Consider the following 57671-nt stretch of genomic DNA (forward strand, 5'->3'; position numbering starts at 1 on the left):
CTGCATATTATTCCATGATTGCCGCTTCAGGGGGCATCATGTTATCCACTTCCCTGCTTGAAGGATTCGGTTATGCCGTCGCTGAAGCCATCTCTTGTGGCTGCCCGGTGCTCAGCACGGATTCGGATGGTGTGCGTTCATTTATCACACATAATAAGACTGGTAAGTTTTATCCAATTGGAAATGTAGAGGCAGCTGTAGCCGAAGCAAGGGACCTTATGAATAACAAGAAACTGCGTGAGTATATTCGCATTCAGGGCAGACAGCATATGAGCTTGTCTTTTTCACCAGATCGATATGCCATTTCTTTCCGTGAAATGATGACAGCACTACGAATTTTCCATTGAGCATAGCAAAAAAGGCAGTTCAGCAAAATTTCTCTGAACTGCCTTAGTATGGTTTTTATAGAGTCTTAGTGTCCCATCATCATCGCGGGATCAGGCTTGTCGCCATTTTGAAGTTCTTCTTCCGGCATCGGTTTTGGTTTCCGCAGAATCAGACTGAGCAAACATCCGAACAATGCAATACAAGCGGCCAGGAAGAACGTATCATTGAAACCAGCCACCAAACCATGCACGATAGCGGTCGGCTCTGTACTCGTTGTATTGTCTGCGATTCTTGAAGTCAGGAAGCCTGTAAGCCCTGCAACCGCAAAGGACACGACTACTTGCTGTGCAGCAGCCGTGAGCGGTGTAACCCGTCCAACCAACTTGCGCGGTGCAGCATTTAATACATGCGTATTGAGTGGCATCATGGACAAGCCCATACCCAGACCCATCATGACCAGAGCCGTTATAATCAGGCCAAGACCTGTCTCTGCCGTAATGGAGGACAGAATAAACAATGCTCCCGAAATAATACCCAGACCCACGAAGGCCAGAGGTCTAGCACCGATTTTATCAAACAACCGACCACCGAGCGGCATACCCACTCCGGAAGCCAACGCCTGTGGCAGCAGAATCAATCCTGTTTCCAGTGCAGTGTACCCTTTGATCTGCTGCAGATAAAGCGGGATCAGGATCATCGCACCGAACAGCGCCACTTGTGACACCCATGCAAGAATAATTCCCCGTGAGAAATCAGAAGATTTGAATACCCGGAGTTCGAGCAATGGATTTTGATGACGAAGCTCCACAATAATGAACAAAATGAGCGCTACACCACCCACAATGACACCCGTCAAAGTTGTTGCAGACGTCCAGCTCGTTCCACCCTCACTCACACCGTAAGCCAGCATCGAGAACGCAATTGGCGCCAGAATCATGCCGAGCAGATCCAGTGCAGGTGTGCGTCCACGATCTGTATCCGGCAAAAACTTGATACATAGAATGAAAGCTGCAATACCAATGGGCAAGTTAATCAGGAAGATCCAGTGCCAGCTCAGTGATTCAATAAACCACCCGGACAACACCGGACCTAACGCAGGGGCAAGCAGCATGGGAATTCCCAGCATCCCCATGATGGAACCTCTTCGCTCAGGCGGAGCCAGACGAAAGACCATCGCCATACCAATAGGAGCAACCATGCCTCCACCGAGACCCTGAATGATACGGTAAATGATTAATTGCTCAGGTGATTGAGCGATCGAGCATAACACTGAACCCAAGGTAAACATAGCAATGGTGAACAGGAATACTCTTTTGGCACCAAAACGGTCCGTTAACCAGCCTGCCAGTGGAATAACTGCAGACAAAGCCAAGGTGTAACCCGTAACCGTCCATTGGATCGTTTTAAGATCCGTCTCAAAATATTGAACCAGATTTGGAATGGCCACGTTCACCACCGTGCTATCCAGAATAACCATAATCATTCCGACGATAATTGCCAGGAGTGGCAGTATAATGGCTTTAAGCGAAAACTCTGCCGGCTCCTGGGGTACTGCTGTTTGTTCTTTCACGTTCTCCACACTCTTTTCCAGCCAGTAGATCGCAGCCTTATTCATGCGTCTCACTCAGCCTATATTGACGACTAATTTCAAACTATCGTTTTAAATCGTCGTTTTAAACTTTCGTTTAATACTGATCTAATTCTAATGAAAATACCTTTGCTGTCAAGCTATTTTTTCAGACAATTCTACTATGGATGCACCACAAAAAAAATGGAACAGGCACCTTCCCTGCTCCACACGTTGGTTAATCATGATTATGCAATGATGTCCATATCAATCTGCAAGCTTCATCATCTGATATTCTGACAGTATGCCCAATGTCTGACCGTGAATACTCCGGAAATACATTCGAATAACCAGATGATTCGGAGAAGAGCTGTTGCTGATGATCCTCAGCTCATAAGGCTCGGATGACACATCCAGATTATGAATGACCTGATTACCGCCCGCTCCCCCCGAATTTGACGTTAGGTGAAAAAGGTGTCGGTACAGTTCTCCGTGCATACTGGCTCCACCAACAAATACATCCGTCCCTTCCTCGCCGCCCACATAGGCCAACTCCACATCCATGTACTTGATGGGAACAAATGTCTGTAACAGATTCTCATGAATCTCAAGTAAATATACCGCCACTGTAGATCCCTCCTTCGGAGCACATGAACCTTCCTGTACATAGGATATGCTTCCTCTCGTCCATTGCCATTTGCATTCACCCATTTTCGACCAATTACACGGAAATGCCCGACCTTCCGGTCCTCTTTTTTCATAGAATAAAAGGATAGAAGCTCGGCCGGTGCAGGCCGTGACAAGGAGGTAGCTATGAAAGTTCTGCTCGTTACGTATTGGGAGCTTACACATATGGGAGGCATATGGACATATGTTAAACAACTGGCCGACAGGTTAATCGCACTTGGTGTAGAGGTTGATATCATGGGCACAAATGGTGCCAATAACGAAGTATATGTTCGTAATCTGAACCGCGCTTTCTCCAAGGATAAGGTGTGGCCCATGCTGCAAGCCAAACTCAATCCGACTGATCTGCCACAATTCACTGCCGATCCTCTTCTCGCTTATTATGAACTGAATAGATATGCCTTCGAGATGGCGGCCGCTTATCTGGGGGTGGACCACTATGATGTTATTCATGCGCAAGATCCGGTAGCTGCCGTAGCCATAAAACGCATCTTAAACCGCAATATCCCACTGGTTACAAGCTATCATGGCGCTCTTGCACGCGAAGCCTTTTACGATGCTCAAAATTCCAACCCACAGCTTACTCTCCCTTCATATTTGCAATCCAAGCGTGGACGTTATTTTCTCTCATTGGAAGAGCGAAGTGCAGCACAGTCCGAGCTCATTCTCGTGTCAAGCCACTGGATCAAGAGTACGCTTACAGAGCTTGCCGTTCCTGAATCAAAGTTCAGACAGATTCCCTATGCTGTAGATCTCCCAGCCTACCGTGCCTCAGCAGCTGTGAAGTTCCGCCAGCGACCACCTGCGGGCAAGAAAGTCATTGCCTTTACCGGACGACTTGAATACATCAAGGGCGTTCATGTGTTAATCAAGGCCTTAGCCAGTCTGAAAAATAAACGTTCCGATTGGGTCTGCTGGATCGCAGGAGAAGGCAATCTAACCGATGAATTGCGGTCACAGGCCGCGTCAACGGGTATTGGAGCCGATGTTGTGTTCTGGGGCAAGCTGGACAATATTCCTTCCTTCCTGCGCCATGCAGACATCTATGTTCAGCCCAGCCTGCAGGACACCCAGCCGTTCTCCGTTACCGAAGCACAACTGGCGGGTGTACCTGTTATCGTCAGTGGTACAGCCGGCATGCCTGAGATGGTTGACCCTGGACGCACAGGATGGGTTGTTCCTCCGCAGGATGTCGACTCGCTCCGTGAACTGTTGGATGCACTACTTGAGGATGATGTTACCCGGAGAACAGTGGGTGCGGCGGCGAAAGCCTGGGCTGAACAACATCGTTCACTGGAAGTGATGGGATTGCGTACATTTCAAGTCTACCAAGAGGCCATCTACAGAGGAGGACATACAATATGACGTTACTTGTACCAAGTGATCTATACAATCGCTGGTTTTCGACTCCAGTTTCCACACCTCACATCAACGTGGATTACGCTGTAATGAATGAATTGATGAAGAAGCTGCCTAAAGGATATGTATTTCCCGATCCTGCATCCATGGTGATCATGAATTCAAAAGATTGAGTTGTCCAATGATATGCCGTCTTTATATAACATGCCGAAATATCAAACAAGGGGTGTCCCATCTGTCATATGAATGACTGAGGACACCCCCTTCTCGTTTCAAATGTTTTCTAACGGACCGAGAACACGCTATTCCAGATCTCTCTAATCTGTCGCCAACTTGGAATACATATTCAGATCACTGAACGTTTCGCCTGCCCTCTCGTATGCTCTGAGGGTGCCTTCGTATGTGAAATTGAGCTTTTGTAATAGCTTGATAGAATTCACATTATCGGGGTCAACCTTTGCTTCCATTCGATTCAGCCTCATGGTCGAGAATGCATGAACTAACAAAGAAGAGATCGCTTCCGTAGCATATCCTTTCCCCCAGTGTGATCTGGCAATGTCATACCCAATTTCTGCTTTGAGATTGTCAAAATCCAGTGCATTATAACCACATGAACCTATGATTTCGTTGGACTCTTGCACAAGGATAGAGAACCGAATGGCCTTGTTTTCCTGAGCAAGATCATTCAGAAGATTAATCATGGCTATAGCTTGATTTTCATCCGTAAAATGAGTGATATTCATAAATCTAGTTACATCCGGATCAGACCAAATTTTAAACAAGCTGGCCGCATCCGATACGTTCATTTTTCGCAAATATAACCGTTCTGTGTATAACTCTGTAATCAATACTCTTACCTCCATTAGTTTATTAATAGTTGGGTTTAAGATATTGATATCTGCGCATAGTCCAGTCCCTTCCGTGTATGAATCATTTCATTATACAGAGACTTCAGCAATCGATCACCCTTTGTGTCCACGTATCTGTCCATAAAGCAAAAAAAGAGCTTCCACTTATAACACTTAAAAAGTGTTTCATAAGGGTGCTCTCCTGTCCATTTAACACCTATTCCATTCAGCCATCGTTGCCAAATCCATCTACTTCCAGTACCCGCCAACCTGAAGTAAGTTAAACAGAATAGGCCGATGCTTCTCTTGAACTTTTTCCATCTCGGCAACCAGTGCCTTGAAGTGACGTTTGGTTCCCATTGACTCATGCAATCGGTAACACATCAGAGGTTCATTGTAGTAGAACAGCTCATACATTGGAAACAGCCTCATCCACATCTCATAGTCATGGGTGTAGCGAAAATCAGTGTCGAACAGTCCAAACCGCTCGAATGCTTCCATCTCTAACATGACAGTACAGCCGTTGATCGGACAACCTTCCAGCAGTACCTGCAACATCTCCAGACGACTTCCCACTTCCGGATGCACCGTATCCAACCATTCACTCTTCTCATTCACATAATGGTAGGCACCATGGCAGAATGAAGCCTTAACCTCGCGCATAAACTTCAGTTGCTTCTCCACCCGATCCAGCAGCATCACATCATCTGAGCTGAGCCAAACAAAGTAATCCCCTGTTGCCTGCTTGATGCCCTCATTTAATGCTGTCGCGGTTCCACCGTTTTCTTTGCGAATATAGCGGATGGAATCCATGAATGGCTGTAGCCGCTCCACGTGCTCGGTTGACCCATCATCCACCACGATGACCTCGATATGCGGATACGTCTGGTGAATGGCACTGTGAACAGCCTGCTCGATATAAGCACAATTGTAAAAAGGAATGACGATCGATACTTTTGGCTCCATTCGGGCCTTCCCCTCCTCTTACTGTCTTAGGTAAAATGCTGCGCAAAGAGGGCGTTAATCAGCCATCTTTTGGCTTTCTTAACTGCCCTCCCTACGCTACCCGCCAAGCGTCGCTATTCGCTGCAACAGCGGTTCCCGATATCTGGACCATACCATGGATGCCTCTCTGCCGATGACATCCGCATGACGTACCGATCCCATTCCCCCATGCCACCGATAGGCAGTAAGCGGTTCATTCAGGTATGGGAACCGATGACCGTTCAGTACAATACGCATCCAGAGATCCAGATCATGGGTGTAGGGAAGAAGTTCATCGAACAGCCCCACTCCGCTAAAGAGATCCTTGCGAATCATGACCGTGCAGCCATTCACCGGATTGCCGTTAACAAACCGTCGTAGTAAATCCATATCCGACATCGGTTCAGGCCCACCATGCATTCTGGTAACTGCCGAATGCTCGTTGATATAATGAAAGTTCGTATGGGAGACGAGCACATTCTCGCGTTGCATAAACTCCAGCTGATAACGAATTTTATCCGGATACAGATAATCATCCGAACTGAGCCAGGCTACATAATCACCAGAGGCATGGCGGATGCCATGATTAAGTGCCGAAGCCGTCCCGCCATTGCTTTTGCCAAGCACATTAATATAAGGAAGATAGGGTTGAAGCAACTCTGCATGCCGGGTTGAACCGTCATTCACAACAACGATTTCCACATCGGGATACGTCTGGTTCAGCGCACTCTGAATCGCCTGAGGCACATAAGGGCAGTTGTAGAATGGAATGACAATGGATACTCTCGGATTCAACTTGTCGTCCTCCCTTGCTGGACACGAACATCACTCAGGATATCCTGAAGTGATGTGGCAAATGGAATCATCGGCTGCCAGCCAAGCTTGCGCAGCAGTGATAATTCCTCCTGTTTCCCCGAACCATCTGGACCAGAAGATGCCCCATCCCAGCGAACAGGAACTTCCGCTTCTGTCATGGATAACAGCAGATCTGCAATTTCACCAAGACTGCGCTCAACTCCAGACACCACCGGGTATACTGTACCGCTGGACCCGTGTACCAGGAGGGTCGCATACGCTCTGACGGCATCCCGCACATCCAGAAAGTCACGGGTATTGTCCCGTCCGGACAGACGGAATGCCTCGGTTTTGCCCGCCTGCTCACAGGCAACAACATGGCGTGCAAGCAGTGAACAGATGCCTGTGGAAGGACCCGCACCAATCAGATTGCCTGGCTCCGCCAGCATGATCTGTTGTCCGAAGAGCGACATCCACGACAAGGACACCATCTCTTCCAGCGCTTTACTGAGACTGTATGGATGCGGAGGCTGGGGAATCTGGCCAGGTTCCGGCGTATATTTTAACCGCGATCCTACAATAACGGTTCGTGCTGTCGGACAACTGCGAAGCGCATCCAGCAGATACAGCACGGCCATCACATTGGTCTCCAGGACCAGTAGTGGATCAGACCACGAATCAGGCACTGAATTTTTGCCAGCGAGATGCAGCACATAGTCGGGCTGCACCTCGCCGATCAGATGACGTACTTGCTGTTTATCGTTCAGATCACAGACATGGACTTGTGCACCTTTACCGAATGAATACACATCCGGCCTCCGGACTACCGCTGCAACCACTGCACCCGCTTCCCGAAAATAAGATACGGCATGTCGCCCGGTAAAACCGGAAGCGCCTGTAATCAGCACTTTTTTGCCTCTCAGCTCTGCTCCATCCATAATGCCAACTCCTTCAGCATTGTAGAATAATCCGGCAGGTCTGTCTTCACATCCTCGCGAGTGGACACCAGCGTACGGTCCTGCACTACACTGTCATCACGCACAATCGTCACATCCTGCTTATCCCAGGTCTGCTTGAACAATACAAGCAGGTCATGCTTGCTGACAGGTGCCGGATGAGCTAAGTGGATCAGACCACTAACCGATGAGGCCAGGTAATGGTCTACCCATTTGGCCAGCTCAAGGGTGGTCACACCGTTCCAAAATACGCGGGTATACCCCCCAACTTCACCTGTGCTGGACATAAACCATTGCATCAGACCAATGCCGCCCTGGCGAATCTCGGGTCCAATGATGGACGTACGGATCGTCAGATGACCTTCATCCTGAACTTCGCCAAGTGCTTTGGTGATAGCGTAAGCTGAAGTCCCATCCGTAACATCATCTTCCCGGTATGCTCCCCGTTCTCCACTGAACACACAGTCCGTGCTGATATGAATCAGGCGTGCACCAATCGTATCTGCAACCCGCCGCAGACGATGTGGCAGGAAACCATTAATATGATATGCAGTAATTTTGTCCTCATCTGCGAAGTTGTTCAACACACCTACAGCATTAATAATCACATCCGGGTGCACAGCTTCTACCAATCGATCAACCATGAAGCTGTCGTTCACATCCAGGAGCAGACCATTGGGGTCTGTTACATCCCGAGATGTGTAGAAGACGCTGTGTACACCTTGACGGCGGAAATAGTCGACCAAAATATGGCCGGCCATTCCGTTTCCACCAAGTATCAGCAGTTTCATGACAAGAATCCTCCGCGTTTCAGAATTTCACGAATCTCCTCTTTGGTCATGAGTTGGTGTTCAGAACTGAAACTGTTAAAGGAGACCGGAGGACAATTGGTATAATGTTCACGCAGGCCCGGTATGCCCAGGGTAGGAAGAATTACCAGGTACTGCTCATCGTAGACAACGGTGGTCATGCTCTCGAATTCACTCATCAATATTTCATGGATTTTCTCCCCTGGACGAATGCCCCGTTCTACAATGCTCACATTCTCCACACCGGAATCCTCAATCAGTACTTCCGCGAGATCAACGATTTTGCAGGTAGGCATCGTCATGACAAAGATCTCTCCGCCGACACTTTCCACCGAAGCTTTGAACAGCAAGGTAATTGCATCCTTCAGCGTAAGAAAGAATCGAGTCATACTCATATCCGTGATGGAGACCTGCCCTTTCTGGCGGATCTGATTCTTGAACAGATGTACCACACTTCCGTTTGTTCCCAGTACATTCCCGCCCCGTACCGTAACAAACTTGGTATCGCTGTGTAACAAGTTTGCATATACAATTAATTTCTCGCCGATCGCTTTTGTCATGCCATAGAAGTTGGACGGATTGGCAGCTTTGTCAGTCGAGATATAGATTACTTTTTCCACCTTGTTCTCAATAGCAGCCTCAATTACGTTCTGTGTACCAATCACGTTGGTTTTGAGTGCTTCGTACGGTTGGTCTTCACACACCGGAACATGCTTGAGCGCAGCCAGATGAAATACATAGTCCACATGCTGGCAAGCCGCCGTCAAGGCGTCCTTGTCACGAATATCTCCAATCCGGAAATGAAGACGCGGGTCTTCAAATTCACGACTCATAGCCACTTGGCTAGACTCGTTCCGGGAATATACAATAATTTCTTTGGGCTGCTGGGGCAGTAGTTGAGCCACAAGTTCATAACCCCATGATCCCGTACCGCCAGTCACGAGTATACGCTTATTTTCAAACATGCATTTTCCCTCCAAGCAGAAATTTAACCACTTTACTGGATACATCTGTGGCTTTGTAACCTTGCGGGCAATCCCAGTCGCTAGACATCTTTGTCATGACTTTCACGCAATCAGCGATGCGCGCGGCATCCAGACCGGAGACTACATTGCTGCCGCAATCGACCGTTTCCGGCCGCTCGGTAGTTCGACGCATCGTTACGGTCGGCACGCCCATAATGCAACACTCCTCCTGCACGGTACCGCTATCCGTAAGTGCACAGCGTGCATGACGTTCAAGCATTACAAAGTCGAAGAATCCAAACGGCTCGTGAAACTCCACCAGCGGGTTCATCTCCAGATGCAGATGCTCCGCAATCCGGATCGCTGTACGCGGATGAATACTGCAGATCACACGCAACCCGTGTTCCTCTGCGACCTGGTTCAGTCCTTTCATAATCTCCAGCAAATGAGGGGCATGATCCACATTCTCAGCTCGATGGGCAGTAACCAGGAAGTATTGCCCAGACTTCAGCTTGAGCTTCTTCAGTATTTTGCTGGAACTTACTTGCGCGTCGTAGTGCTGCATGACTTCATAGATGGGATTGCCCGTTAGCACGATGCGCCTGCTTGGTACCCCTTCGCTGACCAAATGTTTCTTGCTCTGTTCCGTGTAAGGCATATTAACGGTGGAGATGGCATCAATAACCTTACGATTTTTCTCCTCAGGCACATCCAGGTCAAAGCAACGATTGCCTGCTTCCATATGAATAACAGGAACACCCATGCGCTCAGCCAATATTGCACATAATGCGCTATTGGTATCGCCGAGCAGCAGCAATTTATCGGGTTTCTCCTGCAATATCAGATCTTCCATCTGCGTAAACATCGAGGATAGCTGTCGTCCCAGAGTGGCCGCTTCATCCTGAAGAACGTAATCCGGTGCGCGCAGGCCCATTTCCTTGAAAAAGAGACCGCTGAGACTTTCCGTGAAGTTCTGTCCCGTATGCACCAGAATATGTTTGGACGCGTACTGGTCCAGCTTGGAGATGATCAGGCTGAGCCGTATGATCTCAGGTCTCGTACCCAGCACCGTCATGATCTTCATCGTAATCCCTGCCTTCATCTTGTATTGGAACCCTTGCGCCCTGCTCGGCTACGTCCCGCTTTGGTAGATTTGCGTCTGCGACTAGCCGATTTCCCCATATGTGGACGCGGTCCCTTGGTTGTACGGGTTCTCCCCTTACGTCTGCCAGTTCCGGAAGTACGTTTCAGCCCCTCACGGTCTCGGCGAGAATGAGGTGCAAGTGGCTTGCGACGACGTTTCCGCGTTTTGCCCCTCTGTTGAATCGGCTTTGCAGCCGGGACAGTACCTGAGGCAACAGGAGCATCGTGACCCAATGCGATTGGAGGTAATGAGGAATGTGGCAACGCCTGTATGACGGTCAGTGGGAATAATAGTGCTCGAACCGTAGTCGGCTCCAGAACCAGTACAGTGCGTAGTCCTCCCTCCCCATGGGTATACACAGGTCCATTCGGAGGTTGGATATAAGCAAACCATCCGGGAAAACGCAATAACCACTGTGTCACCATCGTATGCAGTTTCGTTCGGTAGGTTTCAACGCCGTAGAGCCTTTCCGCTTCTGTCCGATTACGCCACCCCGTATTCGAGGCCAGCTCTGCATCATTCAGCAAGGTTGTTGCCAAGGTGACAAGCGCTTCGGTATCACCCGGCGGGGCCAGAAATGCATCACTGCCTACAGATTCCATTAATTCCTTCAGTCCACCCTGAGCAAAAGCGATGACCGGTTTGGCAAAATAGAGACCCTCCAGTGCGGTCATGCCAAACCCTTCTTTGACCATGCTTGGGATGACCAGGATATCCATCGCGGTATACGCCAGAGATACGTTCTCTTCAAATGTGGTGAAGGTAAACCGGCGTGAATACCCGGATTTTTTCACCCGTGATACACACTCGTCGTAATACTTTTTATCCGATGCTGCCCCGATGATCCAGAAGCGACAGCGCGAATGTGTTTCACAGATCCTCAAGGCCATATCTACAAAAGGTTTCAACCCTTTGGCATCATATATAAATGAAGAAATATAACCGATACAGGTCTGCGATGATTTGAAACCGAGCTCCTTACGCTTGCGTTCGCGCAGATGAACCCAGCGGTCCGGTGCTGGTAGCGCGGGTTCCCAAGTTGGGGAGATAATGGTCACTTTGTCACCTATGCCGGCTTCGTGGAATGGGGCTACCGCTGTCTCGGATATACCGATAATCCAATCCGCGTAACGCCCAATCATCTGGATTGCCTCGTTTGTATGTTCATTCGTATGAATGATCTCGGTAATCTTCCAGATGACCGGAATCTGAAGGGACTTTGCCGCTACAGCCGGCATCACATTAACGCAGGTGTTCGTTAACACCATATCGGGAGCAGTCTCCCGTATTAGGGAGACTGCTTCCTGATACGCTGGTGTATGACGAAGCTGCTCCGCATCATCTGCAATGCCCAGGTAAGGTGTGTACACACCGTGAAGCATCGGCAGAGTGCATATTTTGACCTGAATGCCGAATCTCCGCGCAAGCCCCGCAAGCTTCCCCTCCTGAGGGGCTACGAGCACACATTCAAATATCGTGCCGATCTCTCTCATAAAATGAAGCAGTAGCTTCTCGGCACCTGTAATGCTGCGAGTATTGCACACATGTGAAAATAACATCATCTTTGGTTTCGTTGCCATGGCCGCACGGACCCTGTACACGATTATCCGATACAGGGTACTGTGCACACCTCCTCCCGGCCAGAATTAAGGGAATATGATGGTTAACATTTCATTAATTCTTTTGCCATACGTGTGGTCTTTCAGTGTACGTTCAAGTCCACGAAGTGCAATCTCACGGCGTTCCTTTTCATGAGTAAGATAATATTCCACTTTGTCGAGTAACTCCTGCGGCGAGGAATATGTCTCAATCTCCACACCCGGTTTGTAGAAACGCGCAATGTCATCCCGGGCGTCGGTCAGCTGTAGCGTCGTGGACGCGGCAATTTCAAACGTTCTCGGGTTAGGTGAAGCTGGCGCGATTTTGAGGTGATTATTATTGACGGAATCATCTTCGTGGGATCGATGCAGGTTGATGACAATTTTGGTGCCATTGTACACATCATTGGTCTCCGGCGGACTCATCCAGCGCCCGAGCTCAATCTTCTCGCCATAGGCAGTATAGTCAGGCAGACGGTCCCACCAGATTCCGTTAAATACCGTATTGTGTGACATCAACTGAGGCATGATCGGATTGAAGAAGTATACCCGGTTCCAGTAGGCCGAGCCGATAAAGCTGACATCCCGTTTTAACGGGGAAGGAGTTGTAATCGGAAAGTAATGATTAGTAAATGCGGCAAAAGGGAGGTAGTGAACGGACGCGCAGCCGATTTGTCGATATAGATCGATACAGTTCAGTTCCAACGTGAAGACATGGTCAAAATGTGTCACAATATCCAGCGTCATATCTGTATAGTACGGGTCATCCGTGAGCCAGATCGCCGTCTGAATGCCCGCTTGGCGAATCGCATCGATATGCTCGATGGGGATATCCATTCCATCCAGCACAAGCACAAGATCAGGACGCGTCTGCAGCGCAATTTCAGAAATCGGTTGACGCGGATCAGAGAGGGTTACTTGAGCTACCATACCCTGTAGCGTGGCCATAATGGCCTCATCCAACGGGGAGTAAGGGAAGCCTTTACCCGAGGATACATACAGCACGTGAAGCTGTCGGAAAGGCAACGGTTCCTGTGCACAATTCACAATATAGTTGGCGCGACCGCGCAGATATCCTTCTTCCTTACCTGCGTCATATCCGGCATGTTGCCCATTTTTGCGTGCTTGATCAGCCAGGCTTAGTACGGGTGCATGAATCTTTTTAGTTTTACGGTGTTTGAGAGACATACCGCCACTCCTTTATTTTTTGGGATAGTGTTCATGTTGGTGCTGCACTTCAGACGGGGATTACAAATGTTCCAGCAACTGACCGATCCGGCGAGTGAATGTATGCTGGTTCATCGTGGTGAGAAGTCCACGCCACGCCATCGCCTGTCGTTCTTCTTCATGCTTCAGATAATAGTGGATTTTGCGCTGAAGTTCTGCTGCGTTGGTGAACGTCTCGATGTCATATCCCGGCTTATAATAACGGGGTAAATCTGCACGTGCATCCGTAATCTGCATTGTGCCGCAGGCGCTGATCTCATACGTTCGTGGATTAATCGAGTGACCTTTAAGATGATGTGTATTGCGATTGTCTTCCCCATTCTCGCAAGTCCGGTGAATGTTAATGACAATCTTGGCGCCATTGTAATAATCTACTGTCTCTCCAGGAGCAATCCATCCTTCGTGGATGAAACGACCTAGTACATCATAGCGTGTCAACCGATTCCACTGGCTACCCGCAATGAATACCTTTTTGTCCGCTAGAAAAGGGGCCAGCTCATCAAACAAGGCAATCCGGTTCCAGAATCCGGTACCGATAAAACAAATGTCGTGCTGATGCTGCGGTGCGGCGCGCCGCGGTTGAAACATGCCTGGATTCACCGCGAGTGGCATATAGATGACCTGGTTCGCTCCATGTCCCAGATAGAAGGGTACGGCGGCCTCTTCATGCGTGAACACGACATCATAATGCTGGCAAAGGGACGTTGTATCTTCGGTGAAATACGGATCATCCACAAACCACACGGCAGTTCGGATACCGAGTGCACGTATGCCATTCACCTGCTCTACATGATCTGCGGGGAATACATGCAGACCATTCATAACGAGCACAACATCGGGCCGATGGTGACTGGCTTCCTGCAACATCGCTGCTGGCGATCCAACAACGCATTCACGTACAGATTGCTGCAGAGCCAAGGTGACACCTTCATCGATGGCATCGAATCCTTGCGGGATATATAACACCTTCATGTCCCGCAGGGTCGGTTCAAACATCTGCACCCGCTCCATCATGGCTTGACAGCCGCCAAATCTGCGGCCTTCTGCATATCCGCCGCGGTAAGCCGTTTCCGCTTCGGTCAGCGGACGGTGCCTTCGTTTTGCCACATTATTCACCCTGTCTTCCTTCAGGAGATCTCACTTCCAGACTCTCCCCGAGATTGGTCTTCCCTCTAAAGGATATGCCTCGGGGTCAGATGCATCATGGACGGGTGTCCTGCAAGGCGCAAAATTGGCGTATGCCCTCCACATCCGCCTGTACGGGCATGTCCGCTTTTGCGGCGATGCAAATAACCCGGAGGGATCTGTCCCCCCGGGCTAACATCATTTGTTAGAGGATGTTCAAAAAGTCCGCTTTTGATTACGAAGGATGCCTATAGGCATCACCAGCATCGAATATGAAATTCAGCCGAAATGTCCGTTGCTCACGTAGTCTTCCCTACGCTCCGCTACTCCATTTCTAGCTTCATCCCATCTTCTCGGTACTGAAAACCGGTCTTTTTGAACTGGCATTGTTGGACAGGTATCATTCCATGCAGGAATAATCCTGTCTACTCGGTTACTGTGCTTTGTAAGCCAGCTGATGTCCGTCCTCGAATCCCTTGGCGAAACCCGCGTTGAATCCCTCGTTGTACGCCTCGTTGTATCCTTGGCTGTACGCACCGTCCGGGTTCGGATCGGTAGGGGTAGCCGGGACGACTGGTTGTACGGGCTTTGGACTCCGGTGCCGCCGTACCGCACGTTTCTTTTTTTTGAGCCACGCACTGCGTCCTTTAAGTGGACGTTTGTGAAGAACACGTTTGGCTCTGAGCGCACGCAGTTTGCGAATTTTTCGCAGACGGGCTCCACGGATTAACAAAGCTCTTTTGGTTCTCAGTCGTATTTTCTTCTTCTTTAACATGTCAACATTCCTCCTGTATGTCCCGAACGATACGAATTGCACACCCGGGGTCTTTGAGCCACGGCAAGCCAGGCTCCCCATGCTGTATTCGGGCCAGCCTGATTCCCGTAACCATACGAGACATTTCTGCCTGATAGCGACTCAGCAAACGAATGTTTTCGGCCAGACTGCGGGCGGATACTTCCGAATGAGCGGTTACACTGGCTACACTGTCCAGAATGCGTGCCAGCGCCTGCTGACTGTGTGCAATGGATTCAATGAGCGCCAGTTTGGCTTCCTGCTCACGCCGCATCAGACTCATTTTCCCATGTCTCCCAGATCCATGCCGCCAAACATGCCACCGTCCATACCGCCGCCATCTTCGCTATCGTTCTGCACCATCACCGCTTTGAGATTGTTGCACAGTCCGGTCTCCATCCGGGTTAATCCTTCCAGCAATTCCACCAGCTGATCATGCATTTTGAGCGGCTCGCCTACCTGATCCCCATGCGTCAGAAAGGTATCCCCATTCAAATGATTCAGCGTCCAGTTCCGTACCTTCTCGGCCTCAATCGCTTTTGCCTCCAGGATCAGGGCAATATTCCACTGCATTTTGGCTGCTGCGTCCAGCATCAGAATGAGGCTCTGTTCTCTACTCATGTTCCTTCACCCGCCTTCCGGGCTTATTCTTCTTCTTGAACCGCGATCTCCCGCATGACTTGGGTCAGCGTTTCGGCTACAGCCTCTTCCAGATCTGCAAGGCCCCCCAAGTAAGAGATAATGCTTTTGTTGATTTGCCCAGAGCTATCCAGCAGACCGTCAACGCCATCCAACTCCGGTTCGATATCTGGCAAATGATTGATGATTTCAGACATGCGTACAGCGACTTGGCGTTTGGCATCCAGCACACGTGCGATCTGCTGGTGAGAGTGTGCAATATGTGTGATGATTTCATCGATTTTGCTCTGCATGGTCCTCCTCCTTACCGTCACGGCCTGCTTCACCCATAGAAAAACCCGGCCTATCAGCATTTGCCTGTTACAGCATATGCCGGGCCGGGATCGTCAGTTACTACAGCTTGCGCCTATATCGTCAGATGACATAACTCCAGTCGGAAGAATATCGACTGAGGAATTGGCGAGTACGTTCCTGCTTGGGACGTACAAACACCTCCTCCGGGGTTCCTTCCTCCACAACGGAACCTCCATCCATGAAAACAACCCGATTTGCCACCTCACGGGCAAACCCCATTTCATGGGTGACTACAATCATGGTGATCCCCTCTTGAGCAATGGAGCGGATGACAGACAACACTTCTCCCACAAGCTCGGGGTCCAGCGCCGAGGTCGGTTCATCAAACAAAATCACTTCGGGATTCAGTGCCAATGCTCTGGCGATGCCCACCCTTTGCTGTTGTCCACCTGACAACATACTTGGATACTCATTGATTTTGGCAGACAGTCCGACTTGTTCAAGCACACGCAAGGCACGCGTGCGGGCATCGGATTTGGACATTTTCTGGGCAATAATTAAACCTTCCGTGACGTTATCCAGCACCGTCTTGTGTTTGAACAGATTATAATGCTGGAACACCATCGCCGTTTTTCGTCTCAGCTGCACAATGTCATGTTTGCGTGCATGCTTGCAATCGACGGTTAATCCACTGATCTGAACCTCGCCCTCATCGGCACGTTCCAGAAAATTGACACAGCGCAGCAGCGTTGTTTTACCTGATCCGCTCGGTCCAAGGATCGCTACGACATCGCCCTGTTCCACGGTCAGATCAATTCCCTTCAATACTTCCTGCTTGCCAAAAGTTTTGTGTATGTTGGTTAGTGTAATCATGACACGCCTCCTTTGCTGTACACGGCAACCCGACGCTCAAGCAGAGCAGTGATCCGCTCGGCAATGATGGTCAGCCCCCAATAGATGAACGCTGCGGCGATAAAGGCCTCCAGAAACTTCAGACTGACGGATGCCACCACATCCGCTTTACCGAGGATGTCCATCTGAGACACGGTAAAAGCGAGTGTTGATCCATGCAGGAACCCAACAAACATACTGCACAGGTTAGGCAATACAGCCCCGATCGCTTGAGGGATGATGATGCGCCTTAAAGCCTGGAATGTGCTCATGCCTACAGCGTGAGCCGCCTCCATCTGGCCGATATCCACAGCAAGAATGCCTGAACGGATAATCTCGGACATATAAGCGCCCGCAGTGAGCGAGAAAGCAATCAGTACAAATACGAGAATTGGAATCGACGAGGATTGGAAAGCCCAACCGTAACGTTCCGCCAGCTTATCGATAATCATCGGAATACCGTAATAGATGAGGAATAGATGCATCAACATCGGTGTTCCACGCAGGAATGAAACGTAGAACTCAGCAATGCGGTGAATCCACCGCACGCGATAGATACGGATCAGAGCCGTAGCCAGACCGATTCCGAACCCTGCAATCAACGGAACAATCGTAATGACAAGTGTCAGTGGCAATGCCTTCAGGATTTGAAAAAAAGATGTATAGATAAACTGGAGATCAATCGACATATGCTCACCCCGCTATTCGTTTCAGTGAGAGTTCAAAAAGTCTGGTTTTCAGTACCGATGCGCCAGGCATGATTCGTAATCAAAAGCGGACTTTTTGAACAACCTCTTTCAGGCGTTTTGCTCGAATTGCCGGTTTGTGTACGACTCTTTTGCGTTCATGACGCTGGAGTCTGCGTTCTGCAAAGGCAAATCCTTTTTCAAGCACAATAACAATGACATAATAGACTACAGACAGACTGATATACACTTCAAGTGCGTGCGATGTAGCCGAAATTAACGTCTGCCCTCTGCCCACCATATCCATGACACCAATGGAGAAAGCCAAAGACGTATCCTTTAATGAACCGATTAACGTGTTAGCCATGTTCGGAAAAGCAACAATCAGTGCCTGCGGAACAACAATCCGCCGAAAAGACTGGAATGTGGTCATACCGGCAGCATAGGCTGCTTCCGTCTGACCTTTATCCACACTGCGCACCGCTCCGCGAAAGATCTCGGCAAAGGATGCCGCGTCACTAAGCGCATAGGTCACAATGACAAATAACAACGGGTCGGTTCTCGACAGGTCGATGCCAATGGGTTTGAGCAACTCGGGAAGTCCGTAATACACCAGGAACAATTTGATCAGGATCGGTGTGCCCCGCATGAATGAGACGTACAGGGTAGCCAACTGGCTTAGTACCGGAATCCGATACAGCCGGGGAACGGCCAGAAGTACGCCGCCCACCAGTCCGAGCACGATGGAACCACCCAGTACAATCAGTGTTATATGCAAATATCGTAGCAGTTCCGGGATGAAATCCAGAACCAATGACAGATCAAATGATTTTCCCATTACCGCTGCACACCTTTCTCAGACTACTCTTCAACCGTATAGTCAGCTCCAAGCCACTCTGTGCTCAGTTTGCCTAACGTTCCATCTTCTTTGATCGCTTTGAGCGCTTCGTCCACTTTGGTTTTGAGCTCCTGCTCATCCTTGTTCAGAATGAAGTACACTTTGGAGTTGGAGAGGGCATCTCCTACCGTTTTCAACTGAGCATCAACCGCCTTATTCTGATAATCAATGGCAAACTGCGTGCTGATGGTGGCATCCACCCGGCCTGTTTTGATCTGGGTAATGGTATCCTCACCCGCTCCGGAATAAACGATATCAATCCCGTTGCCGTTCGCTGCATTCCATTTCTCAGCAAGTACAGCCGCGTTACTCGTAGCACCAACAATCAGTTTTTTCCCTTTGAGATCCTCAATCGATTTTACTTCCTCATTTTTCTGACTTACGACAATTTTATTTGGAAAAATATTATAGGCTTCATCATTAAACAGGAACTTGGCCTGTCTCTCATCATTCACTTCCATCTGGTGAGCGATCAGATCAATTTTTTTCGTTTCCAGACTCAGCAGCAGGTTTTTGAAATCCATGGTGCTGAATTCGAATTCGTACTCAGGCAAACGTTTGTCGATCTCCCGGATCAGTTCCACATCATAACCTGTTAACTTGCCATTCTCATCAATGAAGCAGACATTTGGGAACTGTGTACCTGTTCCTACAATGATCTTTTTCACTTTGGTGTCGCCTGCTGCCAAAGCAGATTCTGAATCATTGCTTGCAGTTCCTGTGCTGCATCCAGCCAGTACCGCCAGCATTGTAATGAACAGCAGTGCTGTCCGGAATTTTTGAATCCCCCGTTTTTTAACCATTCCCAATCTCCTCCACAGGCTGTTATCACAGCAAATATGATGTGTACTCCCATTCCTCTTCCTATTAACAAACCATTCTTACTTGTATAGTCGGAATTAGGTTGAACAAAGAATATCATTACAAGTCATCTTAGGGCAATAACTAAACTAATAGGACATCCTGATATGGTTATAGGACTTCTCTATAGTACAAGAAAAAGCCATCCCCCATATCGATTGGCGGATGGCTTCTTCTTGTATGACTCATACTGATTATACCATTTTGGCGGTGCATCACTTGGTGTGTACACTACTCATCTATCTGCGACTCGCCCATTTAATTTTACGTGCAACTTCCACTCGCTGTAATTGTAAGAGACCGATCCGTTCCTCGAACTTCTTGCGTTCGTCCATGGAATGAGCGGCATGAATCTGGTGGCACAGACCTGTCAGTTTGCTGTTGATGTAATCAAACCGTGTCCATAGTTCCTCTTCAGGTGTGCGTTGCTGCTCCGTCGCCGTCTGAAATATTTTGAGTTGGCGGATAAGGGATTGTTGCCATTCCTGATCCTGAATTTGGATGGCAAAATGCAAAAGATCCAGATAGTCATCAATTTGCAACGAAACGCCGCAATCAGATTTAGTGTTCATCGTCGTCTCTCCTTATTTCAGTACTTGGCTGGAATCCATTACTTCTATCTTACAGGAACAAGCCCACTGAAAGCGAGTACTGAACGATTAAATTTCGGGAAAATTTTTATTTTTTTATGTTAAAACAGCTTTACATTTCCATTAAGAGCAATTTGGCAGGATATTGATATTGGTACATATGAAATTGGTAATAAAAACCCGCGTTAAGGAAAAAAGTTCTTTCCTCAAAACGGATTTTTCATCATTTTATATATAATATCAACACATATCAAATTAGTCATTTTTTCCATCTCGCTGCTGTCTGGTCATCAGTAACATGAGAAACGAGATGATAATAATGGAAACAGTCCATGCCCAGGCCATGGTCTGATTGCCCGAATCTACAGCGACATAGATTGCCGTGGGTACCGTTTGTGTTTTGCCCGGAATATTGCCTGCAATCATCAGTGTCGCTCCGAATTCGCCGAGTGCACGGGCAAAGCCCAGGATGAAAGCGGTCATCAATGCTCTGCCTGCGAGCGGCAGGGAAATGTAACGAAAAACCTGCCACTCATTTGCACCAATCGAACGACCTGCATCCTCCAGATCACGATCCACACCACTGAATCCCGATTTCATCGTCTGATACACGAGTGGAAAAGCAACCACCACCGAAGCAATCACCGCAGCCCACCAGGTGAAAATAACCGGTGCGGAGAATATGGCTTCAATCCATTGTCCAAACAGACTTTTACGCCCCAGTATGACAAGTAACAGAAATCCAACCACCGTCGGAGGAAGGACTAGCGGCAGCATAAATGCCGTTTCCAGCAGAATCTTTCCCCGAAATGAAGAACGTGACATCTTCCAGGCTATCGCAATTCCGAGCACAGTGGCCACAACGCTGGATAACAGCGCAACCTGAAGTGACAAACGCACCGGTGACCAGAATACGGACCAGTCTATGGCGTTCACATTCATTCCGGAATTGTGAATCCGTATTTCGCGAAGATATCCAGTACTTCAGGGGTTTGTAAATACGCATAAAATTGTTCGGCCTCTGTACGGTGTTTGGTTCCTTCAATAATGCCTATTGGATAATTGGCTGGTGTGTAGCTGTTCTTGTCCACCTCAAACGCAATTTTCACCTGATCCGAAGTAAGAGCATCCGTTTTATATACAAATCCTGCATCTGCATTACCTGTCTCTACATATTGAAGAACCTGTCTAACGTCTTTCCCCTGCACAAGTTTACTTTCCAGTTCATCCCACAGCTTGGCATTGGTCAGAGCTTCCTTGGCATAGGTTCCCGCAGGAACACTTTCCGGAATCCCAATGGCTACCGTCTTGATGGAGTCGCTGGTGAGATCCGTTTCACTGGTTACTGTGTGGGTCCCATCTGCTGGCACTATGGCCACCAGTGAATTCTGTAGCAGATTCTTCTGATCGCCCGATGCAATCAGGTTTTCATCCACTAGCGCATTCATATTTTTCGTTGCCGCCGATACAAAGATATCAGCCGGGGCACCCTGTTCGATCTGCTGTTGCAAGGCACCCGAGGCGCCAAAGTTAAAATTAAGTTCTATATGAGGATTAGCTAACTCATAATTGGTTTCAATCTCTTTCATCGCATCGGTCAGACTGGCCGCCGCAGAGATTGTCAGATCTACCGTTTCCTGCGGATCGGTATTTCCTGCTGATGAACTTTCACCTGATGCCGCTGGCGTTGAGGTCGTTTGTTCTGCACCCGTGGATGTATCCGTAGCGCCCGTGTTTGCGCCGCAACCAGCCAATACAAGAGCCAGTCCCAGTGACATACTTCCCAACACATATCCGATTCTCTTTCTCATTCATTTCTCCCCCAACGTTATCTTTAGATATAACTAGTTATAATTGATTATATCTAATTATACACAAGACAAAAAAAATAGGAAGGTGATTAAGATCACATTTGATTTTTGTTATCTGTCCTATGCGTTTATTGCGTGTTCTCAGGTTTATGGCATCCCTCAATTAATGATATAGTACAAGAAACATTCATAATAAAACCATCATTGCTCTATACCTTTGAAGGAGGATCTTCACTTATGACGGAGGAGCAATCCTACACAACCGAAGAAATATCCAAGCTGCTCAAAATATCGAAACTGACGGTCTATGACCTAATCAAAAAAGGAGACCTCGTCGCATACCGTGTGGGTAAACAAATGCGAATTGATGCAACCGATCTGGAGGCATATAAACGTCGCTCCAAGCAACTTCAGTCCTCAGGTCAGCGTATCCCGACTCCTCATCAGACCTCGGAATCAGGGACTCAGCCAAGTCCGGGTGATTTTCAGGGTACTTCCATACAATCGACTACACCCGTTGGGTCTGCGCATGCGATTACTCCAGCGAGTTCTGCTCATGCAATGACTGCTGTACCACGGCATCTGGTCATAACAGGTCAGGATGTCAGTCTGGATATTCTAATGCGCCATATGGAAAAACAAACTCGGGACATTCGTCCGTTACGTTCGTTCATGGGTAGTCTGGATGGGCTTATCTCGATGTATCGCGGTGAGTCCGATCTGGTCAGCACCCATCTGCTCGACGGAGATACCGGTGAGTATAATCTGCCGTATATTCGCAAAATTCTGACAGGACGATCTTATGTGGTGGTGAACCTGCTGTCACGTCCTGCCGGACTATATGTACAGCGTGGCAATCCACAGAACTTGCAGAATTGGACCGATCTGAGCAAGCCTGAACTGAGACTAGCTAATCGGGAGATAGGTTCTGGCGCGAGAGTATTGCTGGATGAGCAACTTCGACTGCATGGAATTCCTGCAGCAGGTCTGATCGGATATGAAACCGAAGAAACCAGCCACATGGGCGTGGCGGCCAAAGTCAGTTCAGGAGAAGCTGATGTCGGAGTTGGCATTGAGAAGGCTGCGCGACTTGTGGGACAGGTTGATTTTATCCCGCTCATTCAGGAACGTTATGATCTGGTCATGCTGAGGAAGCAAGGTAATGAAGCTTGGACAGAATCTGTACTGCGAATTCTCCAATCGCCGGAGTTCAGGCAGGAACTGCAATCATTCGAGGGATATGACGTATCTCGGACAGGTGAGATTTTGTACGAAGCATAGGTATACCAAATGTAGACAATAACAGCCCATGCTCAACGTGTATTCAACATTACATCATGCATATACAAAACGCCTTGCAAGGGCTGCAAGGCGTTTTTGGTGTTTCTTTCTATATATAACGCATGATATCGATGAATGGATTGCTTAATGTGGCAAATCGATCTCAAAAATGAACACACCATACGCGGGCATGTTGATCTCATTCTGAAGTGTTGTACCTGACAGTAACTCTTTTACTTGCTTCTTAAGGTTAATGGGGACTTGTTGATCCGAGTAGTTGAGTAAAAAGACATAAGCTTTATCCTTACCAGAACGGATACCAAGCTCAACTTCGGACGGTACCTCTACCAGGTCACCCACAGGTGAAGATAGCTCTATTTCATCCAGGAGAGCATCTACGACCGGTTCATTGTAAGCCGCTCCATAATACCATACTTGCCCCTGACCTACCGTACGTTTGGTCAATGCAGGACTACCTGCATAATATTCAGATGTATACTCAGCCATGACCTGCACGTCAGCATGCTCCACATGAAGAACTTCGTTAAATCCGGCCGTTGACGTTCCCTCCTGAAGTCGCTCACTCGCCCCACTCCATTGCAGTCTGGCTGCTGGAACGGTTCCTTTGATTAAGGTAAAGTCCTCTACGGTTACACCACACAACTCAGCGACAGCCCCAGGGAACGGTCTCATGTAACAATGCCCCTTGAGATCCTTATATCCGGTGCGAGCACCGAAAAACAGAGTGCCTCCTTGACTGACATAGGCTTGCAGAAGTTCTGCTGTCTCGTCTGTCATGATGGCCGGGTGAGCATAGATAATCACCTTATATTCGGATAACTCTTCCAGTGTTGTCGTTGGTTGCAGTGTAACCATGTCCGTCGGAATATGACGATACTGGAGCTGCTTATACCAGGAGCGAACACTCTGTTGCTGAAGCGGACCGTGCCATTCGTCCAACTCTCCGTCCCACAGGTTATCGTAATCCTGTAGGATCGCAACATCGGCTTGATATGTAGTGCCCGCAATAACACGCCCGATCTTGGCAAACTCTTCCCCTACTTGTGCAACCTCGCGTACTCTTCTGTTAGGTTGATTATGGTAATCATTGATGCCATGCCAGTACATCTCCGTGCCAAATGTTGCCGTCCGCCAGCGGAAGTAGACGAGTAGATCTGTTCCGTGAAGAACAGATTGATACGACCATAATCGGATCTGTCCCGGTCTTGGCGTACCCATGCCTATACTGTCGACCCAGCCTCCTGGCCCAGACTGTTGTTCCATGACGCAGAAGTTCGGTGACATGTTACGTACGTTCGACAGTTTCATGCTCCAGGCCCGATCTTGTAATGAGTTATCGTCTGTCCCTGGGAAGATCGTGGCAAACTGCGGATACGAATCATAGGAGAAGAAATCCAATAGCTCCTCTGTCATTTCATGATTATCCAAGTGTCCAAACGTACCGTTTGTTGTGATCCAATGTTCCGGGTCCAGTTCCCGAATGATGTCCACCTGAAGCTTGGCAAATGAAATGGTATTTGCTGAGATGAATCTCTTTTCATCTAGTGCCAAATGAGGGTTGGGCGATTGGCTGACCATATTTCGGGTAAGGTGAACTTGCTCCCAGTCAGTATAGGTCTGACTCCAGAAAACGGTTCCCCAAGCCTGGTTCAGATTCTCCAACGATTCATAACGATCCTTTAACCATTCACGGAAGGCGACATGGTCCGCCTCAGCATAGAAAACATCCATATGACAATTGAATTCATTATCGATCTGCCATCCAATGAGAGCCGGATGATCTTTATAGGCAATCACCATATTGCGCACGATTTTTTCACATTGCTGTCTGAAGATTGGGCTGCTGTAGTTGGTATGACGCCGCATGCCGTGTTGATACAACACCCCGTCTTTATTTGCGTTTAATACTTCAGGATATTTGGATGTTAACCACGCTGGTGGAGTTGCAGTAGGTGTTCCCAAAATAACACTTAAACCGTATTGATGCGCCAGATCCAGTGCCTTCTGGAAAAAACTAAAATCGAACTGGTCTTCTTCCGATTCAAAGATAGACCATGCAAATTCAGCCATCCGAATAACTGTGATATTCATCTCTTTCATTCTACGGAAATCGTCCTCCCACAACGCTTCCGACCAGTGCTCAGGGTAATAACAGACCCCCATTTTTAATTCATCCATTTGGATTGATTTTGCCACCTTTAATTGCCCCCTTAACCTGCCATATTGCCTCCATTCTATTGGAACCTTCACATATAATAAATGACAAGATTATGCGACTTATAATAAAATATTGTCATTGTCCAAGATTCAAATAACAGTGGGATGAATCCATTTCAGTTCACTACATAAAAATATTGCGTTTAAATGGAGGATGCACGTGAAAGAACACATCTTTCTCCCCAAGCCGGTTTTCCCCAGACATGTATGCTTTCCCGATTTTATTGGAGGGTACAGTGACTTTCCGAAACATTATGTGAATCGGGAATATCGAACGAAAGATATCAACTTGGATCATTGCTATAATTTGCACCTTGTACTTGAAGGTAAAGGATTCCTGGACACGGGAACCACTCGTTATGAGCTAACACGAGGGCAGGGATTCCTCTACGGTCCCGGTCTCAGACAAACCTACTATTCAGATTTGGATGACCCTTGGAGTATTCGTTGGATTCACTTCTACGGTATTCGTCTCGAAGAACTGTTAAATGGAAAAGGCGTTGACGAGCCCTGGCTGTTTCAATGTTCCAACTTTCCGGTGGTTACCGCGCTCATGGATCGATTGCTGGAGCTAGGCAGAGGCTATCAGGTGGAGGACGAGCACAGTGTGGCAGCAACATTATATGAACTTCTGACCCGATTGCAATCCGCAGCGAGTCAAATCAATGTTTCTTTAAATCACACTTCAGAGCGAATTCGTGAAGCAGGGAATTATATTCGTTCCCATAGTAACGAGCACATCACACTTGATCACGCTGCCGGAATTGCCGGATACAGTACAACATACTTTAGCCGCAAGTTCAGTCAGACGTTTGGCATCTCCTTCCCGGAATTCCTCTTGGAATCCAGGCTACTACATGCGAAACAGCTGCTCGCCACAACCAACCTTTCCATTAAACAAATTACACTGGAAACGGGATTTTCACAGTCAAGCTACTTCATCCGCTGTTTTAAAACCCAGGAAAACGTAACACCTATGCAATTTCGAATGATGCACAATCATTCGTTATAGGGCACGGGACGTATTCCTTGAACAAGCTGATGCAAAAAAAGACTCTGCATATAACATGCAGAGTCTTTTTCGTTCATTTTTTATATAAGTTCATTTGTATCTTCGTCCTCATCAGCCTTATATTCCAATATATCTCCAGGCTGACAATCCAGTGCTTTACAGATCGCATCCAGAGTGGATAAACGGATCGCTTTTGCTTTTCCTGTTTTTAATATGGAAATATTGGCGATTGTGATCTCAACTCTCTCTGCAAGCTCGGTAACCGTCATTTTCCTCTTTGCCAACATCACATCAATATTAATTATAATGGCCATATATTCACCTCAGACCACTAGGTCATTTTCTGATTTGATATCAATCGCTTCCTGTAACAATATTTGGAGCACAGCGGAGAACACTGCAATGACCAATGAAGCAAAAACAGGAACCATTCCCATAAGAATGAGGCCTGGGGCATCATCTTTCTCTGCTACAACATAAACAAATGGCAACATCACAAAATAGAAACTACTGATTACAATAGCACAATATTTTATTGTTTTTAAGGATTTCACTGACATTAGAGAGAACGCTTCATTTTTGTCGATGTAGCTCAGCAGACGGAATGCCTGGTACAGTGCAACAATAAACGGAATAACGGACACATACATAATAATCACTATGGGGTATAGCGCACCTGCATAATTCGGATTCACCGGGTTGTTCGCTAACCAAGGTATGCCGAATATACATAAGGCAAGAATGGGAACACCAATAAGCAACACAGCCAATTTTAAAAAGATGGTTGTACCTCGCTTCACAAAAAGCACCTCACTTGTTTTAAATGATATGAATTTATCATAGTATTTATCGTTTTACAATAAATTTTTATTGCAAAACAGATTTTATTTATTCTTTTGCACATTAAGGAAGAGAGACCAAAAGATCGCCCCCCTCTTTGCTTCAATGATTTTTGGACACAAAAAAAGCCCAAAGATAGCTACTGAATGTAGTTATCTTTGAACTCGCTCACATACGCCAGAACAGTCCAGCCTCATCCCTTTCCACCTGTTCAAGCACATTCTCAAAATCGGAACAAGGTGTAATAACATCTACCGGATTCCAGCTGCTCTGTTCATCTCTGGCATACACTTTCCACTGATTTTCTTCCCAGTAAAATCGGGCAATATGCATCTTATCCCATTGATACCGTTCAGTGGCGCAGGTACCTTCTCGTGAATATATCCGTTCATTACGGACTGAATTCTTCGTAACGTAAACAAGTCCAGCATGAAGATGCACACCCTTTCAGCAAAATACCACCTCTGTTCTACGCACCACATGCAGCTCCAAGCACACAACAACCTGCTCCATGCAAAGGTGGTCAGCCACATCCCTTGATCATTTTACCAGCTTGATTTTGTTACGCCAGGAATCTGTCCTTGATGAGCCAGTTCTCTGAACTTAATCCGAGATACCTTGAACTTGCGTTGATAACCCCGCGGGCGGCCTGTCACTTCGCAACGGTTCTTTAGTCTGGTCGGAGATGCATTACGCGGCAATTTCTGCAATGCTTCGTAATCCCCTTTTTCCTTCAATTCCCGGCGCAGGTCCGCATATTTTGCCACGATCGCCTGACGTTGCTTCTCACGTACCACTTTTGATTTTTTAGCCATGAAATACAGCTCCTTTATCCATTAAATTTATGTTTAGAACATCAACTTCCGAGTTATACCGCTTCCACAGGCCATGGCAGTGGATTGTCGAACTGGCCCCAGTCGCCCAGCATTTCTTCATCACTGAGCAGGCACTGGTCCAGCTCATCTTCAATGCTTGCACGCTCCATTTCGATCCCAATCATGACAAGCTCCGTCTGACGATCTCCCCACTGGGCATCCCATTTCTCCAGAACATCCGGCTCGTTACGTAAAATCTCTTCTTTGTCCGCTTCCGGCAACGCCGCGACCCAATGTCCCGCAGGACCGAACTGAATGGATGGCCCTGCCTGACTGAGACTTGCCGCAACATCCCCTTCAGCCGCAAGCCATACCAAACCTTTGGCACGTACCACTTCTTCCGGCCAGTAACTCATGAATTCAGCCAGACGGGAAGGATGGAATGGCTTTCTACGGCGATAGACAAAGGAACCAATACCATATTCCTCGGTTTCCGGTGTATGCGACTCCTTCTCCAGCTCCTGAATCCATCCAGCGGACATGCTCACTTTCTCAAAATCAAAGCGGCCTGTATTTAGAATCTCGGACGGATTCACCTGTCCATTCTCGGTCCGAATGATCTTGGCGTTAGGCTGTAACTTGCGGATGATACCTTCGAGCTTGTTCAGCTCGGTGTCATCGACCAGATCACATTTGTTCAGTAGCAGCACATCACAGGTTTCGATCTGATCAATCAACAAGTCTACAACGTCACGGGTGTCCTCATCTCCGGTCGCCTGATTACGATCCAGAAGACTCTGACCTGATCCAAAATCATGCCAGAATCGATTGGCATCTACTACCGTTACCAAACAATCCAATCGGGCCAGACTAGTCAGGTCAATACCCGACTCTTCATCGGCGTATGTAAAGGTCTGTGCAACTGGAACAGGTTCACTGATGCCGGTGGATTCGATCAAAATATAGTCATACTTGCCTTCGTTCACCAGCTTCTCAATCTCCTGCATCAGATCATCCCGCAAGGTGCAACAGATGCAGCCGTTCGACAACTCCACCAGCTTCTCTTCGGTTCGAGACAAGGTTGCCTCCCCCTTAACCAGCGCTGCATCAATATTGACCTCACTCATGTCGTTAACGATTACGGCAACCTTAAGCCCTTGTCTGTTGTTCAACACGTGATTCAAAACCGTCGTTTTCCCTGAACCGAGGTAACCACTCAGTACGGTTACCGGAACTTGCTTTTGTGTCATAGAAATCTACTCCTTATATGTGCAGTCTGTGTAATTCAGACTTTAATAGTAATTATTACGATTAACAACAATGAATATAATCCTGTTAGACAGTCATTGTCAAACTATTTTTGATTTCAACCTGCAAAAATACAAAAAAAGGCTGACGACCAGCCCTTGCACTTTCGCATCCTGAGGATACGTTTTGGCAAGAAATGAGTCATAAACCTCCTCTGTAAATGTTCTTTAGTTCAATTTATATAGTCACCCCAGATCTGGCCTTATTGCCCGCTTCCATCCGTTGCCTGAACACCAACACCAGTACCATCGCTGCAATAGACAGCAACGTGCAGATCATAAACATGGTCGAATACGAACTCATTTGCACAATGAGCCCCATTGCCAGTCCACCCAGAGAGAATCCGAGGTCATACGAGGACATGAAAATCCCCATGAGTACATATCTGGAATCCGCAGGCAGCACAAAGGACAGATATGTGGTTAATGTCGGGTACAACAGTGCCAGGGCAAAACCGCTGAACACCGCGGAGAGATACACCAATGGCCCGATGATCTCCATTAAGCTGAGTAACTGGGTTCCCAGTGCTGCACATAGCATTAACCCTGCCATCAGCCAAGTATTCCAGCTACCATCAGACGGAATTTTTTTACGCAAAATAAACCTGCACAGGATCACAACCAATCCCTGTATCGTCAGAAATACGCCTGCACTTGCCATTCCGGTGGATACCATATACAAGGGAAGGAAGGTCGCTGTTGCCCCAAAAACGCAGGAAGCAAACAGCATCACCACACTGCTGATTAGCAGTGGCGTACTGCGCCAGATGCCGCCGAATGAACGAAACATATCGCCCAAGGTGTACGATTTGTTCTGCACGGTACTTCGCGGCAGATCCACATTATATCCAATCAGAAGTGGCAGAGCCGCCAGTCCGATCATCAGCAGCGTAAACGCCAGATCACTGGCATTTTCCCAGATTTGTATGGCAAGGATCGGAATGACCAGAGAAGGAACCATCGTAAACAGGGTGTACATGGAAAGCCCTTGTGCCCGGTCTTTGTCCTCCAGCTTTTCCACAATGCCTGCCTGCATCGTCATCGAGAAAAAGGCTGTAGCCACGCCTTGCAGGGCTCGCAACCACAGATACGTCTCCACACCAAAAAAAACAAACAGCAGCAGCGTGCCCGCATGCAGAAGCAATAGCCATTGCATCACTCGAAGCGGCCCATGTTTACCCAGCAGCTGTGCTGCAAAAGGTCTCAAGAGCATACAAGTGAACATGTATGCCCCCATCATCAGACCAATCTCAGCCTGATTCAATCCGGCAGCCTCGCTTCGCAAAGGCAGAATAATCGTCAAAGCTGAATTTGCCGCAAAAAATAAAAAGGCCAGCATATAAAACCGGATAAACGAAAAGGATACCGGATTTAATTTTCCATTGGATGTTGCCGTCATTGAAGCCTTCAAACGTTCGTCACCACTTTCTCTCCTGGCAGTCAATTCACAGATGTACCTGTCACGGGTCTACGCCGTTCATAGGCAAAAACGATCATTACCGCTCCTAGGATAGCACAGATCATGTACATAAATGAATAGGAAGAGAAGTCAGCGACGGGTCCCATAATCACACCACCCAGAGAAATGCCCAGATCCGCCATTGCAATAAATAACCCGATCAGGGCGTTCCGGTTCAGCTTAGGCAAGACAAAAGATAAATAGGTCGTGAGTGTCGGATACAGGATCGCCTGACCGATTCCCATGAATACAGCGCCCACATAGAAAAAGACTACTCCGCCTGTCACGGCAAAACTGACACATTGCGCAGCTACGGCGAGCAGACACATGGTGCCCATCATGAAAGGAGAATGCCAACTGCCATCGGAAGGAATCTTTTTTCGAAGCATAATTCGAGCCAGCACTACCGTTCCTGCCTGAAGCATCAGATATAAACCGGCATTCCCGTTTGGTACTTGGCTCGCATACAGCGGAATAAAGGTGGTAATCGCGCCAAATACAACCGAGGCAGCGAGCATTAACACACTACAGCGAAATAAATACGGATTCTTCACCAACTGACCAAAGGATTCCCACATGCTCACATTCTGCTCCGATGGATTCTCAGCAGGTTTCTCCTTGTTTGGTTCCATTTTGGCGGTATATCCGAAGACGCCCGTACAGACGGCAATGCCGATCAGAACCACTGTAAAGTAATCCATGCCACCCGTCTGCCAGATTCCTAAAGCGATAACAGGCCCCACGATCCCCGGTATATAACTGAACAACGAATAATACGAAATCCCCTGAGAGCGATCTTTCTCCGGAAGGGCATCAATAATGCCAATCTGCAAAGCCATGGAGAAAAACGCTGTCGATACACCTTGTAAAATACGAGCAACCAAATAACCGCCGAGTCCCGTAAAGGTATATAAAATCAGCGCAAATCCATTGATAATCAGAATCAGACGCAATATTTTAATCGGACCGTGCTTTTGAATAATCCGACCTGCCCAGGGTCTGAAGAACATCGTTGTGAACATATAAGCACCCATAATCAGTCCAATTGTTGTACCGCTCGCGCCCAAAGACTTCCCTTGTAATGGGATGATCACGTTAAGAATGGCATTGGCACTGAAATATAGAAGAACCAGTATGTACAAGCGTAGAAAAGGCCAAGACATCGCTCCACTCACAATGGGGCTCCTCCTAAAATGTAATTAAATGCTTCAATAATCGCTTCGCATAATCGGACTGTACGCCCTTAAGTTGATTGGTCGGAACGATCTCTACAACCTGTCCCTCTCTGAAAATGATCACCCTGTCGCAGATATAGGCTGCCGCCTGTATATCATGTGTGATAAAGACATAGCTCAGCTTGTAGATTTCTTTCAGCTCTTTCAACAATTGCAACACCTGAATCTGAACAGACACGTCCAGTGAGCTGATCGCTTCATCAAACACGATGCATTTAGGGGCGGTGGAGATGGCCCTGGCAATGCACACTCTCTGAGCCTCCCCGCCCGATAGTTCATGCGGATATTTGGATCTATAGGAAGGGTCCAGTCCAACTTGGCTCAGCAACAGATCCACCTTCTCTGAGTTACCCTGATCCTTTCGCAGCTTTTGCTGTGCTTGCATCGGTTCCATAATGGCAGCTTCCACGGTAAGAAATGGATTGATGGAGGACGTATAATTTTGAAAAACGGCGCTGATGTTACCCATCCGTACACGTCGATCCTGTACGTCTTTACCATCGAGCGAGATCGTTCCACGATCCGGGCGTTCAATGCCCAGAATCAGACGGCCCAACGTAGATTTACCGCTTCCGCTTTCACCGATGATACCGAGACACTCGCCCTTCTGGCATTCAAAGGTAACCTGTTTCAAAACTTGTTGTTTGTGCTTGGAGAACAGTCCGCCTTGGTTATATGATTTTTCGATACCTTCCACCTTTAGCATCTATGACTCCCCCTGCATCAACGCCTTAAAATGATTGCTCAGCTCCAGTCGGGTAGAGACCAGATACTGCGTATAGGCATGCTTCGGCTCTGTCAAAACAGAATGCATGCTGCCGCGCTCTACGATCTCGCCGTCTTTCATGACCATCACGTCATCTGCAATCTTCTGGACAACGCCGAGATCATGGGAGATGAATATCATGGAACAGCCCATGCGTTCACGTAATTGAATCAATTGCTCCACCACTTCATATTGAGAGATCGTATCCAGTGCCGTTGTTGGCTCATCCGCAATAATCAGATCAGGCTCCAGCACCAATGCCAGTGCAATCATGATTCGTTGCAGCATCCCACCGGACAGCTGATGTGGATATTGATTCAGAATCTCGCGCGGATGTCTGAGCATGACGCTTTCCATGGCATTGATGATTTTCAATTCAATCTCGCGGGTGTTCCAGCCAAAATGCTGCTGAAGCGTCTCCCGAATATGAACACCAATGACACAGGAAGGATCAAATGCACTCATGCCATTCTGCAAAATCATACATAGATGCTTGCCCCGCTTACGCCGCATCTCCGGTTCCGAAATCCGGTTCAGGTCTTCGCCCTGGAATAACATCGTGCCCGATTGGCGAATCCATGGCTTGTTCAATCGCATGAGAGCTCTGCACGTAACGGATTTACCGCTACCACTTTCCCCTACAATGGCCATACAGCTTCCCTGCTTAACTTCAAATGAACTGTCATGAATGATCACTTTGCCTGTATTGGTATCCCATACCTTCAAATGTTCAACCTCGACTATATTCATAAGCGGTCTTTCTCACCTCACTTTCGTAAGACTTGTCAGACTTACCTTGAGAGGTCATCAATTTGGGGTCCAGAGCCACCTGAAGGGCATCCGATAGAAAATTAAAAGCAGACACGACCACCACAATGGCCAGGCCCGGTGCCAACATCAATTCCGGTCTGGAGAACATCACTTCCTTCGCCTCATTGAGCATCATGCCCCACTCCGCATGCGGAGCCTGAATGCCAAGCCCCAGAAAGGAAAGGCCGGAGATCTGCAACATCATCGAACACATGGAACCACTAGCAATGACAGCAATATCGGCAAAAGTAACCGGAACAATATGTTTGGTTATGATTCTCATATTAGGCATGCCGGAGGCTTTAGCGAATTTCACATAATCCATATCGGAGAATTGCATCACAGATGTTCGAATAACGCGGGCAAACCAGGCCCATTTCATCCACACAAAGGCAATCAAAATGTTCTCCAGTCCTGCACCCAAAATGCCAACCACCGCCAGTGTCATCACGTATCCGGGAAAAGACAGCATAATATCACAGACTCTCATAATCCATGCATCCACTTTCCCCTTGAAGTAACCCGCGACAAATCCAACAATAGCCCCGATCAGAACAGATAGACTGAGTGCAACCAGCACCCATAACACACTTGGACGGATACCATAGATAAGCCGGGATAGTACACATCTGCCCAGATGATCATTGCCTAATAGATACTCCCAAGACGAAGAGGCGTATCGAAGCTTCATATTCACTTGTCCAGGATCATGCGGCGCAATAAGCGGAGCCAAAATGCCCGCCATAAGCGTAGCGATAATCACCACCAAAGAGGTCATCGCAAGCTTGTCTTTGCTCAGATTTTTCAGTATTCGCATCAGAATTCCTTTCTCAACCGGGGATTCATCGCCGCATTAATGATGTCGGATATCGTGTTAAACAACACAAAGGTGACAGCCAACATCAGAACATACGCCTGAATAATCGGAAAATCCCTGCTTAAAATGGATTTCACGCTGAGCCTCCCGAGCCCCGGCCAGGCAAATACATTTTCAATGACTACCGTACTGCCCAACACGATCGGGATCGCCATGCAAAAGATGGACACGGCCACCTGTAATGAATTTCTTAGAATATGCAGGGTAACTTTCTTCTCGCTCAGACCACTTGCCCGTGCATATAACACATAGTCCTCATTCATATTGCTCAGCATGGAACTTCGAACCGTTCGGAAATAAATGCCTGTATAACTCACCGTGATCACAATCACCGGAAGAATGTAGCTTCGATACGAGTCCATACCACTGGTAGGCAGCAGATCCAGCTTGACGGAAAAATACCAGATCATAATAGCTGCAAGCCAGTAGGATGGCATGGCCGTAAGGAAAAATGATACGCCTCTGACCGATCGATCCAGCAGCTTGCCTTCTCTCATGGCACAGATCACTCCGAGCAGAATGGACAGCGCAATAATAAATACCGATGAGACGAGCGTTAACTTCAATGTGTTCATAAAAGCCGGCCCCATCAAAGTCCACACGGGTTCACCCGATACATATGAGTTGCCGAAGTCCAACTGCAAAACAGCCATAATCCAGTTCGCATACTGGATCATGAACGGCTGATCGAATCCCAACGCTTTATTCGTTTGGGCGATCAGTTCATCCGTGATCTGCGGAACTTCCTGTGCCTGTAACACAACAACCGCCGGGTCCAAGGGAGATAGATTAATCAGAACGAACGTTATAAATGAAATGATAATCAGTAAAGGGATGGCTAACAGAATCCTTTTGATGATATAACTTCCCATATCCATCTCCGCTCTATTTAAAATTCATTTTTTCAAAAGGTAGTTCATATTGGGTCTGCTTGAATGAGATTCCATTAAGATTCTCGGGAGCGACTACGGTAACACGTCCGTTGGTAATCGGGATGAAGACTGCTTCATCATGGACAATCTTCATAATGTCGGCATATAGGGATCGGCGTGAAGCCTCATCCGTGGAGAACATAACCGCATCAATTTTTTTGTACAATTCATCTGCTTGGGCAATTCCGCTTGTTGTATGCTTGTATGCCGAATCTGATGTAAATGCAGCAATGGTACTCTGTGGATCATAAGCCAGTCCCCAGGTTTGATTAAAGAGCAGATCATATTCCCCGGTGGCTCTCCGATTCGCAATGGAAGTGGATTCTTCGCCCACGATTTCAAGCTGAACACCCAATTCTTTCATGGAATACTGGATCAATTCGGCCTGTATTTTCTGTGAAGACGAGTTGCTGTCATAGTAGAGATTCGTGGCTAAAGGCTGACCGTTCTTCGTTCTCACCACTTTACCGTCTGCCAATGTCCAGCCTGCTTGGTCCAGAAGATTTTTAGCTAATTCCGGATCATACTCCCGTTTCTTAAGATCCACCTTGGCGTAATTGACATTGGCTGAAAATAGCGTGTCCGCTACAGTCTGCGTTCCGTTGAAAATATCTTTACTGATCGTTTCCCGATCAATGCCAACCCATAACGCTTCCCGCACTGCCGTTTCCTGAACTGGACTATTCTCGCGACTGCTATTGGCTACGATCATATTGGTATTCATCGCTTCACTTCGAACCACTTGATAACCACCGGATTCAGCCAATTGGTCCATGGCTTCGACATCGATACTATCTGCTCCCCGGTCATCGGTGAACACAAAGTTGATCTCTCCTTTTTGCAATGCCAGGAATGTCGTTTCACCTGCGGGAAGAACCTTGGATGTGATTTTCTTGATTGCAGGTGCACCACCCCAATAGTCTTCATTGGCTTCAAACGTGGCATTCTCTTCGACTTTATGAGCTGTAAGCTTGTAAGGTCCTGTGCCGTGGAAACCACTCACTCCGTCTTTGGTTCCGCCATCATTGAAATCCTTGGGTGATATGAAGACGTAAGGTCTTGTCATGGACAATTCCACCAGTGCGGGATAATAGGCTTCCGACAGCGTCAGCTCCACCGTGTGTTCATCGATAACCGTTACACTTGTGATTTTGGTAGACAGCTTGATCCAGGCATGTTTTTCGGCATTCGCCTGTACTTCATCGATATTTTGTTTAACCGCCTCTGCGTTGAACGGCTCTCCATCATGGAATTTCACATCTTGTCGCAGATGAAAGGTATAGGTCTTGCCATCCTCGGAAATATCCCATGATTCCGCCAGCAATGGCTTGATTCCGTCAGGCGTGTTTTCCACCAGAGACTCATATACCATTCCTTGTGCAGGCATGGAGCCTGTATACAGATGTGGGTTCATATCATTAATATCTTTGGCAGAAGCATAGATAAGTTCTGTTTGTACCTGGCTATTAACAGGCTCCGTTTGGGCGCTCTCTTTCTCTTTTGTGCTCTGTCCGCATCCGGCGAGCAGCGCAATGGCAGACACCAGCAATAGTATAGATGTAAAAGTAAGACGCTTTTTCACAACATTTCCTCCTGATGATTAAGTTACAAGCAGACCTTGTAGGTTACATCAGACCACTCCGATTGCAGTACCATCTTCCGATCGCTGTTATCCCCAGATTTTTTTGATTCTCTTTTCCAAAGAGAAAATCCGGTGATAAATGCGAACGCTTCGCTTCTTCAGATTGGTTCTGCACTCTCCGTTATGATGTAAACATCAGGTTCAACTTGATTAATTTGAGATGTAATTAACCCTATTACTCAAAGTCCGGTGCAGATCATGCGGATATCCTCTTCAAAGGATTGGATTGAAAAGGCGCTGGACAAGCGCTGATCCGGGTGTGCGTCAGCCACTTCCTGAAGCTTCGCTTCAAATCTGGCGATAAATTGATCAATCGTTGGACAGCTCACATCGAGGTGTCTGGCAATGCCCTGAATGATTTTGATGCGGTAGTAATCTTCTTTGGGCATACGGGGAATATCCAACTCCCCTTCGCGGTTCATGAACGTTTTACGGAATGGGACTGCTGAAAAGTCGAAATATTTCCCTTCCGAGTCGGGTTCCGAGAATGGATCAATCAATAATGAGGTGTACCGTATGTATAATAAATACTCTTGATGAATGACCTGCAGCTGATTGAAATTCTCGATATCCTGGCGTGATATACTCTCTAATCGAACCGGATAGTTGTCATCCGTCATGAATTGGAGCAGGTTGACTCCCTGAATATCAAGTCGGTTCGTAATATTCATAATCTCCTGCCACTGTGCCCGCATTTCCCGTATCAAAATTTGTGTAATCGGACCTTCAGGATACATCTTGTATACGTATTTCTGAGTATCTGGAGCTCCAAAGATAGCTTCTAATGAGAAGTCATTCATGAACAAGGGTGGATGAACGTACAACGAGATATTTCTCGTTTCCGCCTCCAGTGGGGATCGCATCACATCCAGCGCAACACCCAAACGCTCATAACCTTGGCGTAGCTTACTCACCTGTTCAGACGGGTAAAGAGTGGAACCGATATAAACCTTTTTCTTAACCCCTGTAGTAATCACATGATTTGACGGATGTTCGTGCATCCAACGGGTATCTCCAAGGTAGGTAGAGAAACTGATCACTTCCGGCTCCACATTCCGCTCTCTCATGTAATGGGTCACAAGTCGATTCGACCCAAACGTTGGAGAAATCAAAATGATACATTTCAGTTGTTTGATGAATTCATCATTCATTTGTTCCAGTACATCGATATACGCATCGGTGGTAACCGCCAAAATGAGTGTATCCCATTCACCATCAATGGTGTCATATCCCTTGAACACATGATCAACGTAACACTCACCTGCGAGCGATTGATGTTTCTCATTTTGAATGCTGACCTGAATACGTTGATTGCTCTCTTCGAGGGCTGAGAATACGGATGCTGAACGAACCGATTGTCTCCCCGCAATGCCTATACAGCAGTTGAGATCATCTTTGAGCGTTACCGCAAGCTGAATGGATGCAGGTCCGGTTCCGAGTATCAGGATTCGCTGAAGATTGCTCATATAAGCCTCCTTAATTCAATGTTCAATCTGTAATCCATTTGGACGCACTTGGATGCACTTGCATACCTATGCTTTTTGATACAACGCAATATCAAACACATCATCCGGGCGCAGGATCGTATCCACCAGCTTCCATTTGCTGCTGTCCGTCTCTCTCATAGGATAATTGAACAAGGACTTCAACTGATCACCGTATCTCATGGCTACAACCACCTGTGCATTCGTCAGGGCATGCAGTTGATCAAGCAGCTCATATTTAGGGGCCACCGTAGAGCTGAAAATGATATGGGTTGCTTCCCTGGTATAATCCAGATCCTCAAGCAATGTTGACTCCAAACGAATCTTCAAGTCCGTTCCCAGTGTCTCCACTACTTTTCGCCCGAGTGTAATGGACTCTTCGTCAATATCGATCCCGACAACCTGTGCACCTGTTCGCTTGGCGATGAGTAATGGTGTCATGGGGAAGGAACCGGAGCCTACCAACAATACGTTGGAATCGGAGGTGACATGGAAGCTGCCGAATTCTTTATCGATACACTCTTCTATATTTTTGAAATAATCGGCAATCTGAACATCCCCGTTTTCTAACTTTAATGCACGATATTTCTCCATGATCGCCACACACTGGGCGGATTTATTTCTTAACTGCCATACAAGCGAATCCAGTTCTTCCAGCTCCGAATGCTCCAACTGTTCCCAGGCTGCCTTATTGTCCTGATCAGTCACAAAGCGGGAATAGTCATTGATCACAGCCTCCAGCTCTGCACTATGCTGAATCGTATGATCATACTTGCTCGCGAGCTTATCGAATTTCTCTGCAAATTCACTCAAACATGTCTGAAAATGGACCAATGTGATCATTTCTTTTCCCCCTATACGTTGTCTCGATCATGTATCATGTACCTCATGCGTTTACAACGCTCCATTCTGCTGGAGCATCTATGAAGGCTTTGCCCTGAGCCACGATGCCAACAGATCCCTCAATCGTAATACTCCCAAGTTCTGCGCCATTCCACTGGGCTACCACTTTGATCGCACCACCAGGCTGCTTGATGTACTGCGTAATCTGCCCCTGCTGGCTCCATGCGAGATACGCTCCGACGGAGGCCGTACCCGAACCACACCCTCTCTCCCAGATCAGACTATCCAGCTCCGGAACATAGATGAGTGGGGCCATTTCTTCCAAGTGTGATTGATATAACAAGATACCGATCAGCTTATCTCCCAGGGTTAGTCCCAGTAACCTTGCAAGGGTCTGTGCCCTCTTCTTCATCGTATCGTCAAAGTCATCGACTTCGATCACGATATGGATGAACTCAGCGTACCGGATGATCACCATATCGAGTTCGATGCCTTCGTATCGGATTGTTCGTTGTTCGATCTGCTTTGGTATCGGCATGGTTACCTGACAGTCATATTCGTTCTGCTGTTTCTTCACATGGCACATGATCAATTGATCGGTTCCGGAAACCTCCAGCATGATATCCATAAACTCCTGTTGTTCCAGTTCTGCTTCAGATGCGTGGTGTGCTGCAAGTGCCATACAGGCATTGCCACAGAACTCTCCTCCGGCCATTTCCAGACGGGCCACAGCTTCCGGTCTCCTCGTTGGTTCAATGAATCCCACTTGTTCAGCGTAAACGTTATCATACGACATTAGACGAGTTGCAATATGATTGTATTGCTCGGCTGCATGATCCGTTTTAACCAGAATCGTCATGTTTTGAGTGGGACTGAACTTGATAAAATCGATCTCCTGTTTCATCGCAGCGACTACTCCTGTTCTTCTTTTTTATCTAATAGTAATTATTACGATTAAAGGTCGAGAAAAATATAGCACATCTTTTTGGGGAGCGTCAACAAATATTTCCATTTAAAAAAAATAAAATTTCATAATACCTTTAGCTGCACCTCCTGTAAGAAAACCCAAACAGAGCTGACGCTTCTGCGCCAGCCCCAGCCATAATTACACCATCTGATAAGATTCAACAAATCGTCGTTCCTACCCCGCTCTTACTTAAAAAAGGGAATACGAAAAACGGTTGCCGTCGAACGGAACCGTTTCGATCTGGATATGATCCAGTGATTCACTGTACTCATCACGCTTGATGTGCTTGCACATTGTGCAGTGCTTTCTCAGCCAGTGCAGCCAGAAGATGTGCTCCCAGCGACAGAGCCCGTTCATCCACATCAAAGCCAGGGTGATGCCACTCATGCGGGCCAGAGGTGCCCAGGAAGAGGAACAGGCCGGGAACTTCTTTTTGATAAAAAGAGAAGTCCTCTCCTGCCGGAGAAGGTAACGGTCTAACACTGTTTAATCCAATCTCACTTGCAACTTGCTCCGCCGCAGATGCCAGAGACTCATCGTTGACCACGGCAGGAGGTCCCTGAATCCAGCGAACCGTAGCCCGTGTGCCATAGGCTGCCGCCACACCGGCGACTACCTGATTGAAACGCTCGCGAATCCGTGCACGCACTTTCTCATCAAAGGTACGCACTGTGCCATCGAGGATCGCTTCATCCGGAATAACGTTCCAGGCTGTGCCGCTGTGGAGCTTGGTGACACTGATTACAGCACTCTCCTGTGCCCCCACATTGCGGCTCACAATGGCCTGTAGTGCCGTAACAATATGTGCAGCAACCACGATTGGATCAATGCCTGCTTCCGGCACGGCTGCATGGGTGCCTACACCTTCCACTTTGACAACAAAACCGTCTGCTGCTGCCATCAATGCGCCTTCCCGAATGCCCACCGTACCTACCTGGAGATCAGGCTTGTTATGCAAACCAAATACGGCCCGAACATCGGATAATGCGCCGCTCTGGATCACTTGCCGAGCACCCGTTGCTTTTTCCTCCGATGGCTGGAATATCAACCGTACTTTTCCCGGTAGAATGGACTCACGCTGTTTCAGTAATCGTGCAGCACCAATCAGAATTGCCGTGTGTGCGTCATGTCCGCATGCGTGCATCTTTCCATCTGCCTGGGAGGCAAATTCCAGCTTTGTCTCTTCCTGAATGGGCAGCGCATCAATATCTGCTCTTAGGGCGACAACAGGACCGTCCCCTTGACCCACTTCAGCGACAAGCCCTGTCCGCAGCGCATATTCGTCTGCAATACGGACGCCTTCCTCTTCCAGCCAACTGCGAATGGCTGCCGTCGTCTCCTTTTCCTCGCCGGACAATTCCGGGTTGCGATGCAGATGTCGCCGAATGGTGATTAAACGTTCCGCAAATTCTTCCGCCCGTTCACCGTGAAGTTCATGCTCGGGGCCCTGTGCTTGTTGCTCAGAATGCTGCTTGGGCTGTTCCAGATCACTTTTCATCACATGGCCTCCCATTCGTATATATTCACTGCTATATTAACTGCCTAATTCTATCCGATTGCAGCTTCCTGTTCCTTGGATTCCAGTGCAAATTCACTTAGTCCCTGCTCTGCCAGAATCTCACGCAACAATTCGAATGAACGAATTCGCTTGGTAAAGTCCCGTGTAGCTGTAGTCACAATGAACTCTTCCACAGCAAACTCCTGCTGGAACTTCAGCAGTGCCTGACCTACGCTTTCCTTCGTCCCCCGGGTCACACTTGGCTCCAAAATTTCGATCCGATAGGTTTCGTTTGATTGACGCCCGAATTCTTCCGCCTGTTCCACAGAACCGACGGTCAGCACCTTACCACTCTCCAGATGGATCTTCACCAGCATATGCTCGCTCGCAAGTCCTTCCGCTTCTTCCTCACTTTCGGCCACAATTAACGATATGGCTAGTGCAGCGTAGGGCTCCCGTCCCTGGGAACGATTGAATTGTTCACGATATACACGGATCGCTTGAAGCGCTACCTCTATATTACTGTTAATGAACAGTGAAAAGACATATGGGAGTCCCAGTTCCGCAGCCATGCCCGCACTATCGACACTTGCTCCAAGTACGTACAGCTCCGCTGGAATGTCCGACACTGGCGAAGCGCTGAGACCTGCAAGTGGATGCGACTGATCTTCAAGCGGCTCATTGTGGATGTATCGTTTCACCTGAACAATTTTCTCTTTGAGAGATGCGGCTTCCTGAATACCTTCCTGCAACGCCTGTGTCGAACGTGGTAACCCGCCTGGTGCACGACCGATTCCCAGGTCAACTCTTCCTGGTCCGAGCGCGGCGAGGATATTGAAATTCTCGGCGACTTTGTATGGACTATAATGCTGGAGCATTACTCCGCCAGACCCCAGCCGAATCCGCTTTGTATGCGCAAGCAAGTGGGAGATGAGTACTTCCGGGGAGGAACCTGCAACATGCCCTGAATCATGGTGCTCCGACACCCAGAACCGATGGAATCCAAGCTGCTCTGCCCGCTGTGCCAGCTCAATCGTATGCCGAAAAGCATCCACCGCCGTTTCCCCTTCATAGATGGGAGTCTGATCCAAAATGCCAACACGAATACTCATATCCTTCTCCTCCTTGATTGTGCTGAACCGCTGTTCTTGAATCTTACAAACAATCTATAACTTCCGCAGCAGTTCCCCGAAGGGCTCTGCCAATGGCGAATATTCTTCTTTTAAAGTAACGACGCTGATCTGCAACGATACACCTGCTACCTCATGTACCTGAATGGGGAACAGCTCCTGATTTTGCACTTCCTTCTTCACCGTGAGTCCCGGGAGAAAGGCAATGCCTGCCCCTTGCATAACCAGTTTCTTCGCCGTCTCCGAATTATCGACATGGTATGTAATATTCGGCGGATGTTCCAGCGAGTCGAAAGCCCGGTGAATGCGAAGCCAGTCCAGTGAACCACATTCAAAAAAGACCAGTTGCTCATTCCGGATAGCTTCCATGCTGACATGCCCGCTCTCAATGAATGGATGCCCTTTGTACACATAGAGCTGAATCGGATCTTCATAAAAAGCAACCGTACGGATCGCAGGATGCATGACCTTGCGCACAAAAGCAAGATCGATCTCCTGACCAAGCAGTTTGGCAATCAGCTGATCCGTCGTTGCGGTCGTCAATTTGATATTAATTTCGGGGTAAGCTTCCTTGATCTTGGGTAAAAAATCGGGAATGACATAGTTGGATACCGATACTGTACTACCAAGTCGAAGAGCATCCGGTGTTGATCGCCGTTGCTGAATCTTCTGCTTGCCCTTCTGAATCACTTGCAGCACTTGCTGCGCATATGGCAGGAATTTCCGACCTTCATCTGTCAGCACAATTTGTTTGCCAAACCGATCAAACAACTTGCAGCCCAGCTCCCTTTCCAGTGACTGAATGCGAGCTGTGACCGAAGGTTGGGACAAGAAGAGTACTTCGGCAGCCTTATTGAAGCTTCCATAATGATTGATATATACAAATGCTTCAATATTCTCGATATTCATGAGCGCCTCCGTATCCACGTCCGCAGACGTTTGATCTTATATTGATTTATCCAATACACTTACTTGGTTTTATGATATCGTAATCCCATCCTTTTCCAGTGTCAATATCAATTCATCCAGCGAGCGATCCAAACGTGTAGTCACATCTGCCGAGAGTACAAATTTTCCATCATCCAGTCGTTCAATTCCCTGATCCACAGCATACACGCCACCCAAGATATGTCTTCCACCAAGGGCTGCCAGAACAGGTTTCAATGCATAATCAATGGCGAGCAGATGAGCTATAGAGCCACCGATAACGAGCGGAAGTGTCAACTTACCCCGTAATCCTTCTTGCGGAATCAGATCCAGGAACAGCTTGAGCACTCCCGAGTACGATGCCTTGTATACCGGTGTTGCCACAATAACGGCATCCGCCGCTTCCACGACAGCAAGTGCATCACGAATGAATGAGCTGTCAAACCGGGCTTGCACCAGATCCTCAGCGGGCAGATCCACAACGTGAATAACTTCAACAGTGATGCCTGCCTCCGTTAATTTTTGGCTGCTGTAATCCGTCAGACCTGTCAAACGCGAACGTTTGGAAGGTGATCCGGCAATAATGACAACATGTGACATGAATATCTCCTCCTCAAGCGTAAACGGCTGTCGCCGTCCTCTGGTGGCACAGCTACCGTTTCGCAGTGAAATATAAAAATGGATAGGGTGAAACTTATAAATTCTTATATTTTGGAATAGCGGTCAAGCCGCTCCTTTTACTTTGGGGTCCAGCCGATCGCGAATATCGTCTCCAATCAGATTAACCGCCAGTACAAACAACGTGATCGCCAGACCCGGGAACGTACAGATCCACCAGGCAACCGTCAGATAACCTCTACCTTGTGAGAGCAATGCGCCCCAATCCGGTATTTCCTTCAACACCCCAAGTCCCAGAAAACTGAGTCCGGAGCCCGTCAGGATTGATGTCCCTACGCCCAGCGTAGCCATGACCAGCAAGGGTGACAACGAATGTGGCAGTACATGTTTCCAGAAAATACGTGCATTGGAACCGCCCAGTGAACGTGTCGCTGTAATGAAAGGCAGACCTTTAACTGATATGACCTGCCCACGCATCACCCGTGCGTAGCCCGGAATGGAGGAAACCGCAACAGCCAGTGCAATGTTCATCAGTCCTGGCCCAAGAGCAGCTGCAACAGACAATGCAAGGAGCACGCCGGGTACAGCCATCAGAATATCGACAGCCCGCATCGTGACAGTATCAACAATTCCTCCGGCATAACCGGAGATAATACCAAGCGCACTACCGACAATACCGCCCACTAGAACGGAAGCAAATCCAATGAGCAGCGAATCCCTGCTTCCATGCACAACTACACTGAAGATATCCCTGCCAAAATAGTCCGTCCCGAACAGATGCGCAGCAGAAGGAGCCTGCAGAATGGCATCCGTCATCATCTGAGTTGGATCATAGGGCGCAATCCAGCCCGGTACAATCGCACATGCCACGGTAAACACCACCACCAGCAATGCTGCATAAAAGAATAATCGGGATACCGCGAATGAGACGCGATAACGCCAAGGGCGGCGATTCCACAGATGGATACGTCCTACACTGCCGGCCCATGCTTTTTTGTCACCAGCCAAATGTTTCATGCTCATGAGCAACAACTCCTCCTTTCATACTCCGCGTCAGGACACTTCTGACTGTTCCAGCTGTCATCATGTGCGGACTGCACGCCGAACCCGGGGATCAATGTACGAATACGAGATATCCACCAGCAGGTTCAAGACCACATAGATAATGGATGTAAAGAAAACAACGCCTTGCACCACTGGCAGATCCTTGGCCATTAGCGCATCCGCAATAATTCGGCCGATCCCCTGTCTAGAGAAGACGGTCTCCACCACAACGGTTCCCGCAAGCAGATCACCGATCAGCATGCCGATTACCGTTACTGCAGGAATAAGCGCATTACGCAGTGCATGACCATACATGATGGCACGTTCCGAAAGTCCTTTGGCCCGTAACGCTACGATAAACGGTTCATTGATCACTTCCAGCATGCTGTTACGCACCATCCGTACGATAAACCCTGCACCCACAAGACCCAGCGTGGCTGCTGGAAGAACCAGTGAGCTGAACCCGTCGGACCCCATCGCTGGGAACCAGCCAAGCTGTACTGAAAATAACAGGATGAGCAATATCCCCGTCCAGAAGGTTGGCATGGAAATGCCAAACAGTCCAACGAGCCGGGCAACGAAATCAATCACGCCATTGCGATGAATCGCAGACAATACACCAAGTGTAATTCCAATCGTGATGGCAATGATTGAGCTGAGTGCGGTCAAAGCCAGTGTGGCTGGAAAATGTTCCAGGATTTTGGGCAATACCGGATCCGAATTGATCATTGATTTGCCGAAATCCCCATGCAGCATATCACCGAAATAGTTCGCAAACTGGATATAAAACGGTTGATCCAGTCCTAGCTGAACCCGCAGATTCTCGATCATCTCCGGGGTAGCCGAGGACGGGTCCAGCATGAGCAGAACCGGATCACCCGGCAGAAGATACATGATGCAGTACACCAGCACCGAAGCTCCGAAAATAACCAGAAGCGATGTTGCGAGTCGTGACAGTATCGTTTGAACCATACCGGGATATCTCCTTCCTCAATCTGGATTGGCCGTTCCTATAGTGCGTGTTCAAAAAGACCAGTTTTCAGTACCGAGAAGATGGAATGAAGCTAGAAATGGAGTAGCGGAGCGTAGGAAACTACGTGAGCAACTGAAATGTTTCCGAAGGAAACATCCTTCGTAAGCCCCCCGCTTATTTCGGCTGAATTTCATATTCGATGCTGATCATGCCATTAGGCATGACTAGTAATCAAAAGTGGACTTTTTGAACAACCTCTGTTAGGGCTGAATGCGGACGTCGTTAAAGAGTGGATAACCCAATGAATCAAACTTGATGCCTTCGACCTTTTGGGATGCAGCGACGGTATACGGGAATACATAGATCGGCAGAATTACCGCTTGCTCAATCAGGTATTGCTGGATTTGATTGTAGATCTGAACACGTTTATCAGGATCCGTCTCGACCGCTCCCTGCTCTAACAGTTCATCGATCTTTGGATCAGACAAACCGGACAATGTGGGACGCTCGCCCTCTGCACTCGTATGGTAGAAAGCGTACAAGGCATTTGGGTCAGAATTGACCTGACTGTTTCCATAGAGATCATAATCCCAGTTCTGATAGATGACCGTTGCTACGTCTTTTGTAATTTCCACTTCAACCGCAATGCCAACCTGTTTCAACTGTTGCTGGATAATGGCAGCAATGTCATTGCGTTTCTCCCGATTGGGCGAACCATCGACATACCGCAGGGTCAGTTTCTGGCCGTCTTTGGCACGAATTCCATCAGCGCCTTTCACCCAGCCTTGTTCATCGAGCAGCTGATTGGCTTTGTTGATGTCCGGGTTGATGCTTCCTTCCAGCGATGCATCATAACCAAGGATTCCAGGAGACAGTGCGGACCACGCACGTTCGTAGTTGCCCAGATACAATGTTTTGACAATCGATTCTACATCTACGGCGGATTGTACCGCCTGCCTTACTTTCACATCATCCCAAGGCGCTTTGCGCAGATTGAAAAAGAGTGTATATGGCAACCCAACCGTGTTGGCCTGCAACAATTGCTGGTTCGGATCGTTTTTCAATGCAGCGATATTCTGCGGTGGAACCGTTTCGGCAGCGAGTACCTGACTACTCTGTACACTTCCGATGCGCGTCGCTTCTTCCGGTACAATCTTGAATGTGATCGTATCCACATGGGGCGCGGCTTTATTTTCAACCGTCTCAGGTCCCCAGTTGTAATCCTTGTTTTTGGCAACGACGATATCCGCATTTTCATCCCATTTCACAAAGGTATACGGACCTGTGCCCACCGGATTTTTACCTAGCTGGTCACCATATTTTTGGGCAGCTGTAGGGGATACGATCCCCAGAAGTGCCTGGCTCAAGTTACCGAGAAAGGCTTGCGATGGTGATTCCAGATTTACCTTGATGGTATATTCATCAATGACTTCGGAGGAGCTATACGGTCTAATCAAGGCCAGAGAATTGGCAGCTTTGGTGGCCGGGTCGATCACCCGGTCCAGATTGTATTTCACGGCTTCCGCATTAAACGGTGTACCATCATGGAACTTCACACCTTCACGCAGCTTGAACGTATAACTCTTGCCGTCTTTGGATACGCTCCATTCCGTGGCAAGCCAAGGTTTGATGGAACCATCAGGCAGCTGCACGACCAGATTATCGTAGATCGTCCGGATGGCACGCACCGTTACGGCAAGCCCACTGCGATGAGGGTCCAGCGTATCCGGTGAAGTGGCAAGTGCAAAAGTCAGGTTGCCTCCTTCGGCTTGCCCGGCCTGCCCCCCGCCTGATGCCTGTGCCGTACTGTTCGTGCTGCCTCCCGCCGCTCCGCAACCGGACAATACCATCACCAATATTGCTGCCAATGCCATATATTTCATCCATGAGATAGACCTGTTCATATCGCTTCCCCCTCTGTGTATACAGGTGTCATTAAACTGATGTTTACACCAATACTCTATATATCCTATGAGTTAAGTCGGTTTTAAAGCAGTACAAAACGTAGTAATTGATTTCATTACCGGTTGGAGAAAACAGCCAGACAACATCAGATGCTCGTTCGCTCCCTATCCGTTATGCCAAATCAGATACGACTTGTTGCTTGGCAGCCGTATAACGGTTAACGGGAATTTGCACGCCAAGGTTACCTCGCAATGTATCGTGTTCATATTCCGTACGATACAGGCCGCGTTCTTGCAGAATCGGAACAACCAGTTCCACAAAATCAGACAATCCACTCGGCAGTTCCGAAGCAATAATGAAGCCATCCGCTGCTTCCGTCTCGAACCATTCCTGAATCTTGTCAGCAACCTGCTCCGGTGTGCCCAGGAATTTGCTACGCGGTGTTGCTGCCCGCAGAGCCACTTCACGCAAGGTCAATCCCTGCTCTTTGGCATCCTTCTTGATCTTGTCGGTTCCACTGCGGAAACTGTTGCTTCCAATGCCATTCAGCTCCGGGAACGGTTCATCCAGCGGATATTGGGAGAAATCATGGTGTTCGAAGAAACGTCCCAGATAATCCAGCGCTTTATCAATGGTAACCAGACTTGCGATCTCCTGATATTTCTGTTCAGCTTCCTCTTCCGTCCGTCCAACAATAGGATTGATGCCTGGCAGAATAACAATATCCTGTGAAGAACGTCCATAGGAAGCCGCCCGTGTTTTCACATCCTTATAAAATGCCTGTGCATCTTCAATCGTATCGTGTCCGGTAAAGACAGCATCCGCTTCTTGCGCCGCCAGCGTTTTGCCATCTTCCGATGAACCTGCCTGGAAAATCACCGGCTGTCCTTGCCGTGAACGGGCAATATTGAGCGGACCTTGTACGGAGAAAAACTCTCCTTCATGATTAAGCGTGTGCAGCTTGGATGGATCGAAGAAGACACCGCTCTCTTTGTCTCTCACAAAGGCATCATCTTCCCAAGAGTCCCACAACCCTTTGGTTACCTGTAAATATTCCGCGGCAATGCGATAACGTTCTGGATGCGAAGGGTGACTGCTCTTGCTATAGTTCTTCGCTGTACCTTCCAGCGGAGAAGTCACGACGTTCCAGCCTGCACGGCCATCACTGATCTGATCGAGGGAACCGAACTGTCTGGCTACGGTGAACGGATCACTATAGGATGTCGAGAGGGTGCCTACCAGTCCAATATGTGAAGTAACGGCAGCCAAAGCGGAGAGGATACTGATTGGTTCGAAGCGATTGAGGAAATGCGGAATGGATTTCTCGGTAATATACAGACCGTCTGCGATAAAGACCAGATCGAACTTGCCTTCCTCCGCTTTCAGTGCCTGACGTTTGTAGAATCCAAAGTTAACGCTGGCATCCGACAGAACCTCCGGGTGTCTCCATGTGGTGTTGCTTCCTCCAACCCCATGAATAATGGCTCCAAATTTCAAACTGCGTTTCGCTGTCATATGCACTCCGCCTTCCTTGGATTAGAATCTTCAAAAGAATGATCAAGGGCCAACTGAACTGATTACGTATGCGAAATAACTTAAAAGTTAACTATTCCTATGAGTTTTGTTTGTTTTAATTTCACAAATCTTATCACTGCCCCGTAAAAGGGTCAACAGCGTGACTAATAGATTTTTTCTATATGAACATTGAAGATGTAAATAAGACCATTTACATCCCAAGAGAGCTATAACTTATTGAACGTTCCGGCTGCTGTACAAATGCGATCTTGCATCATGCAGCAACCGGAACGGCTTGCTCCAAAGGTATATATCCACTCCCGTTAGACTGCTTCCGCTTCGTCCGCTCGTGCCAGAAGTTCCGCCAGCTTCTCCAGATCAGGTTCCAGCAAGGCTTCAAACTTGCCGTCCCCTCCCACTTCAATAACGGGTACATGCCGAATGCCATATTTTGCTTCAAGCACATCACGCAGCACGTCATTGCCCTGCACTTCAATGTTCTCAAAAGGCTGGTTTCGCTCTGTCAGAAATGCTTTCACTTCCCCGCAGAAATGACAGCCTGTTTTGCTCCACAGCACGACTTTTTTGGTTGATGATGACATCGACATACCTCCTGATTAGTTTTAAGATCAAGATCTGTGCGATTGAATATGAACGCCCTAGACCTTTAATTCCCATATGTTAAATAAGAATTATGGCTCTAAATGTACTCCTGTGCCCTTCCTGCGTCAATGGATCTGCTAATAGAATAAACCTATAACCAAATAGAAAGATTAAATTATAAATTTGAAAGATGGCTTATTTTACAGGAATGAATCGCACTGCTTCAGTAGTCTAGCTACCAACTCATATGTAATATTCGGATGCGGAATGAATCAGAGCGATTACACAGGGTACCGCTACATTTTCCATTCCGCATCATACTGCTGATTCGCATAAACAGATCGCCTGACATTACAGATCGGGGTTCAAGAGCTGAGGTGGGGCGATAATGGGCCAGCCTTCTTCCATCGCATTCAGTTGGTCCGCAGACACGCTGATAATATGACCAGAATGTACACCCCAACGTTCTGCCGCATAGACCGATACAAATCGTCTCCGCTTGTCTCCGCTGATCTGATATCGAATCTCGGGTGCATCCACTACGGCAACAATACTTCCTTCTGCCCAGCCATTGTGAGAACCATGAACCGCTGTCGTATGCACCTGTTGTGATTCCCTCGGCCATCCTTGCACGTCCCCCGCTGATATCAGTGCTTCTCCGGCAGGAATGGCGAGCAGGTCAGGTTTGGCAACCTGAACAGGTGATATTCCACGCGGTACAGGGATATTCAGCTTCCGCCGCCGACCGCCAGTTAAAGTATAGACATCTCCTTTGGCATCGGACAGGAACGAACCTTCCGGGTAGAAGTCATAACTGTGTCTGAACTGTAATGTCGGATCTTGGCTGCCCTGCGTTGAGATTCGCTGACGCGGATCCATTGGGTTGGTATCACCCTCCTCTTGTTGACCGGATGGGGTACCAGAGGTTTGTTGTCTAGCTAAGCGGGAGGTTTCGGCAACCAGCGCATGGGGATCTCCCCACTTTTGGCTATAAAACTGCTCGTTATCCTTATTCACTACAGCAAAGTCTTGCTCACCCAAGGCTTTCATACTGACACTTCCGAAGTGGTGGATAAAAGCATCCCCGGCTACCGCAAGTTGGTATCCTGCCAGCTTCACCCGGATGATCCAGTCATCATCTTCGAAATTGCCCACCGCGTACCCTTCGTCCAGATAACCTACCCGTTCCAGCAGCTCCCGTGAGAACAGCCAGCAGAATCCGACCAAGCGATCGGTTATTCGATGTTTGTCTGCATCCGGACGATTATGTGTGGCGGCAAAAGACCACATCTCTTCTACCTCACGGTACGGAACCTGAATCTGCTGATCCCCGCCAATATAGTTGGTCACCGGGCCCACCACACCAATCTTCGGATCACCGGCAAGACAAGTCATCATGTTATCCAGCCAGCCCGGAGTAACCAACGTATCGTTGTTCAGCACGATGATATGTCGTCCTCTCGCCATCATCAGCCCATGATTGACACCTCCGGCAAACCCCCGGTTCTTATCCAGGGCAGCCACCCTCACCATGCCGCCTTTGCGGAGCATGGCCTCGGCAGTTCCATCCTCGGAGGCATTATCCACAACAATGATTTCGAAGGGGGCAGGGGTATGTTTTTCGATACTGGACACACATTTCAGCACATACTCCCGCTGATTGTACGTGGGAATAATGATGCTGACCCCTTCAAAAACAAGACCAAACGAGTTCTGTCCCTGGCGGACACCTTCGTTGTATCCTCTGGTATACCCCTGTTTGTAGAGCCTGGCGCCTTTGGGTGTGCGCCTGCTTTTGCCTTTACGTCTGGATTTCCGTATTGAGCGACGACCTGCTGCATGCAGGACTGCCATGTCAGATCGCGAGGCATCGTGTTGTGTGGCACGGCGGGCCGCTTTTTTTTCGTTGCTTATGCTGCCATTCCTGTTGTTTTCACTGCGGCTGTTGTCACTGCGAGTGCTGATATTTGGAATGATGTTCAGATGACTGTGACCCTTTCGACGGACTACGTTTCGAGCCTTAACCTTGTTGCTGCGGCTATGACGTTCTTCCCCGCGCTGTTGATCGGGTGTGCTCATGTTGCTCCCTCCATTTCCACTTGTCCGTGAGGCTAACACGCACATAACCAGCCCCCGGACGTCCACTAGAGTTGAAGCTCTCCTGTTACCAGTTTGTCAGCCAAATGTCCAAAGTCCAGAGCAACCTTGCCGAGTTCACCTGCAATTCGCCGACACAGAATGACCGCCGGAATTCCCGCCGCCACCAACGCGATATCAAAAGCATGTTCTGAGGTTTGCTGCATCACCCTCGGAATATCCATAACTCCCGCCACAGAACCAATGATACCTGTGACATGAATCCCCCGGTTATGCAGCAGTGCCGCAAGCTCTGGTGCCTGGCTGCCTATGAGCAGAACCCGCCGTCCTTGCATCAAGGGCAACACCAGGCCAGACTGATGCAGACTGTAATTGATCGTGGAACTGGTCAATTTCAGCCGGGACCAGTCGATCCCGAAGTGGCGTAATACCGGGAATAACAACCCCTGGAATGTCGGCGCCCGCGAGATCGGCACGCCAACCCAGTCGGCGGCCTGTATGGCTTCCGCAAGCATCGCGCGGATGTCGGGGGTTGAGCAGGGCACCCCTGCATAGGGCAGAAACGGTGCCAGCTCCTGCACTTCGTGGCCTGGCAGCACCGTATCGGCTGCCAGCGTGAGCAGTTCGCCATCTCCGAGGCGAACGACAGACAAGGGGCGCTGCGCATCCAGCGCCGCCGTGATGTGTCCAGCCATCTCATGAGGGCTGGACAGCCGGGCCAGGCTGGGCGCATATTGGCGGAATCCCGCCGCAATCAGATCTGCCGCCGCCACGGCAGGCAGAATGTGATCCGGCGGGATGTGCTGCGCCACCAGCGCCTCCCCGCCGGCGAATACGCCGTCGCGGTAGCCCTCGGCGTAGCCGCCGGGCACGGCCTCCGCCTGCACTGCGTGCTCCGCGGGCGGAGGCGGCAAGCCCTTCGCGCCGGCAGCGCCTCCCCGCCCCGCAGGGGCGACACCCTTCGGGTGTGTCGCGGCGCGGGCGGGGCGGGGCCAGCACCGCTGGCAGGCATCGCCTGTGGCGTGCTGGCTTGCGGTGCTGGCATGGGCGCACGGCGCATCGCCGTGCGCTGCTTGGCGCGAGCAGCGGCACGCCGGCCCCGCGCTGATGCCGGCCTGCGCCCAGCAGTGGCCCGGCGCAGGCCGGCTTTGCCTTTGCCGGTGCGGCTGGCTCTTGCTGCTCTGCCAACAGCACTGCCTGTGCTGCTGGCTTTCCTTGCAGCAGCCTTATGCGATGCGCCGGCAGATGTACCCGCTTTGGTCAGGGTACTCCGTTTCCCTGACTTCACACCTTTGACTCCAGCAGACCCTGTACCTGCTGCTGCCGGAGTGCCACTGCCCATAAATACGGCCGGGTGGATGCCCCGGGGTTTACCCGACACGGAGGCCCTAGCGGCCCCGGTGCGTGTCACTACTCTCACGCCATTCCCTCCTTTGGCATGCACGAGGATTGTCGCTGCGCAAAGCGCCGGAGCATCCTTCCAGCTCCGGCGCAGAGTGTTCTGCTCCCATGGGGCACCGCACAGCGGCAGCATCAGTCGCATATATTTTAGGGCAATTGTCCTTTCATACGGACAGCTGCTTCCTGGAGCGATTCAAATGTACCTGCATCACTCCAGTATTTCTGCAAAATGTCGTATTCCAGTCCGCCAGCAGACGCGTAGTGATTATTCACATCCGTAATTTCAAGTTCTCCGCGCGCAGACGGCGCAATATTGCGAATCAGGTTAAATACATGATCATCATACATGTATATGCCCGTCACACAATAAGAGGTTTTCGGCTGGCTTGGCTTCTCCTCAATGTACGAGATTCGCTCAGGATGCTTTGGATCAAAAACAGGCACCCCGTAACGTCGTGCATCATCCACCTCTTTGAGTAGAACTCGCGCTGTACCAGCAGGTTGCTGCATGTAACGGTCCACATAAGGCTTCAGATCATCGCTGAAGAGATTATCACCGAGAAGCACAACGAATTTTTCGCCAGGAAGAATAAAAGAAGTTGCCAGATCCAATGCTTCCGCAATCCCGCCTGCCTTTTCCTGAATGCGATAAGTCAACTTGACCCCATGATCTGCTCCGCCACCAAGATACTCTGTATATAACCCGGCGGAATGTTTGTTGATCACAATCAATAGTTCATCAATGCCTGCCTGGCGGAGCCTGTCGATGCCATACATAATCATCGGATGTTTACCGACTGGAAGCAGATGTTTGTTAATGAGCCGGGTCAGCGGATACAGTCTAGTTCCTGTTCCGCCGGCAAGAATTACACCTTTCATTCCACGTTCCCTCCTTCATCGGATATGTCCATATATTCAAGCGGATCGACATGCCATTTGTTCATAAAAATCGAACGATTACGCTCAAGCAGCTGTTTCCACGCTACCGGATCTGTCTTCTGGAAGCTGGCACTTCCCTGATGATGCACGAGAACATCTCCACATACCAGCAGGCGATATCCCTGCAATCTTGCTCTATAACAATAATCGTCATCCTCATAGTGTCCCGGAGAATATGCCTCGTCAAGCAGCCCAACTGATTCCACGACATCTCGTTTCATCAGCATGCACAGACCGACGATCCGGCGTACTTCCCTCCACCTTGAAGAATCCGCAACATTATTGGAATTGGCCAACTCCTGAAAATGTTCCATGTCCCGAAACTGCAATTTAATCTGCTGGATGCCGCTTGCATAATTCGTAACAGGACCCGTGATCCCAATACTTGCGTCACTGTACAGAGCCGTTCGCAGGTTCTCCAGCCAACGGGGCGTGACCGTAACATCATTGTTCAACAGCAACAACTCATCCCCGCAAGCTGCACGAAGTCCAGCGTTACACGCTGCCGGAAACCCCCGATTGTCCGGGAACCTTACAAATCGAATTCGCTCCAGCGCACAATATTCAGCCGTTCCATCCGTCGAACCGTTATCTACCACGATAATTTCATATAACGCAGGATCGCCCGAGTATTGACGTATGGCATCGATGCAGGGCCTGATCAGATCCAGCCCATTGTAAGTTGGGATAATCATACTCGTCAGTGTCATTAGGCGTTCCTCCTGTAAGCGACTTCTACACGGGAGAGTGTATGTGCTTGGGCTGGATTCCAACCTGTACCCAGCAATGTAGCCAGTGCCTCCAGATGATCTCCGATGATCAATTTGGCGACATCATTCCCACTTCCCGTGTTACCAGGACGCAACCGATTGGAACGAATAACATCCACCTGACTTGGTGCCGAGACGTTCATTCCATGCTGAATAGCTAGACTTTGTGCCTTAGGTGGAACGGCCAGTGATGCTGACTTCACGGTCTGAATCATACGACGAGACAATGCATGAGGCACGGCTGTCATGGAATTGGAACCAAGATCTGCCCTGCCTAATGTCCGGTTCAGATATGCTTTGATCCGGCTTACCTCATCCTGGCCTGCAAACGCAGGCAGCAAAGACGTCAGATTATTCAACGCCACATCCTGTCCCCGATCAACCGCGAACAGAAAGGGTGCAAGCTGTTCAGCCGAGACGACCATATCCCCATCCACAAAAAGTACCGTCTCCGCATCCGTCATCTTGGCTCCAAGTGCCCGGCCCACATCATGTCCTGCCCGATCCGGTTCATAGATTACTGTAAGTCCCGGCTGCCTTAGTACCTGCTTCAAACTGTCATCTGTCGTTCCATTCAGTACCACAATAATATCCGTCAGAGGCAACCGCTTTAGTTGCAATAACACCTGCCCCAGTGTGTGTTCCTCATTACAGGCACAGACAACAGCAACAGCCGAATGACGAAGAGGTAGAGGCACGATCTGGAATGAATGCCCCGAGGCCTGAGCATAACCTTGCATAAATGCCTTACCTGCCTTCAGAGCTAGCTCGAAGTTGCTTAGCTCCGCAACATTCACCGCGTGTGCATTCCATACGAGACGTGCATGTTCTTCTGATACTGTGTTGTTTGCCTTTGCCTCCCTTCCTGCAACTTGCCCCGCTTTCCACATCAAGTGTAGATCTACTTGGCCAGACTTTGCTCGGCTTCTTCTTTTTTTTTGAATATCTACATGTTTCTTGTTCCTATGACGCTTGTTCATTACTGTTCTTCCTGCTGTCGTTTGTCTACTTGTTGTCCGCTTGCGGCGGGCAACCCCTGAACGTCCCTTCATTTCCTCACCTCCAGCATGTTGCATCATCCGATGCGACATGCTTACCTCGCCAGGTTGCGAACACGTTGCAGATCGGTATAACCTCCGCGGGGACCGAGCGTATCCGTAATCCACTTGATCGCTGCCATATGATCATTCAGTACCACTTGACTTAGCGGATCAGGTCCGCTTCGCTTCTTGATTCGTACTGCATTCATTCTACCCACAGGTACGTGATGGACAGCGCGTACCCGAAGTCCGCCGATCACTGCCTTCGCTTGTGCGAGTGGCGGAACTTCCAGTGAGGATATCCCCATGACCTCAAGCCCTTTTCGGCTTATTGCATGTGGAATTGCTGTCATGGATGCCCCCCGGAGATCGGATCTTGCGAGTATGCTGTTCAACATGTGTTTGGCCTCCACTACCGGATGAACGGGATGATGAGTGACCGGCCCATGGTAGTCGTTAAGTGCCACATCCGTTCCCTTCAGCACAGCCTTCACGTAAGGTGCAAGGTGCTCTGCGGGAATTGCGATATCTGCATCAGTAAATAACAATACCTGACCGCGCGCCTCCGCTGCGCCTACTTTTCGTCCTCCATCATGCCCCAGTGCTTCGGCATACGTGAGCACGCGTGCTCCAGCCCGTTTGGCTGCGTTTGCCGTACCGTCTGTTGAACCATTCACAACGACAAGCACTTCAGCATCACGGCATATCCGCCGCGCTTCACGGACAACTGCACCAATCCTTTTCTCCTCATTCATAGCAGGGATAATGACCGAGAGCATCGGTCGCTGAGAACCCCCCCTGTGTGAAGGAGCATCACTCATGCCATTTTCCGCGCCATTCTCTACTCCA

Annotated in this window: 59 protein-coding genes (2 of these 59 only partly in view); 5 read left to right on the forward strand and 54 right to left on the reverse strand. The window is 48.7% G+C overall.

The annotated features are described in order from the left end of the window. Positions 1 to 347, forward strand: the 3' end of a protein-coding gene (locus tag MKY95_RS26900; protein ID WP_307720256.1) for a glycosyltransferase family 4 protein. Its footprint begins 736 nt before the window's first position; only the last 347 of its 1083 coding nucleotides appear in the window; its start codon lies beyond the left edge, outside the window; its stop codon occupies positions 345 to 347. A gap of 65 nt (positions 348 to 412) precedes the next feature. On the opposite strand, the gene MKY95_RS26905 is transcribed toward MKY95_RS26900, so the two are convergent. Next, entirely contained in the window at positions 413 to 1942 is a 1530-nt protein-coding gene (locus tag MKY95_RS26905; protein ID WP_339195264.1) for a DHA2 family efflux MFS transporter permease subunit, read from the reverse strand. Positions 1943 to 2161: 219 nt separating this feature from the next. Then, complete coding sequence (locus MKY95_RS26910) at positions 2162 to 2521, reverse strand: hypothetical protein (protein WP_076319754.1); 360 nt, start codon at positions 2519 to 2521, stop codon at positions 2162 to 2164. 186 nt (positions 2522 to 2707) lie between these two features. Between MKY95_RS26910 and MKY95_RS26915 the strand changes: the two genes are divergently transcribed. Then, a complete protein-coding gene (locus MKY95_RS26915) occupies positions 2708 to 3946 on the forward strand; it encodes a glycosyltransferase family 4 protein (RefSeq protein WP_076319755.1) in 1239 nt (412 codons plus the stop codon). After that, positions 3943 to 4113 carry a hypothetical protein gene (locus tag MKY95_RS26920; RefSeq protein WP_179086550.1) on the forward strand — a complete coding sequence of 57 codons (171 nt, stop codon included), beginning with the start codon at positions 3943 to 3945 and terminating at the stop codon, positions 4111 to 4113. The genes MKY95_RS26915 and MKY95_RS26920 overlap by 4 nt, the downstream gene beginning before the upstream one ends. A 144-nt stretch (positions 4114 to 4257) precedes the next feature. Here the strand turns inward: MKY95_RS26920 and MKY95_RS26925 are convergent, their stop codons facing one another. The 21 genes from MKY95_RS26925 to modA form a co-directional block, all read right to left on the reverse strand. Continuing rightward, the gene (locus tag MKY95_RS26925) at positions 4258 to 4788 is read right to left on the reverse strand and encodes a GNAT family N-acetyltransferase (RefSeq protein WP_076319756.1); all 531 of its coding nucleotides are present in this window, start codon (positions 4786 to 4788) and stop codon (positions 4258 to 4260) included. 249 nt (positions 4789 to 5037) lie between these two features. Further along, positions 5038 to 5754 carry a glycosyltransferase gene (locus MKY95_RS26930; protein ID WP_036605845.1) on the reverse strand — a complete coding sequence of 239 codons (717 nt, stop codon included), beginning with the start codon at positions 5752 to 5754 and terminating at the stop codon, positions 5038 to 5040. 96 nt (positions 5755 to 5850) lie between these two features. Then, positions 5851 to 6567, reverse strand: a complete 717-nt coding sequence (locus tag MKY95_RS26935) for a glycosyltransferase (RefSeq protein WP_036605844.1) — start codon at positions 6565 to 6567, stop codon at positions 5851 to 5853. Further along, positions 6564 to 7505, reverse strand: coding sequence for an NAD-dependent epimerase/dehydratase family protein (locus MKY95_RS26940; protein ID WP_036605843.1), 942 nt, complete (start codon positions 7503 to 7505; stop codon positions 6564 to 6566). Before MKY95_RS26940 ends, MKY95_RS26935 begins: the two co-directional genes overlap by 4 nt. Continuing rightward, entirely contained in the window at positions 7487 to 8314 is an 828-nt protein-coding gene (locus MKY95_RS26945; RefSeq protein ID WP_036605842.1) for an SDR family oxidoreductase, read from the reverse strand. Before MKY95_RS26945 ends, MKY95_RS26940 begins: the two co-directional genes overlap by 19 nt. Next, positions 8311 to 9297 carry a polysaccharide biosynthesis protein gene (locus MKY95_RS26950; RefSeq protein ID WP_017692517.1) on the reverse strand — a complete coding sequence of 329 codons (987 nt, stop codon included), beginning with the start codon at positions 9295 to 9297 and terminating at the stop codon, positions 8311 to 8313. The genes MKY95_RS26945 and MKY95_RS26950 overlap by 4 nt, the downstream gene beginning before the upstream one ends. Beyond that, on the reverse strand, positions 9290 to 10381 hold the full coding sequence (wecB, locus tag MKY95_RS26955) for a UDP-N-acetylglucosamine 2-epimerase (non-hydrolyzing) (RefSeq protein WP_076329077.1): 1092 nt from the start codon (positions 10379 to 10381) through the stop codon (positions 9290 to 9292). Before wecB ends, MKY95_RS26950 begins: the two co-directional genes overlap by 8 nt. 14 nt (positions 10382 to 10395) lie before the next feature. Further along, complete coding sequence (locus MKY95_RS26960; RefSeq protein ID WP_339195270.1) at positions 10396 to 12042, reverse strand: glycosyltransferase; 1647 nt, start codon at positions 12040 to 12042, stop codon at positions 10396 to 10398. 45 nt (positions 12043 to 12087) lie between these two features. Further along, entirely contained in the window at positions 12088 to 13227 is a 1140-nt protein-coding gene (locus MKY95_RS26965; protein WP_076319759.1) for a glycosyltransferase, read from the reverse strand. A gap of 60 nt (positions 13228 to 13287) precedes the next feature. Continuing rightward, complete coding sequence (locus tag MKY95_RS26970) at positions 13288 to 14382, reverse strand: glycosyltransferase (protein WP_083669917.1); 1095 nt, start codon at positions 14380 to 14382, stop codon at positions 13288 to 13290. A gap of 442 nt (positions 14383 to 14824) precedes the next feature. Beyond that, on the reverse strand, positions 14825 to 15166 hold the full coding sequence (locus MKY95_RS26975) for a hypothetical protein (protein ID WP_051446920.1): 342 nt from the start codon (positions 15164 to 15166) through the stop codon (positions 14825 to 14827). 1 nt (position 15167) lies between these two features. Beyond that, positions 15168 to 15467 carry a hypothetical protein gene (locus MKY95_RS26980; RefSeq protein ID WP_017692511.1) on the reverse strand — a complete coding sequence of 100 codons (300 nt, stop codon included), beginning with the start codon at positions 15465 to 15467 and terminating at the stop codon, positions 15168 to 15170. Next, a complete protein-coding gene (locus MKY95_RS26985; protein ID WP_017692510.1) occupies positions 15464 to 15805 on the reverse strand; it encodes a hypothetical protein in 342 nt (113 codons plus the stop codon). Before MKY95_RS26985 ends, MKY95_RS26980 begins: the two co-directional genes overlap by 4 nt. 23 nt (positions 15806 to 15828) lie before the next feature. After that, a complete protein-coding gene (locus tag MKY95_RS26990) occupies positions 15829 to 16116 on the reverse strand; it encodes a hypothetical protein (protein WP_017692509.1) in 288 nt (95 codons plus the stop codon). A 121-nt stretch (positions 16117 to 16237) separates the two neighbouring features. Beyond that, positions 16238 to 16990, reverse strand: a complete 753-nt coding sequence (locus MKY95_RS26995; protein WP_076319760.1) for an amino acid ABC transporter ATP-binding protein — start codon at positions 16988 to 16990, stop codon at positions 16238 to 16240. Then, positions 16987 to 17697 (reverse strand): amino acid ABC transporter permease, encoded by a 711-nt coding sequence (locus MKY95_RS27000; RefSeq protein ID WP_076319761.1) that lies wholly within the window; start codon positions 17695 to 17697, stop codon positions 16987 to 16989. Before MKY95_RS27000 ends, MKY95_RS26995 begins: the two co-directional genes overlap by 4 nt. 79 nt (positions 17698 to 17776) lie before the next feature. Next, a complete protein-coding gene (locus MKY95_RS27005; protein ID WP_036605839.1) occupies positions 17777 to 18532 on the reverse strand; it encodes an amino acid ABC transporter permease in 756 nt (251 codons plus the stop codon). A 23-nt stretch (positions 18533 to 18555) separates the two neighbouring features. Continuing rightward, complete coding sequence (locus MKY95_RS27010; protein ID WP_081745807.1) at positions 18556 to 19395, reverse strand: transporter substrate-binding domain-containing protein; 840 nt, start codon at positions 19393 to 19395, stop codon at positions 18556 to 18558. A 297-nt stretch (positions 19396 to 19692) separates the two neighbouring features. After that, positions 19693 to 20025, reverse strand: a complete 333-nt coding sequence (locus MKY95_RS27015; RefSeq protein WP_017692504.1) for a hypothetical protein — start codon at positions 20023 to 20025, stop codon at positions 19693 to 19695. Between the two features lie 273 nt (positions 20026 to 20298). After that, positions 20299 to 20985 carry a molybdate ABC transporter permease subunit gene (gene modB, locus MKY95_RS27020; protein ID WP_083669918.1) on the reverse strand — a complete coding sequence of 229 codons (687 nt, stop codon included), beginning with the start codon at positions 20983 to 20985 and terminating at the stop codon, positions 20299 to 20301. Beyond that, positions 20982 to 21854 carry a molybdate ABC transporter substrate-binding protein gene (gene modA / locus MKY95_RS27025; RefSeq protein WP_076319762.1) on the reverse strand — a complete coding sequence of 291 codons (873 nt, stop codon included), beginning with the start codon at positions 21852 to 21854 and terminating at the stop codon, positions 20982 to 20984. Before modA ends, modB begins: the two co-directional genes overlap by 4 nt. Before the next feature lie 237 nt (positions 21855 to 22091). Between modA and MKY95_RS27030 the strand changes: the two genes are divergently transcribed. Next, positions 22092 to 23135: a helix-turn-helix transcriptional regulator gene (locus MKY95_RS27030; RefSeq protein WP_339195279.1), complete on the forward strand. Its 1044-nt coding sequence runs from the start codon at positions 22092 to 22094 to the stop codon at positions 23133 to 23135. A 144-nt stretch (positions 23136 to 23279) separates the two neighbouring features. Here the strand turns inward: MKY95_RS27030 and MKY95_RS27035 are convergent, their stop codons facing one another. After that, entirely contained in the window at positions 23280 to 25352 is a 2073-nt protein-coding gene (locus MKY95_RS27035) for a beta-galactosidase (RefSeq protein ID WP_339195282.1), read from the reverse strand. A gap of 175 nt (positions 25353 to 25527) precedes the next feature. On the opposite strand from MKY95_RS27035, the gene MKY95_RS27040 reads away from it, so the two are divergent. Beyond that, positions 25528 to 26385 carry an AraC family transcriptional regulator gene (locus MKY95_RS27040; protein ID WP_076319765.1) on the forward strand — a complete coding sequence of 286 codons (858 nt, stop codon included), beginning with the start codon at positions 25528 to 25530 and terminating at the stop codon, positions 26383 to 26385. An 80-nt stretch (positions 26386 to 26465) separates the two neighbouring features. On the opposite strand, the gene MKY95_RS27045 is transcribed toward MKY95_RS27040, so the two are convergent. The 30 genes from MKY95_RS27045 to MKY95_RS27190 form a co-directional block, all read right to left on the reverse strand. Next, positions 26466 to 26699 (reverse strand): helix-turn-helix transcriptional regulator, encoded by a 234-nt coding sequence (locus MKY95_RS27045; protein WP_036605834.1) that lies wholly within the window; start codon positions 26697 to 26699, stop codon positions 26466 to 26468. 9 nt (positions 26700 to 26708) lie between these two features. Continuing rightward, positions 26709 to 27185, reverse strand: coding sequence for a DUF2975 domain-containing protein (locus tag MKY95_RS27050; RefSeq protein ID WP_339195287.1), 477 nt, complete (start codon positions 27183 to 27185; stop codon positions 26709 to 26711). Between the two features lie 208 nt (positions 27186 to 27393). Further along, a complete protein-coding gene (locus MKY95_RS27055; protein WP_156946161.1) occupies positions 27394 to 27558 on the reverse strand; it encodes a DUF3024 domain-containing protein in 165 nt (54 codons plus the stop codon). Between the two features lie 212 nt (positions 27559 to 27770). Continuing rightward, positions 27771 to 28040, reverse strand: a complete 270-nt coding sequence (gene rpsN / locus MKY95_RS27060; RefSeq protein WP_339195293.1) for a 30S ribosomal protein S14 — start codon at positions 28038 to 28040, stop codon at positions 27771 to 27773. 53 nt (positions 28041 to 28093) lie between these two features. Continuing rightward, the gene (locus tag MKY95_RS27065) at positions 28094 to 29290 is read right to left on the reverse strand and encodes a GTP-binding protein (RefSeq protein WP_339195296.1); all 1197 of its coding nucleotides are present in this window, start codon (positions 29288 to 29290) and stop codon (positions 28094 to 28096) included. 235 nt (positions 29291 to 29525) lie between these two features. Beyond that, complete coding sequence (locus MKY95_RS27070) at positions 29526 to 30746, reverse strand: MFS transporter (RefSeq protein WP_339195299.1); 1221 nt, start codon at positions 30744 to 30746, stop codon at positions 29526 to 29528. Between the two features lie 41 nt (positions 30747 to 30787). After that, on the reverse strand, positions 30788 to 31981 hold the full coding sequence (locus tag MKY95_RS27075) for an MFS transporter (protein ID WP_339195302.1): 1194 nt from the start codon (positions 31979 to 31981) through the stop codon (positions 30788 to 30790). A 13-nt stretch (positions 31982 to 31994) separates the two neighbouring features. Beyond that, the gene (locus tag MKY95_RS27080) at positions 31995 to 32747 is read right to left on the reverse strand and encodes an ABC transporter ATP-binding protein (RefSeq protein ID WP_339195305.1); all 753 of its coding nucleotides are present in this window, start codon (positions 32745 to 32747) and stop codon (positions 31995 to 31997) included. Further along, positions 32748 to 33557 carry an ABC transporter ATP-binding protein gene (locus tag MKY95_RS27085; RefSeq protein WP_339195307.1) on the reverse strand — a complete coding sequence of 270 codons (810 nt, stop codon included), beginning with the start codon at positions 33555 to 33557 and terminating at the stop codon, positions 32748 to 32750. It lies immediately after the preceding gene. Next, positions 33538 to 34434: a nickel/cobalt ABC transporter permease gene (gene opp1C, locus MKY95_RS27090; RefSeq protein ID WP_339195310.1), complete on the reverse strand. Its 897-nt coding sequence runs from the start codon at positions 34432 to 34434 to the stop codon at positions 33538 to 33540. The genes MKY95_RS27085 and opp1C overlap by 20 nt, the downstream gene beginning before the upstream one ends. After that, entirely contained in the window at positions 34434 to 35366 is a 933-nt protein-coding gene (opp1B, locus tag MKY95_RS27095; protein WP_339195312.1) for a nickel/cobalt ABC transporter permease, read from the reverse strand. The genes opp1C and opp1B overlap by 1 nt, the downstream gene beginning before the upstream one ends. 13 nt (positions 35367 to 35379) lie before the next feature. Continuing rightward, a complete protein-coding gene (nikA, locus tag MKY95_RS27100; protein WP_101314293.1) occupies positions 35380 to 36969 on the reverse strand; it encodes a nickel ABC transporter substrate-binding protein in 1590 nt (529 codons plus the stop codon). Positions 36970 to 37247: 278 nt separating this feature from the next. Continuing rightward, positions 37248 to 38534 carry an opine metallophore biosynthesis dehydrogenase gene (locus MKY95_RS27105; protein WP_339195315.1) on the reverse strand — a complete coding sequence of 429 codons (1287 nt, stop codon included), beginning with the start codon at positions 38532 to 38534 and terminating at the stop codon, positions 37248 to 37250. A 66-nt stretch (positions 38535 to 38600) separates the two neighbouring features. Then, positions 38601 to 39395 carry an SAM-dependent methyltransferase gene (locus tag MKY95_RS27110; protein WP_339195317.1) on the reverse strand — a complete coding sequence of 265 codons (795 nt, stop codon included), beginning with the start codon at positions 39393 to 39395 and terminating at the stop codon, positions 38601 to 38603. Positions 39396 to 39438: 43 nt separating this feature from the next. Then, positions 39439 to 40299, reverse strand: a complete 861-nt coding sequence (locus MKY95_RS27115) for a diaminopimelate epimerase (RefSeq protein ID WP_339195319.1) — start codon at positions 40297 to 40299, stop codon at positions 39439 to 39441. A gap of 334 nt (positions 40300 to 40633) precedes the next feature. Then, entirely contained in the window at positions 40634 to 41860 is a 1227-nt protein-coding gene (locus MKY95_RS27120; protein ID WP_339195321.1) for an amidohydrolase, read from the reverse strand. 50 nt (positions 41861 to 41910) lie between these two features. Beyond that, on the reverse strand, positions 41911 to 42972 hold the full coding sequence (locus MKY95_RS27125) for an LLM class flavin-dependent oxidoreductase (protein ID WP_339195324.1): 1062 nt from the start codon (positions 42970 to 42972) through the stop codon (positions 41911 to 41913). A 54-nt stretch (positions 42973 to 43026) separates the two neighbouring features. Then, positions 43027 to 43899, reverse strand: coding sequence for a LysR family transcriptional regulator (locus tag MKY95_RS27130; RefSeq protein ID WP_339195326.1), 873 nt, complete (start codon positions 43897 to 43899; stop codon positions 43027 to 43029). Between the two features lie 69 nt (positions 43900 to 43968). After that, positions 43969 to 44517, reverse strand: a complete 549-nt coding sequence (gene ssuE, locus MKY95_RS27135; RefSeq protein WP_036605818.1) for an NADPH-dependent FMN reductase — start codon at positions 44515 to 44517, stop codon at positions 43969 to 43971. Positions 44518 to 44640: 123 nt separating this feature from the next. After that, positions 44641 to 45558 (reverse strand): ABC transporter permease, encoded by a 918-nt coding sequence (locus MKY95_RS27140; protein ID WP_339195330.1) that lies wholly within the window; start codon positions 45556 to 45558, stop codon positions 44641 to 44643. A 60-nt stretch (positions 45559 to 45618) separates the two neighbouring features. Then, positions 45619 to 46551, reverse strand: coding sequence for an ABC transporter permease (locus MKY95_RS27145; RefSeq protein WP_339195333.1), 933 nt, complete (start codon positions 46549 to 46551; stop codon positions 45619 to 45621). 261 nt (positions 46552 to 46812) lie between these two features. Beyond that, the gene (locus MKY95_RS27150) at positions 46813 to 48456 is read right to left on the reverse strand and encodes an ABC transporter substrate-binding protein (protein WP_339195336.1); all 1644 of its coding nucleotides are present in this window, start codon (positions 48454 to 48456) and stop codon (positions 46813 to 46815) included. Between the two features lie 172 nt (positions 48457 to 48628). After that, positions 48629 to 49972, reverse strand: a complete 1344-nt coding sequence (locus tag MKY95_RS27155) for an LLM class flavin-dependent oxidoreductase (protein WP_339195339.1) — start codon at positions 49970 to 49972, stop codon at positions 48629 to 48631. Positions 49973 to 50295: 323 nt separating this feature from the next. After that, positions 50296 to 50574, reverse strand: coding sequence for a glutaredoxin family protein (locus tag MKY95_RS27160; protein ID WP_339195342.1), 279 nt, complete (start codon positions 50572 to 50574; stop codon positions 50296 to 50298). Between the two features lie 352 nt (positions 50575 to 50926). Then, positions 50927 to 52654 (reverse strand): glycosyltransferase family 2 protein, encoded by a 1728-nt coding sequence (locus tag MKY95_RS27165; RefSeq protein ID WP_339195345.1) that lies wholly within the window; start codon positions 52652 to 52654, stop codon positions 50927 to 50929. Between the two features lie 65 nt (positions 52655 to 52719). Continuing rightward, positions 52720 to 53559 carry a GT-D fold domain-containing glycosyltransferase gene (locus MKY95_RS27170; RefSeq protein ID WP_036605938.1) on the reverse strand — a complete coding sequence of 280 codons (840 nt, stop codon included), beginning with the start codon at positions 53557 to 53559 and terminating at the stop codon, positions 52720 to 52722. A 661-nt stretch (positions 53560 to 54220) separates the two neighbouring features. Next, positions 54221 to 54952 carry a sugar phosphate nucleotidyltransferase gene (locus MKY95_RS27175; protein WP_036605812.1) on the reverse strand — a complete coding sequence of 244 codons (732 nt, stop codon included), beginning with the start codon at positions 54950 to 54952 and terminating at the stop codon, positions 54221 to 54223. Continuing rightward, positions 54949 to 55722: a glycosyltransferase family 2 protein gene (locus tag MKY95_RS27180; protein ID WP_036605811.1), complete on the reverse strand. Its 774-nt coding sequence runs from the start codon at positions 55720 to 55722 to the stop codon at positions 54949 to 54951. Before MKY95_RS27180 ends, MKY95_RS27175 begins: the two co-directional genes overlap by 4 nt. Beyond that, positions 55722 to 56834: a glycosyltransferase family A protein gene (locus MKY95_RS27185; protein WP_162158945.1), complete on the reverse strand. Its 1113-nt coding sequence runs from the start codon at positions 56832 to 56834 to the stop codon at positions 55722 to 55724. Before MKY95_RS27185 ends, MKY95_RS27180 begins: the two co-directional genes overlap by 1 nt. A 41-nt stretch (positions 56835 to 56875) precedes the next feature. Continuing rightward, a protein-coding gene (locus tag MKY95_RS27190) for a glycosyltransferase (protein WP_081745804.1) crosses the window boundary here: on the reverse strand, positions 56876 to 57671 show its 3' portion. 161 nt of this gene lie beyond the right edge of the window; the window shows 796 of its 957 coding nt (coding positions 162-957); its start codon lies off the right edge, out of view; the stop codon is at positions 56876 to 56878.

Source organism: Paenibacillus sp. FSL P4-0176 (assembly GCF_037975265.1).
GTDB classification, from domain to species: domain Bacteria; phylum Bacillota; class Bacilli; order Paenibacillales; family Paenibacillaceae; genus Paenibacillus; species Paenibacillus amylolyticus.

Excerpts from the sequence above, each read along its gene's own strand:
- MKY95_RS27015 (WP_017692504.1), bottom strand. The coding sequence starts at position 20,025 with ATGAACACTAAATCTGATTGCGGCGTTTCGTTGCAAATTGATGACTAT.
- MKY95_RS27145 (WP_339195333.1), bottom strand. The coding sequence starts at position 46,551 with ATGGTTCAAACGATACTGTCACGACTCGCAACATCGCTTCTGGTTATT.
- ssuE (WP_036605818.1), bottom strand. The coding sequence starts at position 44,517 with ATGTCACATGTTGTCATTATTGCCGGATCACCTTCCAAACGTTCGCGT.
- MKY95_RS26980 (WP_017692511.1), bottom strand. The coding sequence starts at position 15,467 with ATGAGTCTGATGCGGCGTGAGCAGGAAGCCAAACTGGCGCTCATTGAA.
- opp1B (WP_339195312.1), bottom strand. The coding sequence starts at position 35,366 with ATGGGAAGTTATATCATCAAAAGGATTCTGTTAGCCATCCCTTTACTG.
- opp1C (WP_339195310.1), bottom strand. The coding sequence starts at position 34,434 with ATGCGAATACTGAAAAATCTGAGCAAAGACAAGCTTGCGATGACCTCT.
- MKY95_RS26995 (WP_076319760.1), bottom strand. The coding sequence starts at position 16,990 with ATGATTACACTAACCAACATACACAAAACTTTTGGCAAGCAGGAAGTA.
- MKY95_RS27155 (WP_339195339.1), bottom strand. The coding sequence starts at position 49,972 with ATGACAGCGAAACGCAGTTTGAAATTTGGAGCCATTATTCATGGGGTT.
- MKY95_RS27120 (WP_339195321.1), bottom strand. The coding sequence starts at position 41,860 with ATGAAAAGTGATCTGGAACAGCCCAAGCAGCATTCTGAGCAACAAGCA.
- MKY95_RS27085 (WP_339195307.1), bottom strand. The coding sequence starts at position 33,557 with ATGAATATAGTCGAGGTTGAACATTTGAAGGTATGGGATACCAATACA.
- MKY95_RS27125 (WP_339195324.1), bottom strand. The coding sequence starts at position 42,972 with ATGAGTATTCGTGTTGGCATTTTGGATCAGACTCCCATCTATGAAGGG.
- MKY95_RS26985 (WP_017692510.1), bottom strand. The coding sequence starts at position 15,805 with ATGAGTAGAGAACAGAGCCTCATTCTGATGCTGGACGCAGCAGCCAAA.
- MKY95_RS27080 (WP_339195305.1), bottom strand. The coding sequence starts at position 32,747 with ATGCTAAAGGTGGAAGGTATCGAAAAATCATATAACCAAGGCGGACTG.
- MKY95_RS26950 (WP_017692517.1), bottom strand. The coding sequence starts at position 9,297 with ATGTTTGAAAATAAGCGTATACTCGTGACTGGCGGTACGGGATCATGG.
- MKY95_RS27030 (WP_339195279.1), top strand. The coding sequence starts at position 22,092 with ATGACGGAGGAGCAATCCTACACAACCGAAGAAATATCCAAGCTGCTC.
- MKY95_RS27005 (WP_036605839.1), bottom strand. The coding sequence starts at position 18,532 with ATGGGAAAATCATTTGATCTGTCATTGGTTCTGGATTTCATCCCGGAA.
- wecB (WP_076329077.1), bottom strand. The coding sequence starts at position 10,381 with ATGAAGATCATGACGGTGCTGGGTACGAGACCTGAGATCATACGGCTC.
- MKY95_RS27160 (WP_339195342.1), bottom strand. The coding sequence starts at position 50,574 with ATGTCATCATCAACCAAAAAAGTCGTGCTGTGGAGCAAAACAGGCTGT.
- MKY95_RS26940 (WP_036605843.1), bottom strand. The coding sequence starts at position 7,505 with ATGGATGGAGCAGAGCTGAGAGGCAAAAAAGTGCTGATTACAGGCGCT.
- MKY95_RS26975 (WP_051446920.1), bottom strand. The coding sequence starts at position 15,166 with ATGTTAAAGAAGAAGAAAATACGACTGAGAACCAAAAGAGCTTTGTTA.
- MKY95_RS26920 (WP_179086550.1), top strand. The coding sequence starts at position 3,943 with ATGACGTTACTTGTACCAAGTGATCTATACAATCGCTGGTTTTCGACT.
- MKY95_RS27045 (WP_036605834.1), bottom strand. The coding sequence starts at position 26,699 with ATGGCCATTATAATTAATATTGATGTGATGTTGGCAAAGAGGAAAATG.
- MKY95_RS27175 (WP_036605812.1), bottom strand. The coding sequence starts at position 54,952 with ATGAAAGGTGTAATTCTTGCCGGCGGAACAGGAACTAGACTGTATCCG.
- MKY95_RS27165 (WP_339195345.1), bottom strand. The coding sequence starts at position 52,654 with ATGAGCACACCCGATCAACAGCGCGGGGAAGAACGTCATAGCCGCAGC.
- MKY95_RS26990 (WP_017692509.1), bottom strand. The coding sequence starts at position 16,116 with ATGCAGAGCAAAATCGATGAAATCATCACACATATTGCACACTCTCAC.
- MKY95_RS27115 (WP_339195319.1), bottom strand. The coding sequence starts at position 40,299 with ATGAAACAGGAGATCGATTTTATCAAGTTCAGTCCCACTCAAAACATG.
- MKY95_RS27185 (WP_162158945.1), bottom strand. The coding sequence starts at position 56,834 with ATGAAGGGACGTTCAGGGGTTGCCCGCCGCAAGCGGACAACAAGTAGA.
- MKY95_RS27055 (WP_156946161.1), bottom strand. The coding sequence starts at position 27,558 with ATGCATATTGCCCGATTTTACTGGGAAGAAAATCAGTGGAAAGTGTAT.
- MKY95_RS27140 (WP_339195330.1), bottom strand. The coding sequence starts at position 45,558 with ATGAGCATGAAACATTTGGCTGGTGACAAAAAAGCATGGGCCGGCAGT.
- MKY95_RS27010 (WP_081745807.1), bottom strand. The coding sequence starts at position 19,395 with ATGGTTAAAAAACGGGGGATTCAAAAATTCCGGACAGCACTGCTGTTC.
- MKY95_RS26915 (WP_076319755.1), top strand. The coding sequence starts at position 2,708 with ATGAAAGTTCTGCTCGTTACGTATTGGGAGCTTACACATATGGGAGGC.
- MKY95_RS27130 (WP_339195326.1), bottom strand. The coding sequence starts at position 43,899 with ATGAATATCGAGAATATTGAAGCATTTGTATATATCAATCATTATGGA.
- MKY95_RS26965 (WP_076319759.1), bottom strand. The coding sequence starts at position 13,227 with ATGTCTCTCAAACACCGTAAAACTAAAAAGATTCATGCACCCGTACTA.
- MKY95_RS27070 (WP_339195299.1), bottom strand. The coding sequence starts at position 30,746 with ATGACGGCAACATCCAATGGAAAATTAAATCCGGTATCCTTTTCGTTT.
- MKY95_RS26905 (WP_339195264.1), bottom strand. The coding sequence starts at position 1,942 with ATGAATAAGGCTGCGATCTACTGGCTGGAAAAGAGTGTGGAGAACGTG.
- MKY95_RS27180 (WP_036605811.1), bottom strand. The coding sequence starts at position 55,722 with ATGACACTGACGAGTATGATTATCCCAACTTACAATGGGCTGGATCTG.
- MKY95_RS27110 (WP_339195317.1), bottom strand. The coding sequence starts at position 39,395 with ATGATCACATTGGTCCATTTTCAGACATGTTTGAGTGAATTTGCAGAG.
- MKY95_RS27150 (WP_339195336.1), bottom strand. The coding sequence starts at position 48,456 with ATGAACAGGTCTATCTCATGGATGAAATATATGGCATTGGCAGCAATA.
- MKY95_RS26945 (WP_036605842.1), bottom strand. The coding sequence starts at position 8,314 with ATGAAACTGCTGATACTTGGTGGAAACGGAATGGCCGGCCATATTTTG.
- modA (WP_076319762.1), bottom strand. The coding sequence starts at position 21,854 with ATGAGAAAGAGAATCGGATATGTGTTGGGAAGTATGTCACTGGGACTG.
- modB (WP_083669918.1), bottom strand. The coding sequence starts at position 20,985 with ATGAATGTGAACGCCATAGACTGGTCCGTATTCTGGTCACCGGTGCGT.
- rpsN (WP_339195293.1), bottom strand. The coding sequence starts at position 28,040 with ATGGCTAAAAAATCAAAAGTGGTACGTGAGAAGCAACGTCAGGCGATC.
- MKY95_RS27040 (WP_076319765.1), top strand. The coding sequence starts at position 25,528 with ATGCACGTGAAAGAACACATCTTTCTCCCCAAGCCGGTTTTCCCCAGA.
- MKY95_RS27105 (WP_339195315.1), bottom strand. The coding sequence starts at position 38,534 with ATGAGCAATCTTCAGCGAATCCTGATACTCGGAACCGGACCTGCATCC.
- MKY95_RS27000 (WP_076319761.1), bottom strand. The coding sequence starts at position 17,697 with ATGTCGATTGATCTCCAGTTTATCTATACATCTTTTTTTCAAATCCTG.
- MKY95_RS27065 (WP_339195296.1), bottom strand. The coding sequence starts at position 29,290 with ATGACACAAAAGCAAGTTCCGGTAACCGTACTGAGTGGTTACCTCGGT.
- MKY95_RS26930 (WP_036605845.1), bottom strand. The coding sequence starts at position 5,754 with ATGGAGCCAAAAGTATCGATCGTCATTCCTTTTTACAATTGTGCTTAT.